This is a genomic window from Nonomuraea spiralis (assembly GCF_014648435.1).
In the GTDB taxonomy this organism is placed as follows: Bacteria; Actinomycetota; Actinomycetes; order Streptosporangiales; family Streptosporangiaceae; genus Nonomuraea; species Nonomuraea spiralis.
Genome location: NZ_BMRC01000007.1, coordinates 338,194 through 394,637, shown reverse-complemented (window position 1 = coordinate 394,637; position 56,444 = coordinate 338,194). Strand labels below are relative to the sequence as shown.

The window sequence follows — 56,444 nt, the reverse complement described above, 5'->3', positions numbered from 1 at the left end:
GGGTCTCGTACGCGACGACGCTGCCGAGCGAGTGGGCGATCACCACCCGGGGGCGGTTCCTGCGGATCGTGTCGGCCACGGCCCGCCGGCACCTCTCGCGCCGTTCCTGGTCGGTGAGGTAGAGCGCGACCTCCGGCGCGAACAGCTTGGCGAACGCCGCGGACCTGCCGTCGAGCTTGCCGAGCAGCCATCCGGTGAACGACTTGAGCGCGCCGGTGACGTGCTCGCCGAGGCCGAGGTTCCTGGCCCATTCGACGAGCACCTGCTGCGTGGCGGCCTCCACCCGCGCCGCCGCCTGGGGCGCGCTCTCCCCCGGCCGGGCGTCGCGCAGGTGGTGGGAGAAGTAGGCGATCTCGCTGAAGTAGGCCGCCGCCTCGCCGCCGAGCGCGGCGCCCAGGTAGCGGTCCCATTTGAGGCGCATGGCGTCGGCGGCCCCGGTGGCCGATCCCCCGGCCTCCAGGTAGTAGTTGTACTTGCCGATCCCGTGCACGCCGACGATGGCCGTCACTGCGCCTCCCCCACCCCTGACCGCTTGATCTTCCGCGGATATTGGAATACGCCGCTCGTCCCCGGCCGTCAAGAGCAGGCTCAGGTTTAGTCTTGCCTAAAGGTTTAGGTAGAGCTAAAGTAGGAGCACAGGGAACGACAGCGTCGAGAGCGAGACCGAGATGGCCTTTCGCCGAAACCCCCGTGAAGAGGTGGGCGGTCTCGCCCAAGAGGTCGTCGACGAGATCACGTGGTACATGCGGGAGCACAAGATCACCCGGGCCGACCTGGCCACGTCGCTGGGCGTGTCGCCCGGCCGGGTGAGCCAGATACTCTCCGGCGACGAGAACCTCACGTTGCGCACGCTCGGCGCGGTGGTCGACGCGCTGGGGGCCCGCCTGGCGTTCACGCTCGGCGACGCCGAGGGATCTCCCTCCGCCCTCACCTGACGCCGGAGGATCGTCCGCCGTCGCCCGAGGCGGGTCAGCGCGCCCGGATGGCACGTTCGCCGGCACGGGCCCGCGAGGGCGGCACGTACCCGGGCAGCGAGCGGTAACCGGCCCGGTAGGCCGCGGCCAGCAGGCGCAGGACGTCGTTCTCGGCGTCGTGCCGCAGTACTCCGTGCAGGCGGTTGAGGTTGCCGAGGTAGCGCTCGTACCTCGGGGTCCTGGTGTGGCGTGAGAGGGTGAGGGCCGTGGCCACCTTCGAGCGGGCGGCGCCGTCCTCGATCAGCGCCGCCACGTCCAGCCTGCGTTCGACGGCGTCCAGCCGGGCGTGCACCCGCTCGCGCCGCCGGTCGTCGGCGGACAGGCGGTCGCGGATGCGCTCGTGGTAGCGGGCCGCGGCCAGGCTCAGCTCGTAGACGTTCCAGGACGGGTCCACCCGTTTCTCGCACCAGACGCGCTCGTCCTCGGCCATCGCCTGGTCGAGCCGGGTCAGCAGGGACACCAGCCAGAACGTGGCCACCTCCCGGCCCAGCGAGCGGCGTTCGTCCTGCTTGGCCCGCATCTGGCTGAGCCACAGGCCGCTCGGCGCGACCGCGCCCAGGACGGTGGCCAGGGCGTCGTCCAGCAGGGCGTGGCCGGCCAGCGCGACGCCGGCGGACAGGCCCCCGGTGAGCAGGCTGACGGTGAGCGCGAGCCGCCATCCCGCTGGTCCGAAGGGCCGCCCCCTGCCCTGACACCTCAGCAGCAGGAAGACGACGGCGGAGATCACGGCGAGTCCTACGGTGAGCGCCGCCTGCGCGACCCACTTCGGGTCCATGGAATGTGCCCCTCCCGCGGAATGTTCTTCTCCATATTCGCAGCGAGGGCAGACATTGAAAATGCCGTTGCGAACGGCATATGTCGCTCATATACGGTGACATTCATATAAACAAGCCGCAATCAGGAAACAGGAGCCTCACCCATGACTGGCCCGCTGGTCGTCAACGACTCGATCGTCATCCCCGACGCCGAGCTGGGCTGGCGGTTCTCCCGCTCCTCAGGTCCGGGCGGCCAGGGTGTCAACACCACCGACAGTCGTGTGGAGCTGATCTTCGACGTCGCCGCGAGCACCGCGATCCCGCCCGCGCTCAAGGCCCGCGCGCTCGACCGTCTGGGCACCACCACGATCACCGTCGTGGCCTCGGAGTACCGCTCCCAGCTGCGCAACAGGGAGGCCGCCGGTCACCGGCTGGCCCAGCGCATCAGGGAAGCCGTCGCGCCGCCGCCCAAGCACCGCCGTCCGACCAAGCCGAGCCGCGGCTCCGTCGAACGCCGCATCGCGGGCAAGAAGCTCCGCTCCGACGTCAAGCGCCTGCGCCGCGACCCCCACTGAACCCGCCCAGGGCCCGGGCCGCGTCGTTCACAGGGAGAACGCCGGCTCCCTGGCCCCGGCCGGGCAGAGCTGCCCGATCACGGCCCGTACCTGGTCGCGCAGCTCGGCATCGATGAGCCGGCCGTGGTCGTCGAAGTGCGGGCAGGCCGGCGAGATGACCAGCTCGGCGCCCATCGCGACCGCGTCGGCGCCCTGGAGCTGCTTGTAGAGCTCCGCCTGCGCCCACATCGCGCCGCACGCCCGCGCGCTCGCGCTCATCACCGCAACATGCTTCCCGGCCAGTACGTCACCGGCCGACAACCACTGCAGCGCGTACGTCAGCTCCATCGGCAGCAGGCTGTGCTCGGGAGCCGTCAGCAACACCGCGTCGGCCTCGGAGACCAGTCCGAGCAGTTCCCTGGCCGTCACCGGCACCTTGCCCGCCTGGTACGGCGGCACATCCCCCAGCCCCGCCCAGATCTCGAACCGTACGCCCTCCGGCAGTTCGCCGCCCGCTGCGTCCAGCAATCGGTTGATGAATGACCCCACGTGGAGACTGGCGGCGATCCCGATGATTTTCACCCACTGCTCCCCAGGCGTTCCGGTGTCACCTGGAAACGTGCCCGATGCCTCGGATGTCCAAGACCAGCTCCGAGTCAAGAGCAGTCCCGACTTCGTCTCAGTCCCGGTGGCGGTCCTGGTCACGGGGGCGGCGGAAGATCAGTGCGAGCACCCGCAGCACCATGATCGAGGCGATCACCAGCAGGTTGTAGCCGAGGAGCTGGTACAGGCTCGTGGTGCCGACCACGATCGGCCCGCCCTCGATGCCGAGCAGCAACACGGCCATGAGCCCGGCCGTGGCGCCGAGCACCGTGAGCAGCACCTGGTGGACCAGCCCGGTGACGTAGCGGCGGTCGCGGTCGTCGGCCAGCAGCCGTACGTTCAGGCTGAACCTGCCGTGCTCGGCGGCGCTGGCGATGCGCTCGACCCGGCGGGGCAGGCGGCGCAACATCGGCAGCAACGCGGCCAGCTCCTGGCCGACGGCCTCCTTGACGGACTCGGGTCCGGCCCGCTCGGCCAGATAGCGGCCGGCGAACGCGCGGGCCTCGCCGATCAGGTTGAAGCCCGGCGACAGGCGTACCAGCGTGCCCTCCAGGGTGGCCAGGGCCCGGAAGACGGCGGCCACCTCGGGCGGGATGGAGAGCCCGTACTCGGAGACGATCTTGAACAGGTCGGTGAACATCTGCACGCTGTCCATGCCGGGCCCGAGGTGCCTGGCCATGAACTGGCCGAGCGCCCGCTCCAGCGCGGCCTCGTCGATCTCCTCCGGCCGCGGCACCACCTCCAGCAGCGCGTCGGTGACGCCGAGCGGGTCCTGCCGGTTCATCGCGAGCAGGAAGCGTTGCAGGGCCGAGCGTACGGAGCCGTCCAGGCGTCCGACGGAGCCGAAGTCGAGCAGGCCGAGCGTGCCGTCGTCGAGCAGCATGAGGTTGCCCGGATGGGGGTCGGCGTGGAAGACGCCCTCGACGAGGATCTGCCGCAGCAGGCAGTCGAGCAGGTCGCGGGCCAGGGCCGGGCCCTGCTCGGAGGTGGCCGCGGTGACCGGCCCGCCCGACAGGCGCCGCATGACCAGCACCTGCTCGGAACAGAGCGCGGGGAACGGCTCGGGGTAGGTGACCCCGCCGCTGCCCGAGGCGGCCACGGCGGCCATGTTGGCGGCCTCGACCCGGAAGTCCAGCTCCTCGCGGATGGCGGTGGCGAACCCCTCGGCCAGGTCGCGCAGCCCCAGCGCACGCCCCCACCGGGTCCTGGACTCCAGCGTGGCGGCCAGGCGGCGGACGATGTCGAGGTCCTGGGCCACGACGCGCTCGATGTCCGGCCTGCGTACCTTGACCACGACGTTCTCGCCGGTGTGCAGGCGGGCCGTGTGGGCCTGGCCGATGGAGGCGGCGGCCAGCGGCGTACGGTCGAAGGCGGCGAAGACCTCCTCGACCGGCCCGCCCAGCCCGGCGGCGAGCACCGGCTCGACGCGCTCCCACGGCGCGGGGGCGACATGGTCCTGCAACCGGCCCAGCTCGTCGATGAACTCGGCCGGCAGCAGGTCACGCCGGGTGGACAGAACCTGGCCGAGCTTGACGAAGGTGACGCCGCCGTCGTCGAGCGCCTCGCGCAGCGACCGGGCCAGGCGTACCTTGCCCGACCTGTCCTCCAGGCTTTCGCCGCGGCCCCGCAGGTAGGGGCCGAGCCCGTGCCTGAACGCGATCCTGGTGATCTGCGAGTAGCGCCTGGCCCGGCGGAGCCGGCCGCGCAGCGAGCGCAGGACCTCCAGCGGCCCGGGCACCGAGCCCGGCGGCACCAGCGCCTCGGCCAGCACCAGGATCACCATGGGGATGAGCACCATGCACATGGCGATCAGGAGCAGCAGCCCGAGCGCGCCCGCGTCGGGTGTGGTGTCCGGATCGACCGGCCCGAACGAGGCGATGACCGGCGTCAGCATCGGCTGGGCCAGGCCCCAGGCCACCATCGCGGCCAGGAAGGTGCGTAACGCGCCGAACCTGACCCCGAGCAGGCGTTGGGCCGCCGTCGCCAGCAGCAGGATCATCACCAGGATGGCGAGCGAGACGAACAGCGTGCCCAGGAACTCCATGAGGAGGGATCATGCCACGGCCGCGCGGACGGCGGCGGCCCCCGCGTCAGCCCCTGGCGGCGGCGCGGGCGCGGCGCTCCTCGCGGCGCTCGACGAACCGGGCGGCCGTGACCTCGGTCTTGGCCAGGAACGCCGACAGCTCCTCGCGGGCGGCCTCGCCCTCGGCGTCGAGCCCGGTCTTGTCGAAGACCGCCCACTGCCGCAGGACGGGCATGAGCACGTCGTCGAGGTGGAGACGCAGGTCGTAGATGCCCTCATTGGCGATGATCATGGCCTTGCGGGCGAAGCCGTCCATGCCCGTGCCGGGCATCTGGAAGGTGGTGACGACGTCGGTCACCGCGCGCATGGTCTGGTTGGGGTCGAGCTCGAAGGCCGCCTTGAGCAGGTTGCGGTAGAAGAGCATGTGCAGGTTCTCGTCGGCGGCGATGCGGGCGAGCAGGCGCTCGCAGCCCTCGTCGCCGGAGGCCCGGCCGGTGTTGCGGTGGGAGATGCGGGTGGCCAGTTCCTGGAAGGAGACGTAGGCGAGCTGCTGGAGCATGGTGCCGTACTCGGTGGTGAAGCCCTGCTCCATGTGGTACATGCGGGCCCGCTCCAGCGCGACCGGGTCGACCGCGCGGGTGACGGTGAGGTAGTCGCGCAGGGCGGTGCCGTGGCGGTCCTCCTCGGCGGTCCAGCGGTGGACCCAGGTGCCCCACGCGCCGTCGCGGCCGAACGTGGTCGCGATCTCGTGGTGGTAGCTGGGCAGGTTGTCCTCGGTCAGCAGGTTGACGATGAGCGAGACGCGGGCGGCCTCGGGGATCTTCGAGTCGCCCTCCTGCCACGCCTGGCCGCCGTAGATGCCGTCGAAGTCACGCCCTTCGCTCCACGGGATGTACTCGTGCGGGAACCACTCTTTGGCCATCGAGTTGTGGCGATCGAGCTCGACGCCCACCACGGGCTCGAGCTCGTGCAGCAGTTCCGTCTGAGACATCGCCATAAAGATCTTCTCCTTCAGGTTACGGGACCGTAGGTTAGGCTACCCGAAGGACATGTGGTGCGGAGTCTGCCTTGATGTCCTAAATGCCAACACGTTGCAGCAAGCGGTCCAGTTGATGTTGAGATCGAGGATCTCCGACCGTACGGAGTTGAACTCCTCGGCCAGCGCCGCCCGGACGAACTTGAGCTCCTCGGTCACCTCGCTGCGCAACGTCGCCAGCTCCTCGGCCGTCTCCGCCCCAGCGTCCGCCCCCATGTGCACGCCCTCCTCACCATCGGTAAGTCACCGTCCGCCACCAAGGATCTCAGGCAGGCGGGGGCCCGCGACCGGGCGGCGGACGGCGGGAGTGGTTTTCTCATCCCGTACGCACGATCCTTCGCGACCTGGGAGGAGAGTTGTCACCCCGGGCGGCCTCAGATGAGGTCGACGAGGTCGGCGACCGAGTCGACGACCAGGGACGGGCGGTAGGGGAAACGGTCGATCTGGTCGCGCTGGGTGACGCCGGTCAGCACCAGGATCGTGAAGAGGCCGGCCTCCATGCCGGAGATGATGTCGGTGTCCATCCGGTCGCCGATCATGGCGGTGGTCTCGCTGTGGCCCTCGATGGCGTTGAGCGCGCTGCGCATCATGCGGGGGTTGGGCTTGCCCACGAAGTACGGCTCGACGCCGGTGGCCTTGGTGATCATCGCGGCGACGGCCCCGCAGGCCGGCAGCGAGCCCTCGGTGGAGGGGCCGATCGGGTCGGGGTTGGTGGCGATGAAGCGGGCGCCGGACTCGATGAGCCGGATCGCGCGGGTGATCTGGGTGAAGCTGTAGGTGCGGGTCTCGCCGAGCACGACGTAGTCGGGGTCGAGGTCGGTGAGGATGTAGCCGACCTCGTGCAGGGCCGTGGTCAGGCCGGCCTCGCCGATCACGTACGCCGAGCCGCCGGGCCGCTGGTCGTCGAGGAACTGGGCGGTGGCCAGGGCGGAGGTCCAGATGGACGCGGCGGGCACGTCGAGCCCGGCGCCGGCCAGGCGCACCGACAGGTCGCGCTGGGTGTAGATGGAGTTGTTGGTCAGGACCCGGAACCTCTTGTCGGACTCCTTGAGCCGCTTGATGAATTCGTCCGCACCGGGGATCGGCCGCCCCTCGTGGACGAGCACGCCGTCCATGTCGGACAACCAGGAGTCGATCCGCTTACGCTGAGTCACCCGTTCATGGTATCGAGCGTGCCTTGTCGACTTCTCGCCGCACACGTGAACAATATTCATCATGTCGTTCACTGAATCCGCCCTGGACATGCGGGACGAACTCATCCAGCTCCGCCACTCCCTGCACACCACCCCCGAGCTCGGCCTGCATCTGCCCCGGACGCAGGAGAAGGTGCTGGCGGCGCTGGACGGGCTTCCCCTGGAGATCACGACCGGCAAGACGCTCAGCTCGGTCACGGCGGTGTTGCGCGGCGGCCGGCCGGGTCCCGCGGTGCTGCTGCGCGGCGACATGGACGCCCTGCCCGTGGCCGAGCGCAACGACCTGCCCTACATCTCCCAGACCCCCGGCCAGATGCACGCCTGCGGCCACGACCTGCACACCGCCATGCTGGCCGGCGCGGCCCGGCTGCTCAGCGCGCGGCGGGCGGAGCTCGCCGGTGACGTGATCTTCATGTTCCAGCCGGGCGAGGAGGGCCACGAGGGCGCCAAGCACATGATCGGCGAGGGCGTGCTCGACGCGGCCGGGACGCGGCCGGTGGCGGCGTACGGGATGCACGTGGTCTCGGCGATGCTGCCGACGGGGCTGTTCGCCTCGCGGCCCGGCCCGATCATGGCGGCGGCCGACGTGTTCTGCGTGACGGTGAAGGGCAGCGGCGGCCACGGGTCGAGCCCCCACCGCGCCAAGGACCCGATCGCGGCCGGGTGCGAGATGGTGACGGCGCTGCAGACGATGGTGACCAGGACGTTCGACGTGTTCGACCCCGTGGTGATCACCGTGGGCACCTTCCACGGCGGCTCGGCCGACAACGTCATCCCCGACGAGGCGCGCTTCGAGGCGACCGTGCGCACGTTCAGCAAGGAGCACCGGGTGCTGGTCAAGCGGCGCCTGGTGGAGGTGGTCGAGGGCATCGCGGCCGCGCACGGGCTGACGGTGGAGACGTCGTTCGGGACGGGGTACCCGGTGACGGTCAACGACCAGGACGAGGCCGGGTTCGTCTCCCGGACCGCCGACGAACTGTTCGGCCCCGGCCGCTACTTCGTGGCGCCGCAGCCGGTGATGGGGTCGGAGGACTTCTCGTACGTGCTGGAGGAGGTGCCGGGCGCGTTCGTCTTCCTGGGGGCGTGCCCGCCGGACCGGGACCCGGCCACGGCGCCGTACAACCATTCTCCGGACGCGGTCTTCGACGACTCCGTGCTCCCCGACGGCGCGGCCCTGTACGCCTCCCTCGCCCACGGGCGCCTGTCGGGGTCGTGATGCGCGCCTGGGTGGTGGACACGCCGGGACCGATGGCGACCGGTCCGCTCGTACCGGTCGAACGGGACGTCCCGGAGCCCGGCCCCGGCGAGGTGCTGGTACGGGTGGAGGCGTGCGGCGTGTGCCGGACCGACCTGCACCTGGCCGAGGGCGACCTCGCGCCGCGGCGGCCGCGGACCACCCCCGGGCACCAGGTGGTGGGCCGGGTCGAGGGCTCCGGCGAGCGGGTGGGGGTGGCCTGGCTGCGCTCGACGTGCGGCCGGTGCCGTTACTGCCTGCGCGGCATGGAGAACCTGTGCCCGGACTCCACGTACACGGGCTGGGACGCCGACGGGGGCTACGCGGAGTACGTCATGGCCCCCGCCGACTACGTCTATCCGCTGCCCGGCGACGTACCCGCCGAGCGGCTGGCGCCGCTGCTGTGCGCGGGGATCATCGGCTACCGGGCGCTGGCCCGCTGCGACCTGCCGCCCGGCGGACGGCTCGGCATCTACGGCTTCGGCTCCTCGGCCCACCTGACCGCGCAGGCGGCCATCGCGCGGGGCGCCACCGTGCACGCCGTGACCAGGTCGGCCGCCTCCAGGGAGCTGGCGCTGGAGCTGGGCGCGGCCTCGGCGGGCGACCGGCCGCCCGAGCCGCTCGACGCGGCCATCCTGTTCGCGCCGGTCGGCGACCTGGTGCCGCCCGCGCTCGAAGCGCTCGACCGCGGCGGGACGCTGGCGATCGCCGGCATCCACCTGACCGACGTGCCCCCGCTGAACTACGAGCGGCACCTGTTCCAGGAGCGCACGCTGCGCAGCGTGACCGCCAACACCAGGGCCGACGGGCGGGCCTACCTGGAGCTGGCGCTGGCCCATCCGCCGCGGGTGGAGACAAAGATCTACCCGCTGGATGCGGCCGGTCGGGCGCTGGCCGATCTGGCCGCGGACCGCGTCAGGGGCGCGGCTGTGCTGGTCATGGGCTGAGCCCGGCATCGGGCGCACGATGGAGATTGGCGCCACGCCGGACCTCTATGAAGGAAAGTTACATTACACTCACAACATCTGGAGATTATTGACGCTGCCTGCTGGCGACCGTAGGGTCCGGTCAATTCCCTACAGATCCTCAACAGGTCCGACATCCCCCGGAGCGGCAGATGAAGCGACTGGCAGCGGTAGTGGCGTTGCTGGGCCTCGCCACCGCCACAGCGGCGTGCAGTGGTGGTACCAACAACAAGTCCGGCGCCTCGAGCGGTGGTGGTGGCGGGCTCTTCACCACGATCGACGTCAACAGGCCGGGCCTGGAGGCCACGGCCCCGGCCAACCCGTACAACCCGAAGGGCAACTCCTTCCCCGGCTACACGGCGATGAAGCTGGGCTGGGTGAAGAACCACCTGACGGACCCCAACCAGGCACTCCCCGGCATCGCGGAGAGCTGGGAGATCGCGCCGGACAACTCGGCCATCACCCTGAAGCTCCAGCCGAACGCCAAGTGGTCCGACGGCAAGCCCGTCACCGCCGAGGACGTCAAGATGTCCATCGGCATCGCCTACACCCAGGGCAGCACGGCCTTCTCGATCACGCCGGGCGCGGCTGGTGCGGCGGCCGACGTGACCGTGGTCGACGAGCACACCCTGAAGATCACCCAGGACATGGCGAACCCGAGCCCGAAGTTCGCCCGCGGCGTGCTCGACACGTTCGTCCTGCCCGCCCACGTGTGGGGCAGCGTGCTCCCCGCGGACTTCTGGGACCAGCTCAAGGCCTCCAGGGCCGAGGGCGCCGACGCCGACAAGGCGCGTGAGACGATCACCGGCCTCGGCGAGAAGGTGCTCACCTTCGCCCCGCCGAAGGACACCTCGGCCGGCCCGTTCGTGCTGGAGCGGGTCAACCCGTCCGAGGCGTTGCTGGTCAAGAACAAGTACTTCTACAACGCCGCGAACGTGGCTCCGGCGCAGGTGAAGTTCCTCAACTACACCGGCAACGAGCAGATCTGGAACTACCTCACCGCGGGCAAGCTCGACCACGCCGGTTTCACCGCCGCCCCGACGGACGTGATGAACCGGATCAAGGCGGCCGCCGGCAACGAGGTCATCAAGGGCTACTCGCCGGTCGCGGTCAGCCTGGCCTTCAACCAGGCCAAGAAGCCGTACGACAACGTGCACGTGCGTCGCGGCCTGGCCTACCTGATCAACCGTGAGGAGGTCACCAAGGTCGCCTCGCCCGAGGGCGGCACGGCCGCGGTCACCACCACCGGCATCCACCAGAAGGCCGCGCAGGCCTGGATCCCCGACACGCTGCCGAAGCTGGACCCGTACGCGACGGACGCGGCCAAGGCCGAGGCGGAGTTCAAGGAGGCCGGCCTCACCAAGAAGGACGGCAAGTGGACGCTGGCCGACGGCTCTGCGTGGAAGGTCTCCATGCACGCGCCCGCCGGCTTCTCCGACTGGCTGTCGGCCCAGGAGAACATCAAGAGCCAGCTGATCAAGGCCGGCGTGGACGCCGAGGTCGTCACGACCGCCGACTACCCCCTCTACCTGGAGGAACTGGCGGCCGGCAAGTACGACGCGGGCTTCTGGCTGATGGCGCTCGGCCCCGCGCCGTACGACATCTACCAGCGCCTCTACGGCGCCTCCAACGGCTGGACCAACGTCGCGGGCAAGGTCAAGCACTCCGAGCCCGGCAAGGCCGGCAACTGGATGGGCGGCCCCGAGAAGATCGAGGTCGACGGCGCCAAGATCAACCCCGGTGAGCTGACCGGCAAGCTGAACTCGGCCACCGAGGAGGAGGCCAAGCCGATCATGGCCCAGCTCGCCAAGGCGGCGAACCAGGACCTCCCGGTCATCCAGCTCTGGGACTACGTCAACACCCAGTTCGTCAACAACAGCCGCTTCACCGGCTGGCCGCACGACGACGAGATCCTGCGTATGGGCACCGGCGTCCTCCCCTCGGGCGTGTGGATCCAGCTCGGCATGATCAAGGCGAAGTCGTAGTTCATGACGCTCATCACACGGCGACTCGCGGGCCACCTGGCCCGCGGGTTCGTCATGATCCTCGTTGTCGCGACGATCAGCTTCTTCATCATCAACAACATCCCCGGCGACCCGATGGCCGCCCGCTACGAGAAGCTGGTCGAGCAGGGCATGTCGCCCGAGGCCGCCGCGCAGTCCGTGAAGGTCCTGTACGGCTTCCTGCCCGACGGCACACTGTGGCAGCAGTACACCGACTACATGACCGGGCTGCTCCACCTCGACCTCGGCATGTCGGTCAGCCGGCCCGGCACCCCGGTGCTCGACGTGCTCACCGACGCGGCCAAGTGGACCGTTCTACCGGTGCTGGCCGGCACGCTGCTGAGCTTCCTCGTCGGGATCATCCTCGGCGTGTACGCGGCCATCAAGCGCACCGGCAAGCTGGGCGACGCCCTGGCCATCTCCGGTTCGCTGCTGCACGGCATCCCGCAGTACGTGCTGGCGATGCTGCTCGTGGTGATCTTCGCGACGCTCATCCCGATCCTGCCGGCCGACGGCACGGTGGACATCCTGTTCGAGCCGGGCTTCAACGCCGGCTACATCGGCTCGCTGGCCGAGCACGCGGTGCTGCCGGTCGTCACGTACGCGCTGTCGGCCTACGGCGGCTGGATCCTGGCGATGAAGTCGAGCGTGGTCACCGTGCTCGGCGACGACTTCATCCTGGCCGCCGAGCTGCGCGGCATGAAGCGCTCGATCGTGTTCCGCTACATCGCGCGCAACGCGATCCTGCCGCTGTTCACCATGCTCGCGCTCTCGCTCGGCCTGCTGCTGGGCGGCGCGGTCTTCATCGAGAAGATCTTCAACTACCCGGGGCTCGGCTGGCTGCTGATCAGCGGCGTGCAGGACCGCGACTACGGCCTGATGGGCGGGGCGTTCCTGCTGATCACCGTCGGCACGATCATCGCCAACATCGTGGCGGACCTGTTCTACACGGTCATCGACCCGCGGGTGCGCAGCGGAGAGGAGGGCTCGTGAGCGCCACGCTCATCCCGGAGGCGGCGCCGGCCGCGTCGGCCATGCGCCGCAACTTCTGGAACGGCGTGTGGCGGGTGATGAAGCGCAAGCCCAGCCGCATGGCCGGGGTCGTCATCATCGCCGGCTTCATCGTCATGGCCGTGGTCGGCCCGCTGCTGCTGCCCGAGCACCTGCCGGGCAACGCGAGCGCGATCACCCAGCCGCCGAGCTGGGACCACTGGTTCGGCACCGACCCGCAGGGCCGGGACGTGACCGCGCTGGTGATCAAGGGCTCGCGTTACGTCCTGCTCACCGCCCTGGTCACCGCGATCATCACGGTCGTCGCCGGCACCGCCATCGGCCTGTTCTCGGGCTTCAAGCGGGGCCGCTGGGACACCGTGCTCATGCGGCTGACCGACATGAAGCTCACCATCCCCGGCCTGCCGCTGCTGCTGGTACTGGCCACGGTCTGGAAGTTCGGCAACCCCATCCAGATGGGCCTGGTGCTCGGCCTGCTCGGCTGGGGCGGCGTGGCGCGGGCGGTGCGCTCGCAGACGCTGTCGCTGCGCGAGCGCGGCTTCATCGAGGCGGCGCGCGGGCTCGGGCTTTCCACCACGCACATCATCGGCAGGGAACTGCTGCCGAGCATGGCGCCCTACATCGCGATGAACATGCTCATCGCGGTCACCGGCGCGGTCTACTCGCAGGTGGGCCTGTTCTTCCTGGGCGTGCTGCCGTACGAGTCGGACAACTGGGGCGTGATGCTCAACCTCGCCGTGTTCCAGGCGGGCGCCATGATCACGCCGAACGCGCTCGGCTACCTGCTGGCCCCCCTGCTGGCGATCCTGCTGCTGACGCTCGGCATCGTGCTCGTGGTGGACGCCATGGACGAGATCTTCAACCCCCGGCTGCGCGAGGAGTAACAAGTGGCCGAACAAGCGCCGGGAGTGCGCATCGACGGCCTGACGGTCGTCTACAAGACCCCCGCGGGCGAGCTGCCCGCCGTCCGGGACGTCACGCTGACGCTGGAGCCCGGCACGATCACCGGCATCGTCGGCGAGTCCGGCTCGGGCAAGTCCACGCTGGCGTTGTCGCTGCTCAACGCGGTCCAGCCCCCGGGCCGGATCGCAGCGGGCAGCGTCGAGATCGACGGCCTGGGCGACGTGACCGGTTTCGCCGGCGAGGAGCTGCGCAAGGCCCGCGGCCGGCACATCGGGTACGTCTTCCAGGCGGCCCAGAACTCGCTCAACCCGCTCAAGACGGTCGGCAAGCAGCTCCTCGACCTGGGCCGTTCGCACGGCGTCGAGGACCTGCGCGGCCTGGTCCGCGAGGCCAAGGAACTGCTCGGCCGCATGGGCCTGGACGGCGCGCGCGTGCTCGACTCGCACCAGCACGAGCTGTCGGGCGGCATGCGGCAGCGGGTCGGCATCATGCTGGCCCTGGTGCTCAACGCCCACCTGGTCGTGCTCGACGAGCCGACGACCGCGCTGGACATGATCACCCAGGCGAACATCCTGAAGATCGTCCGCGAGGTGCACGCCGAGCGCGGCCTGACCACGCTGGTCATCACGCACGACATCGGCGTCGTGGCCGAGGTCGCCGACCGCCTGGTCGTCATGTACGGCGGCCGCCTGGTCGAGCAGGGCCCCACCCGCGAGGTGCTCGGCTCCCCCACCCACCCCTACACCAAGGGCCTGATCAGGGCCATCCCGCGCCTCGTGGGCGACATCGCCGAGGCCCAGGCGCTGCCCGGCCGGCCGCCGACGCTGGCCACGGTGCCGAAGGAGGGCTGCGTGTTCAGGGAGCGCTGCGCGCTGCGCATGGACGTGTGCGACACCGTCGACCCGCAGGCCGTGGCGCATGGATCGAGGGTCGTGGCCTGCCACGCCGTGACCGTGAAGGAGCACGCGTGATCACCGGGACCGGCATCGTCAAGACGTACAAGCAGCGCGGCAACGTCCTCGCCGGGCGGGAGGTGCGCGCGCTGCGCGGGGTGGACTTCGCCATCCCCAAGGGCGGCGCGGCCTCCTTCATCGGCGAGTCCGGCTGCGGCAAGACCACGCTGGGCCGGATCATCGCCGGGCTGGAGACCTACGACGAGGGCGAGATCGTCATCGGCGACGTGCCCATGTCGGGGATCAAGCTGAAGAAGCGCCAGCCGTACTTCCGCAAGATCCAGATGATCCACCAGGACCCGTACTCGGCGCTGAACCCGACCCGCACCATCCACCAGACGCTGTACGCGCCGCTCAGCCTGCGGGCCGGGCAGACCGGACGGTCGAAGGAGTGGATCGAGGAGCGGGCCGCCGAGGTGCTGTCGATGGTGGGCCTGGACCCGGGCTCGGTGCTGGGGCGCTACCCCCACCAGCTGTCGGGCGGCATGCGGCAGCGCGTGGTCATCGCCCGCGCGCTGACCGTCGACCCGGAGATGCTGGTCGCCGACGAGGCCGTCTCGATGATCGACGTCTCGCTCCGGCTGGGCATCCTGGCGCTGCTGAAGGACCTGCGCGAGCGGCTGGGCGTGAGCGTGCTGTTCATCACGCACGACGTGGCCACCGCCCGCTACATCGGCGACGACGGCGAGCTGTACGTCATCTACCGCGGCCAGGTCGTCGAGCGCGGCCCGGTGGACACGGTCATCGCCGACCCGGTGCACCCGTACACGCAGTCGCTGTTGTCGGCCATCCCCGTCCTGCACGGCCTGGAGGAGCCCGGCGAGCAGCCGGTGACGCCGCTGGAGTCGCTGGACGAGAGCAAGTCCGACGAGGGCTGCCTGTTCGCCCGCCGCTGCCCCTTCCGCGGCGAGCGGTGCACGGGCGAGCGGCCGCTGCTGCAGCTCACGGAAGGCGTGCCGCAGGAGCACGCGTGCTTCTACCCCGAGCGGCGCAACGTCATCGCGCGCCCGATGAGCGAGGTGTGATGTCGCCCACCGTGCGCGGCGCGGACCTGGCCGAGGCGGCCCGGGTGGCCGCCGCCGCGCTGACGCTGGACGCCCCGGAGGCCCCCGACCTGGTCCGGCGCCTGGCCGAGCCGCCCGCCGACCGCCGCTGGACGGCGCTGGCCACCGATGGCGGGGTCGTGCTGACGTCCCTGTCGTCGAAGGACCCCGAGGTCGGGCACATCGACCTGCTGGCCGTGCATCCCTCGGCCCAGGGTCGCGGGCACGGGCGCGCGCTGGTGCGGGCCGCCGAGGACTGGCTGCGCGGGCACGGCGCCCGGCAGGCCCGCTTCGCCGGGAACCCGCCCTGTTACGCCTGGCCCGGCATCGACGTGCGCTACACCGCCGCCGCCTGCCTGGCCGAGAGCCTCGGCTACGAGCGTTACCAGGTCGCCTGGAACATGACCGCCGACCTGTCGTCGGCCGACCTGTCGGTCGAGGACGACCTGCTTCGGCTGGAGCGGGCGGGGGTCGCGGTCAGGTCGGCGGGCGCCGACCGCTCGGCCGTGGCCGCGTTCGTCGAGGAGCACTGGAACGAGCGGTGGGCCTGGGAGGCGCTCAACGCCACCGGGCTGCACTACGCCGAGCGCGACGGGCGCGTGCTGGCCTTCGCCGCCTGGGGGGCGCGGCCGTCGTGGTTCGGCCCCATGGGCACCGCGCCCGACGCCCGCGGCCTCGGCCTGGGCGGGGTGCTGCTGCGCCGCTGCCTGGCCGACCAGCGGGCCGCCGGCCAGGCGAGCGCCCAGATCGGATGGGTGGGGCCGTTGCGGTTCTACTCGCGCGCCGTGGGCGCGCGAGCCGAACGCGTCTTCTGGCTCTACCGGCGCGATCTGGCCTGATGTCAGCTGTAGAGCAGATGTCCTTCGGGACGGCCGGGCGGCGGGCACAGCTCACGCGGGTCGTCCCCGGCCTCCAGGCAGCGCGTGAGCGTGTCGGAGCCCCACAGCAGGTCGAGGAACAGGTCGTCGCCCGTCCAGACCAGGTCGTCCGGATAGAGGACCCGGGCCGCGTGCAACATCGACAACCCGGTCAGCACCGGCCGGAAGGCCACCGGGTCGTGCACGTGCACCTGCACCCCGCGTACGGGGACGCCCGCGTGCTTGTGGAAGGTCGGGGTGAACCAGGTGTCCCTGAACCGCACCCCCGGCAGGTTCATCCCGTTCAGGGTGACCGCGTAGCGTTCGTCCGCGTACGGCGCCCCCACCAGCTCGAACGGCCGGGTGGTGCCGCGCCCCTCGGAGAAGTTGGTGCCCTCGAACAGCCCGGTGCCCGGGTAGACCAGCGCGGTGTCCGGGGTGGGCATGTTGACCGAGGGCATCACCCAGGGCAGGCCGGTCGCGGACCACGTCATGTCCCGCCGCCAGCCCTCCATCGTGACCACCCGCAGGTCGGCGTCGAAGCCGAACAGCTCCGCCAGTTCCCCCGCGGTCCTGCCGTGGCGTACGGGCAGCGGGAAGCGGCCCACGAAGCTGGCGAACGCCGGGTCCAGCGGCGGCCCCTCCTCCACGGTCCCGCCCAGGGGGTTGGGCCGGTCCAGCACCACGAACCGCAGGCCCAGCCGGGAGGCCGAGGCCAGCAGGTCGTACATGGTCCACACGAAGGTGTAGAAGCGGGTCCCCACGTCGGCGATGTCGAAGACCAGCGTGTCCACGCCGGAGGCGGCCACCACGCGGTCGAGGTCCTCGCCCGACAGCTCGTGGGTGTCGTGGACCGGCAGTCCCGTCCTGGGGTCCACGGCGTCGTGTTCGCTCGATCCCGCCTGGGCGGTGCCGCGCAGGCCGTGCTCGGGGCCGAACAGCGCGGTCAGCGGCACGCCGGCGGCCAGCAGGGCGTCGGGCGTGGGGGTCAGGTCGGGCAGGACTCCGGTGGGGTTGGTGATCAGGCCGAGACGGGCGCCTCCGGCCAGCGCGGGATCCGCGGCCAGCCGTTCAGCTCCGGTGCGTACGTATGACATGGATCCATTCTCTGAAAGATATTTACAACTGAGAAGTAAAGGGTGGAAATTAGCGTCATGATTGATCCGCTACCCGAGCTGTCCACCGAGCAGAGCGATCCCCGCTTCAGCCAGATCGACCGGCTGCCGACGGAGCAGGTCGCCCGATTGATGAACCAGGCCGACGCCGAGGTGCCCGTGGCCGTCGCCGCGGCCGTCCCGGCCATCTCGGCGGCCATCGACGCGATCGCCGCCCGGATGGCCGAGGGAGGCAGGCTGCTGTACGTCGGCGCCGGCACCTCGGGACGGCTGGCCGTGCTCGACGCCAGCGAGTGCCCGCCCACGTTCGGCACCGACCCCTCGCTGGTCCAGGGCGTCATCGCGGGCGGGTCCGAGGCGCTGACCCGGTCCATCGAGGGCGCGGAGGACGACGCCGAGGCGGGCGCGGCGGCCATCAAGGACCTGGAGGTGGGCGCGCTCGACTCGGTGGTGGGCGTGTCGGCCAGCGGGCGGGCCCCGTTCGTGCTGGGCGCGCTGGGCGAGGCCGCGGCGCGGGGGGCGCTGACGGCGGCGCTGTCGTGCAACCGGGGCGCGCCGCTGTCGGCCGCCGCCGAGCACGGCATCGAGGTGGTGGTGGGGCCCGAGGTGGTGGCGGGCTCGACCAGGTTGAAGGCGGGCACGGCGCAGAAGCTGGTGCTCAACATGATCTCGACGATCTCCATGGTCCGCCTGGGCCGGACCTACGGGAACCGGATGATCGAGATGTCGCCGATGAACAGCAAGCTCGCCTCCCGCGCGCTGCGTATGGTGAGCGAGATCACCGGGGCCGACGCCACGACGGCCGAGGCGGCGCTCGATGCGGCCGGCGGGCAGGCGAAGACGGCCGTGGTGATGATCCAGCACGGGCTGGACGCGGACGCGGCGCGCGCGCTGCTGGAGTCGCATGGAGAGCGGCTCAGCGACGCCCTCAGCGGCTGACGGCCGGCTCCGCACAAGGCTCGACCGAGGGCTCGACGAGGGGGGAACGGGGATGTCGGACCGGCTGGAGCGGCTGCTGGCCGCGGCGGTGCCCGAGGTGTGCCCGGCGGCGGTCGCGCTGATCGCCGCGCACGGCACGGTGGTCGCCGCCGCCACGGCCGGGGAACTGGTGCGCTACGCCGACGCAGGTCCCGTCCCCCGTGACGCCGACGGGCACGGCGGCGGGGGCGCACCGGGGGCGCTCGCCGCCGTGCGTCCGCCCGTACGGCGGGACTCGGTGTTCGACCTGGCCTCGGTCAGCAAGCTGTTCACCACCGCGGTGGTGCTCTCGCTCACCGAGGAGGGCCTGCTGAACCTGGACGAGCCGATCGCGGCCCGGGTCCCCGGCGGCGACCCGAGGCTCACGCTGCGCCGTCTGCTCACGCACACGGCGGGCCTGACGCCGACCCGCCGCGTCGACCTGGAACTCCCGCACACCGGGCCGGCCGAGCGCATGGCGGCGATGCTCGCCACGCCCGTCACCGGCCCGGTCGGCGGCCCCTACCTCTACAGCGACGTCGGCATGATCATGGCCGGCCGGATCGCCGAGCTGGCCGGCGGCGCGTCCCTCGACGTCCTGGTCCGCACCCGGATCACGGACGTCCTCGCCCTCCCCGGCACCGGCTACCGTCCCGTCCCCGACCGCGGGCCGGTGGACCGGGTCGCCGCGACCGAGTTCAAGCCCGAACGCCCCGGCCCCGGCTGCGTACGCGGCGAGGTGCACGACGAGACCGCCCACGCCCTGGGCGGGGTGGCCGGCCACGCGGGCCTGTTCGCGCCCGCCGACGACCTGCTGGCCTTCGGGGAGGCCCTGCGCCTTGGCGGGGGCCCGATGCTGGGCCGGGAGAGCGTGGCCGAGATGACCCGCGACCAGGGGGCGGAGGGGGCGGCGTTCCGGCACGGACTCGGCGTACGGATCGGCGACCCCGGCATCGTCGGCCCGCTGGAGGGCGCGTTCGGCCACTCCGGGTTCACCGGGACGTCGCTGGTGGTCGATCCCACGCGCGGGCTGACCGTGGTGCTGCTGACCAACGCCGTCCATCCCGTACGCGGGCGGCCGGGGATGCGCGAGCTGCGGTGCGCGGTCGCCGCCGAGGCGTTGCGGCACGTAGCGTGAGAACATGCCCGTCCAGCTGAACCACACCATCGTCAGCGCCACCGACAGGGACGCCACGGCCGCCTTCCTGGTCGACGTCCTCGGCCTGGAGCCCGCGCCGGTCTACGGCCCGTTCCGGGTCGTGACGCTGGCCAACGGCGTCTCCCTCGACGTGATGCGCACGACCGGGGAGGTGACTCCCCAGCATTACGCGTTCCTCGTGGGCGAGGAGGAGTTCGACCAGATCTGGGGCCGGATCAAGAGCCGCGGCCTGCCGTTCTGGGCCGATCCCGGGCACACCAGGCCCGGCGTGATCAACACCAACGACGGCGGCCGCGGGCTCTACTGGTCGGCCCCCGACGGGCACAACCTGGAGATCATCACGGTCCCCTACGGCGGCTAGGCCCTGGGGGCCAGCGCCTCCAGTGCCTCCTCGGCGCGGCGCATCGCCTCCCCGGCTCCGGCGGTGACGAAGTCCTTGTCGAAGTTGAGGTCGTGGAAGACCTCCGTGACGCCCGCGGCGGCCAGGGCGTCCACGTCCCGCCGGATCTGCTCGTACGTGCCGGTCAGCGGCCGGCGCCCGTCCTCGCCACCGGCGGGCCGCACCTGCGTGACGCCGCGGCAGACGAAGCGGAACGAGGCCACGTCCCGCCCGGCGGCGGCGATCGACTCCTTGATCAGCACGATCCGGCCCGCGACCGCCGACAGGTCCTCCCTGCTGGAGCTGATCCATCCGTCGGCCAGCCGTCCGGCCCGGCGCAGCGCGACCTCGGCGGTGCCGCCGAGCAGGATCGGCGGCGGTCCCGGCGCCGGCTTGGGGTCGATGTGGGACGGCGGCACCCGGTAGAACTCGCCGTCGTGCTCGACGACCTCGTCCGTCCACGCCTCGCGCAGCACCTCGACGAACTCCTCGCCCCTGCGCCCGCGCCGGTCCATGCCGATCCCCGCGGCCTCGTACTCCTCCGGCAGCCAGCCGAGCCCGATCCCGGCGCTCAGCCTGCCTCCTGAGACGGTCTGCAGCGTGGCGAGCTGCTTGGCCAGCAGGACCGGCTGCACGTAGACGTTGACCACGGCCACGCCCAGCCGGATCGTGCCGGTCACGCCGGACAGGTGCGCCAGCGTGATCAGCGGGTCGTGGACGCTTCGGTAGGTCGGTCCCATGGGATGCCCGACCGGGTACAACACGCGCTGGAACGTCCAGAGCTCGTGGTAGCCCAGTTCCTCGGCCCGTACGGCGATCCGCCGCATGTTCTCCGGCGTGGCCCACGGCCCTGACTGGGGTACGGCGAAACCGATTCTCATGCCCCCAGTGTGTCCGACACGGTGTCACCCTCGCCGGACCCGGGCCGCGGTCATCGTGCTGTGACGGTCACTTCTTGCAGGTCGCCGAGTAGGGCAGCGCCAGGCTCGGCCTGTGCTGGCTGAGCACCTCGAACGTGAGGGTTCCGCTGGGTTTGTCGCCCCAGCTCCAGTCCGCCCCGATGGCGGTGACGCCGCCCTTCCTCAGGGTGATCGTGCCCGACTGGGGCGAGCCGCCGTCCCTGAGCGAGCGGTGGTCGACCCGCGTCCCCTCGGTGCCGGTGACCCAGGCGTGGACGGCGACGCTCGGCCTGAGCACGCAGTCGCCGACGTAGGACCAGGTCTGGACACCCGTGATCCGCACCACGTCGGAGGTGTCCCGGGGGACGCACGTCCAGGTGTACGGCGCCTCCAGGACCGGCCGGTTGTGGCTGAGCACCTCGAACCGCACCTTTCCGGAACCGCTGCTCGCCGGCGTGTCGTACCGGAGGATTTCGAGTTGTTCCGGGGCGCCGGGCCTGAGCCGGATCTTCTGCGGCAGTTCGGCGACGCCGTCCACGATGAACCGGTACTCCATCTCGACCTCGGCGTCCGCGCTGACCGCCGCGAACGACCGGCTGTTGTGGCCGGCGGCGCACTCGCCCTTGTACTGGGGAGTCGTCAGGTACCGGATGGACACGGTCGGCTCGTCCGGCTGCTTCTGGCAGGTGAACGCGAACGAGCGCGTCGCCGGTGCGGCGGCGCCCTGGGCCGTGAGCGTGAGCTGCTGGGAGCCGGCGTCCTTGGGGCCGAACGTCCAGGTCGCGCTGACGTCCTGCGAGCGGGGCTGCGTGCTGGCGGGGAAGGTGAGCTGTCCCTTCCACTCGGCCGACTTCTGCGTCCACCAGTAGGTGACCTGCTGCTCCGGGCCGGCGGGCAGGCGTACCCGGCCGAGGGCGTGGTACTCGACGGGCTCGGCGCAGTCGCCCGCGTAGTCGCCCGGGTCCAGGCTCACGATCTCCAGCTCCGGCTTCTGCGCCGGCGGCGGGGTCGTGGTGGGTGTGGGTGTGGGCGTCGGCGTGGGTCGCGGGGCGTCGCCGCAGGTCACCCGGTACGTCGCCCGTCCGGAGTCGTGGCCGCCGGGGGTGAGCAGGTCGACGGCCTTCCATCCGGAGGCGGAGGAGCCGACGCTGAGCGGCAGCGTCACCTGGCGCAGCCGGGGTCCGCCGGCCGCGAAGTACAGCGACTCGCGCGGGCCCTCGCCGGTGGCGCTGTCGATCCACCGGTAGTCGACCCTGGCGGGCATACGCGACACCTGGACGGTGGCCGTGAACCTCACCGTGGTGGGGCAGGCCCCGGAGTAGACCGGCGGCGCGGCCTCGACGGCGGCTGCCGTGACCAGCGGCTCGTCCTGCGCGGCGGGCAGCGGGCGGGCGGCGTCCCACACCTGGGGCGCGCCCGCGCAGTCCACGCGGAAGCGGGCTTTGGCCGACAACCCCTTCTTCCCGAGGATCTGCACAGCCTGCCAGCCGGAGGTGGTCCGGTCGAAGGTCTGGCGGTCCTTCACCGTGATCTTGCGCACGCCGCGGGTGCGCACGCTCTTGTACGCGCTCTTGCTTCCGTCGCCGCGTACCCACCGGTAGCGGACAGTGCCAGCGCCCCTGGCCACCAGGACGGCGGAGAAGCCGACGGTGACGGGGCATTCGCCGGAGTGCCTGGCCGGATTCGCCTTCACCCGCGTGGCGGCCGTCGTGACCGCGGCGGCGCCGGTCTCGGTGGAGGCGGCGGCGAACGCGGGAGGAGCGGTCAGCAGGCCGCCGAGCAGCAGCGTGCTCAGCAGCAACGCTGTCCTGTTCATAGAGGATGTCCCTTTCTCAGCAAGAGGAAGGGAGCCCATGGTGCCGAACGCCCCTTGTGGTGCCCTTGTGGCGACTTGCGGGCCGCCGCTGTGGGGCGCGACCCCCATAACCGCCCAATAGTCTGTACGAGTGGGTCTAGAGCAGGAGCTTGCGGGCATCGCCGCGGCATACGGCGGCACGGGCGAGCCCGTACGGCACCAGACGCGTACCGACGTGGTCGTGTTACGGATGGGCGAGGTCGTGGTCAAGGCCCACTCCGCCCGCGACGAGGTGGACCCGCTGCGCTTCCGGCTCAGGGCCGCCGCCTCGGCCGCGGTCAGCGGCGTGCTGCTGGCCCCGCTGGACCCCGAGGTGCTGACGGCGGCGGGCCGCGCGGTCACCGTCTGGCCGGCCGGGCTCCCGGTCGCCCACGACGACCCCGCCTCGGCCCCCTGGGAGGAGGGCGCGCGGCTGCTGGCCCGGCTGCACGCCGTCCCCCTGACGCTGGTGCCGCCGATGCCGGCCGCGGGCGGTCCGGCGCGGGCCGCCCGCGCGGTGTCCAGGATGAACGGCGACGGCCCGGTCGAGCAGCTCGTCAGGCACGCGTTCAAGGAGCTGCCCGAGCCCGAGCCGGCGCCCGGCCTGCTCACCCACGGCGACTGGCACCTGGGCCAGCTCGTCTGCCGCGACCGGTGGCTGCTCATCGACGTCGACGACCTGGGCGTCGGCGACCCGGCCTGGGACCTGGCGCGACCGGCCGCCTGGTACGCCGCCGGCCTGCTCGAACCGGCCGTCTGGGAACGTTTCCTGGGCGCCTACCTGGCCTCGGGCGGCCCCGCGCTCGGCCAGGGCGACGATCCCTGGCAGCGGCTCGACCTGCCCGCCCGGGCGCTGACCGTACAGCTCGCCGCCGTGGCGGTGCTCAACGCCGAGCGCGAGAACCGGGAACTGGACGAGGTGGAGCATTCGTTAATCGAATCGTGCAGCAGAATCGTCCGAGCGTGACGGGGGCCGCACGCGGTAGGTTTCAGCCTGAGACCCTGGATCCAAGGAGAGCGACTTAGATGCAGTGCCCGAAGTGCCGCGGCAACATGCGGACATATGAGCGCAACGGCGTCCACATCGAGCAGTGTGACAACTGCCGTGGGATCTTCCTCGACTATGGCGAGCTCGAGACCCTGACCCGTATGGAGTCGCAGTACAACGCCGCTCCCCCGCCTCCCGCCCCCGGCCCGGCCTGGGGTGCTCCCCACCACGGCGGCCACCACTACGGTCACCACCGCCAGCGCAGCTGGGTGGGCATGCTGTTCTCCACCTGATCGTCCTGACACGCGAAAGGGCCGCGCTCCCGCGCGGCCCTTTCGCGTTGCCGGGGGTCGGCGTGCCGGGTCAGCCGGGGAAGTCGTCCGGGTTGACGGGCGCCGTACGGGCGTTGCCGCCGGTGATGGCGTGCAGGGTGATCCGCCAGTCGTGCCAGAGGATCTGGGTGGCGGTGACCGTGGTCTTGAACTTCACCGACTTCTGGAAACGCTCGAAGCTGCACTGCCGGGTGAAGGACTTGTTCTTGCCGTCCCAGTCCACGCCGTGCGTGAAGTAGATCTTGTACGCGCCGTCGCGCACGCCCCTGACCTTGAACTTGGTCCTCTTGCGCACGTACACGCTGAAGGTCTTGCTGCCGCCCTTGACCACGGTGACGACGGCGTCGCGGGTGCCGCCGTTGTCGATCTCCAGGGAGCTGCGGCCGCCCATCGCGGACCTGCGGATGAACGCGCCGTTCTTCAGCCGCCTGTTCTGCTTGCCGCCGGCCTTGACCGTGACGACGTCGGCCGGGTAGTCGCCGGCGCTCTGCAGGGCCTCGCCCGCCTTGTTCAGGGCGGTGAGCTGGGTGCCTACGTCGCTCAGCACGGCCGAGGAGGTGCACAGCTCGCGGCTGCCGACCTTGCCGGCCGTGGAGCCGAGCTCGGTGGCGAAGTCGCGCAGGCTGGTGACGTACGCGTCGTGCTGGGCGCGTACGGCGTCGGGCGGGGTGAGCGCGGCCAGGGCGTCGGCGGCGCCGCTCAGCGCCTGCTCGGCCTTGTCCACGCGCTGGTTGAGCGCCTGGACCCCGCGCGCGCCGGCCATGGCGTTGATCGCGGCGAGCATCGACTTGTGCCTGCTGTCCAGCTCGCCCTTGTACGCCTCCGGCGTCAGGCCGCTCGCGCTCGGGCTGGGACCCGCCGTGGGGTCGCCTCCGGGGTCGCCGCCGGGACCTCCGCCCTTGCCGTCCGCCACGCCGCTGACCTTCGGCTCACCACCGGTCAGCGGTGGAGGGGAGGAGCAGGCGGCGAGCGTCACCGTCGCCAGGGCGAGAACGCAGGAGATCAACCGGGGTGAAGCCACCTGCCACACTATCGCCCGGTTGATCCCCAGACGTCAATTACGATTCGGCCAGTCCCGCGTCCCGATCCTGTCGCAGCCACCGGGTGATCCCCAGTGTCTCCAGGAACGGCAGGTCATGGCTGGCCACGACGAGCGCGCCCCGGTAGGCCGCCAGCGCCTGGGAGAGCTGGCGCACGCTGGACATGTCCAGGTTGTTCGTCGGCTCGTCCAGCAGGAGAAGCTGCGGCGGCGGGTCGGCCGACAGCAGGGCGGCCAGGGTGGCGCGGAAACGTTCGCCGCCCGACAGCGTGCCCACGGGCTGGTCGGCCCGCTCGCCCCGGAACAGGAAGCGGGCCAGCCGCGCCCGTACGTCGTTGACCGAGGCCGACGGCGCCACCGCCCGGACGTTGTCCACCACGCTCAGCGCGTCGTCGAGCACGTCGAGCCGCTGCGGCAGGTACCGCACCGGGACGTGCGCGCCGTGCTCGACGATCCTCCTGAGCAGGGTGGTCTTGCCCGAGCCGTTGGGACCGAGCAGCGCGATACGCTCGGGGCCCCGGACGACCAGCCGGTCGAGGACCTTGACCCGCTCCCCGTCGGCCACCTCGGCCACCTCGTCCGGCCGGCCGGGCGGCGGGTCGAGGGGCAGGGTCAGCAGAGTCCGGCCGGCCGGGACGGCGGTGCCGGGCAGCTCGACGCGGATCTCGGCGTCGTCCCGTACGGCCAGCTCGGCCTCGGTCAGCCTCTCCCTGGCCTCCTCCAGGCGTTCCTGGTGCAGCGCGCGGTGCTTGCCCGCCGACACCTGGGCCTTCATCTTCAGCCCGTTGGCGACGATCTTGGGCACCTTCTTGTTCTCGAACGCCTTCCGCGCGTTGCGCCTGCGCCGGTCGAGCTTGGTCCTGGCCTCGATCAGCTCGCGCTGCTGCCGCCGTACCTCGCCCTCGGCGGTCCGGACCGTGCGCTCGGCCGCCTCCTGCTCGGCGGCGAGCCGTTCCTCGTAGTCGGCGAGGTTGCCGCCGTACAGGTGCACGGCGCCGTCGCGCAGGTCGGCGATCTGGTCGACGAGGTCGAGCAGCGCCCGGTCGTGGCTGACCACCACCAGCACGCCCGGCCAGGCGGCGACCGCGGCGTACAACCGCCGTCGCGCGTCCAGGTCGAGGTTGTTGGTGGGCTCGTCGAGCAGCAGCACGCCGGGACGCTTCAGGAGTTGCGCGGCCAGCGCGACCATGACGGCCTCGCCGCCGGACAGCGTCGCCACCGTACGGTCGAGCCCGACGTGATCGAGCCCGAGCCGGTCGAGCTCGGCCCTGGCGCGCTCCTCGACGTCCCAGTCGTCCCCGAGGGCGGTGAAGTGCTCCTCGGCGACGTCGCCGCCCTCGATGGCGTGCAGCGCGGCCCGCTTCCCGCTGATCTCCAGCAGGTCGGACACGGTACGGCCGCCCTCCAGCGGCACGTTCTGCGGCAGGTATCCCACCTCGCCGGTGACCGAGACCGAGCCGGAGCCCGGCGCCAGCTCCCCGGCGATGACCTTGAGCAGGGTGGACTTGCCCGACCCGTTCACCCCGATGAGCCCGGTACGCCCGGCGGGGAAGGCGGCGTCGAGCCGGTCGAGCACCTTGGTCCCGTCGGGCCAGCCGAAGGACACGTGATCGACGACAATAGAAAAAGACATAAGGCGGCTCCCATCACAAAACCCGAAATTTCGTGACTTGGCGGGAAACACCGCTGCGCACACAGCGAACCGGACAGCCGGGGCTGGAAGGAGGGCGAGGAGGTCGCCGAGGCTCAGGTGTGCGCGCGACGCCCAGGACAGGGCGGAAAGGCGCGGTGCCCGCTGCCTCAGATCCTCACGTCAACTGCCCCCATGGGTCGGCGATACGACCCGGACATATTACCCATTTCGCGGCCGCCGGACAAGGCCGCGCGCCCGATGGGCGGCCACGTTGACCCGGTTCGCGCAGGTCAGCGAGCAGAACCGGCGGCGCCCGTTGCGCGAGGTGTCCACGTAGACGATCTCGCAACCCTGCCGGTCGCAGCGCCCCAGCCGCCGCCCGTCGGAGAAGCACACCGCCATGGCCAGCCCGCCCGCGGTGGTGTCCTTGGCCCTGGAGACGATGTCGGCCTCGGTCGAGAAGAAGTGCAGGTGAGGCTCCAGGCCGTCGTGCGTGCTGATGTGCGGTTTCGAGGCGGTGATCTCCAGCAGCTCGTTGATCAGCCGTACCTGCGCGCCGGTGTCGGGCTCGCCGAACACGGGCGCGAGGCGGCGCGCCCAGGCCGCCAGCTCCGCGGCCTGCGCCGGGGTGACGTCCGTGCGCCACATGGCGTTGGCCGTGAGCGTCTCCCGTACGGCGGCCGGGCTGAAGTCGTCCGCGTTGACCAGTGCCGCCGCGAGTTCGGCCCCGTTGCCGCCGTAAGTGTTGAAATGCATAAGGTCATTACATCAGGTTGGAATCATGCATCCCGGAGAGCCGCACGACCCCTTCGCCCTGACCCTCGTCTCCTCCCACCGCACGTCCGAGGGCCTGGTCAGTTACCTGCGCTGCGCCTGCGGCGCGTGGGAGGTGCGTACGACCGCGACGGTCGCGTACGCCGCCCCGCGCCAGGGCGGCGGCCGGCCGATCAAGGGCATCGACTGACCCGGCGCACTCGTCCTAGAGTCGGCAGCACACCCCTCAGGAGGTCAGGCATGTCCAGCATTCCCTCCCTGCTGCGCGACCGGATCGCGGCCACCCCCGACGCCGAGGCCTACCGGGTGCCGTCGGACGACACATGGGTCTCGATGTCGTGGCGGGAGGTCGGCGAGCGGGTCCGGGGGCTGGCGCTGGGGCTGTCCGGGCTCGGCGCGGGGCCCGGCCGGCGCGTGTCGATCCTCTGCTCGACCCGGCTCGAATGGATCCTCGCCGACCTGGCCGTGTTGTCCACGGGCGCGGCCACGACCACGATCTACCCGTCCAACACGGCCGCCGAGTGCGCCTTCGTCGTCACCGACTCCGGCAGCACGATCGTCATCGCCGAGAACGACGAGCAGGTGGCCAAGCTCAGGTCCGTACAGAAGGAGCTGCCCGACGTCACCCACGTGGTCGTCGTCGACGGCTCCTCCAGCGACGACGGCTGGGTGGTCACCCTCGACTCGGTCAGCGGCGGCGAGGGCGACTACGACGCCCTGGTGGACGCCATCTCCCAGGACGACCTGGCCACGCTCATCTACACCTCCGGCACCACCGGCCGCCCCAAGGGCGTCGAGCTGACCCACGACAACTGGCTGTTCGCGGCCGGCTCGGTCCGTGAGATCGACCTCATCACCCCGGATGACCTGCACTTCCTGTGGCTGCCGCTGTCCCACTCGTTCGGCAAGCTGCTGGAGGTCGTGATGATCGACATCGGCGTGCCGACGGCGATCGACGGCCGCCTCGACCGCATCGCCGACAACCTCGGCGCGCTGCGCCCGACGGTGATGGCCGCCGCGCCGCGGATCTTCGAGAAGATCCACAACACCGTCGTCGCCACCGTGCGCCGCGAGGGCGGCATCAAGTTGCGCATCTTCGAGTGGGCGCGGGAGACCGGCATCAGGGTCAGCAGGGCACGTCAGCGCGAGGCGGCCGTCCCGCTCACCACCCGGGTCGAGCACGCGCTGGCCGACCGCCTGGTCTTCGCCAAGCTGCGGGCCCGGTTCGGCGGCCGGATCCGCTTCTTCATCTCCGGGGCCGCGCCGCTGTCGCGGGACGTCGCCGAGTTCTTCGACGGCGCCGGGCTGACGATCCTGGAGGGCTACGGCCTGACCGAGTCCTCGGCGGGCAGCTTCCTCAACCGGCCCGAGTCGGTACGGTTCGGCACGGTCGGCCCGCCCCTGCCCGGCACCCAGGTCCGCATCGCCGACGACGGCGAGATCCTCATCGGCGGGCGCGGCGTGATGCGCGGCTACCACGGCCTGCCGCGGGAGACGTCCGAGACGCTGGAGGACGGCTGGCTGCGCACCGGCGACATCGGCGAGCTCGACCAGGCCGGCCGGCTGCTCATCACCGACCGCAAGAAGGAGCTGATCAAGACCTCGGGCGGCAAGTACGTCGCGCCCACCCACCTGGAGGGCCGCATCAAGGCCGCCTGCCCGTTCGCCTCGCACGTGTTCGTCCACGGCGACCGCCGCAACTACGTGACCGCGCTGGTCACCCTCGACATGGACGTGGTACGCCCGTGGGCCGAGGCCGAGTCGCTGCCGGCCGACCCCGAGGCGCTGCGCGGGCACCCGCGTATGCGCGAGGAGGTCGACCGGGCGATCCGGCAGGTCAACGCCGACCAGGCGAGCTACGCCACGGTCAAGAAGTTCGCGATCCTCGCCGAGGACTTCACCGTGGAGACGGGCGAGCTCACCGCCAGCCTCAAGATCAGGCGCAAGGCCGTCGAGGAACGCCACGCCGAGACCCTGAACGCCTTCTACGCCGACTGACCGCGGGCCCGTCGACCGGCCCCGGTGACGGCCGGGGCCCGCCGGTCCGCGGCCTCTGGCTCAGGCGTGGTCCGAGGGCTTGCGGAACCGGTCGATCAGCGCCGTGTAGCCCTCGCCGCCGCGCCCGGCGGCGACCGCCTCGGCGGCCAGGGCCCGGATGAAGCGCGGCAGCCCGGCGTCCACGCCGTGCGACTCGCTCTCCTGGACGAGGTGTTCCATGGCGGCCAGGTGGGTGTCGAGGGTGGAGTCGGCGGCCGGGTGCACACCGTCGTCGATCTGCCGCGCGTACCCGGCCAGCCAGCCGGCCACGGTCTCGATCCCGTTCCTGGCGACCGGGGCGAACGCCGTGGCCTCCACCCCGGCCGCGCCGAGCAGCGCGGCCCCCTGGAGGAAGCCGTTCAGGATGTTCCACATCAGGCTCAGCACGCCGACGTCGTACAGCGCCGACAGGCCGTGATCGGCCCCGAGGTACGTCGCCGTGCCGCCCAGGCTGCCCAGCGCCCGCTCGTGCAGGTCGAAGGCCGCCCGGGGGCCGCTGTAGAGGACGGCGGCGTCCGGGGTGCCGATGGCGTCGGGGATGGCCATGATCGCGCCGTCGAGGTAGGTCCCGCCCTGCCGCTCCACCCAGGCGGCGGTGTCGCGGGCCTCGGCGGAGGTGCCCGAGGTGAGGTTGACCACCACCCGGCCGTCCAGGACGTCGCCCAGCGGGCCGAGGACCTCGTGCACGGCGTCGTACCCGGTCAGGCAGACGAGCACGAGCGGCGCGGCGGCCACCGCGTCCCGGGCCGAGCCGGCCCGGGTGGCGCCGCGCCCGGCCAGCCGGTCGGCCTTGGCCGCCGTACGGTTCCAGACGGTCGCCGGGTGGCCCTCGCGCAGGAACGCCCCGGCCAGCGCCTCCCCCATCAGGCCCAGGCCCAGGACGGTCACGGGGGTGCGCGGATTCTTCGTCATCACAGTGCTCTCCAAGGTGGTTCGGCAGCTATGGAAGAATCGTCAACGTTGAGACCGGTATGAAGGTCAAGGGGGACGATCGTGCTGATCGGGGATCTGAGCCGCCGGACCGGCGTCCGCCCGCACCAGCTTCGCTACTACGAGGCCCAGGGCCTGCTGGAGCCCGACCGCCGGGCCAGCGGCTACCGCGAGTACTCCGACGAGGCCGTCCTGACCGTGGGCCAGATCAGGAAGCTGCTCGACGCCGGGCTGTCGACCGAGGACATCGCGTACCTGCTGCCGTGCGTCACCGGCCCCGCGCCCGACCTCGTCCCCTGCCCGGAGCTCCTCGACACCCTGCGCGCCCGGCTGAGCGGCCTCGACGAGCAGATCGACACCCTCACCCGGTCCCGCCGGGCCCTGCGCGCCTACCTGGAGACCACCGAACGGCGCGCGCCCGGCGAGCAGCCGGCCTGAGCGCGCGCCGGAAGGCGGTCAGCAGGACAGGTTGCCGCCAGGGGCGACCCCGAGGATCTGGGTGAACCGCTGGTAGGCGTTGATCCGGCTCTGGACCTGGCCCGGGTTGCCGCCGTTGCACTCCAGGCTGCCGTTGATGCTGCGGATCGTCTCGCCGAACCCGCGGCTGTTGACCATGGCGGCGTGCGGCGTCATGGTGCCGGGGCCGTTCTGGGTCATCCAGTACCACAGGGCGGTCTTCCAGGCCACGGACGCGTTCCGTTCCACCTGCCAGGGGTCGTTCAGCAGGTTGATGCCGAGGGCGTCGCCGGCCGCCTTGTAGTTGAAGTTCCAGCTCAGCTGGATGGGCCCGCGGCCGTAGTAGGCGGCCTGCCCGGCGGGGCACCCGTACGGCTGGCTCGCGTCGCAGTAGTGCGGGTAGTTGGCGGTGTTCTGCTCGACGATGTACACCAGCCCGCCGGTCTCGTGGTTGACGTTGGCCAGGAACGCGGCGGCCTCCTGCTTCCTGACGGTGTCGGAGCCGGTCCCGGCGAAGGCGGGGAAGGCGGCGATCGCCGTGGTCAGGCCGCTGTAGCTGTAGAAGGAGTTGCGGCCGGGGAACATCTGGTCGAACTGCGCCTGGCTCACCACGAAGCCTCCCGGGTCCGGCGGGTCGGTCGGCCCGCCGCCGCCACCGCAGGCGTACGGGTCCCAGTACCAGGTGCTGATCACCGGGTCGTAGCCGGGATTGTCGTGGACGGCGATGTAGTAGTTGCCGTCGGTGTACCGCACGATGCTGCCGGTGGCGTACCACTGGCCGGCCACCCAGTTGGGGTGGTCGCAGCCCGGGGTGGGCGTGCCGCCGCCGCAGGCGCCCTGGTCGGCCCAGACGGCCGCGCTGCCCGGGGTCTCGTTCTGCGTCCACCACTTGGCCGACCAGTTGTGCCCGCCGCGGGACACCACGGCGCCGCCGTTGTAGACGGTCGAGGCGCTCCATGGTGTCGCGCAGGCGGCCGCCCCGGCCGGCGGGGCCGGGACGACGACCGAGAACAGGCCCGCCACCAGCAGCGCGGCGGCGAACAGCGTCAGGCTCCGTCGCACCAGATCACATCCCTTCGCGGAATCTCTTAAGAAAGTTTCCTAAGAGTTAGCGCGATGGTGACATGCCCGCCAGAGCCCGGCAAGGCCCAAAGTCAAGCCCGGAGTCAAGCCGGCCGTCAGAGCACCCGCCGTGCCCCCGGCAACGAACGGACCGCGTACGCCAGCGCCCAGCACAGCGGCAACGACAACGCCAGCACGAGGACGAACTTGACGATCGCCGCCGCGTGCAGCCCTTTCACCGCCCACGCCACGGCGACCAGCACCAGCGGGTGGATGACGTAGACCGCGTAGGCGTGCTCGGACAGGAACCTGCCGCGCGGCCCCTGCCGGTCGAACCGCTCCCTGAACAACACCGCCAGCCCGACGATCATCCCGACGGCGACCACGGACTCCCACAGCGCCATGACCGCCGACGACACCAGGCCCGTGGTCATGCCCGACAGCGGCAGCAGCACCAGGCTCGCCACACCCGTGGCGACGAACCCGGCGGTGCCCGCCCGCCTGGGCAGCGCCTCGAACCAGCCGCGCCGGAAGGCGGCCAAGCCGGCCACGAACATGGCCGCGTACTGCGGCAGGAAGTAGGGCGTGGGCAGCCCGAGCACCGGCACGTACGTGCCCTGCGGCACCGGGATGCGCCACAGGACGGTGACCGCCGCCAGCCCGGCGGTGAACAGCACGACCCCCTTGAGGGTGAGCGCGCCGCCCGCCCCCTGCCCGTCGGACCGGCCGAGCCGCCGCCACCAGGCGTACAGCAGGGCGAAGACGATCAGCACCTCGACGAACCACATGGGCCCCGGGTCCCAGGACGCCAGATAGAACTTCCAGTACGGGATGCCGTGGTCGCCGAGCGTGACCAGCGGCCGCAGCACCAGCAGGAAGACCAGCAGCGGCACCCCGAGCCTGACCAGCCGGTCGCGGACGAACGCGCGCCCGCCCTTGCGGTCGTGGGAGCCGGGGGTGAAGAAGCCGGAGATGAGGAAGAAGAACCCCATGAAGAACGCCTGGTTGAAGACCACCAGGATGTCCAGCACCGCGCCCGAGGGGTCCTGGGCCGGTTCGGTGTAGTACCACATCGGGATGTTGCCGTAGGTGACGGCGACGTGGTGGGCGACGACCAGCGCGGTCAGCGCCACGCGCAGGTTGTCGATCGCGAGGAGCCTCGTCCGGGTGACGGTCGTCATCGTCTGCATGCCCTCTCGAACAGGTCGGCCAGCTCCGCGGCGTGCGCGTCGAGGTCGTGGTCGGGGTTCGCCACCCAGTAGGCGAACATGTTGTCGATGGCGGAGGAGTGGGTGACGGCCATGACGCGCCGGTCGAAGTCGCGGAACTCGCCGGTGCGCTGGCCGTAGGCGTAGATCTGCTCCATCGCCTGATAGAGCTCCTCGTTGGCCTTGACGCCGTAGCGCGGCTGCCCGTCGGCGGTGCGCAGGTTGTAGAAGATCTCGCCGAGGGCCTTGAGCCGTGTGCGGTGGTCGCGCATGTGCTCGGTGACCGCGAGGATGTGCGTCCGCAGCAGCGCGGTGGGGCCTTCGACGCCCTCGACCCGCGCCATGACATGCGCGGCGATCTCGCCGTAGACGCTGTTGACCACCTCCTCCATCAGCTCTTCCTTGCCGGCGAAGTGGTAGGAGATGACGCCCTTGCTGATGCCCGCGTGCTGGGCGATGCGCGCCAGCGACGCCTGGGCGAACCCGACCTCGGCGATCACTTCCACGGCCGAGGCGATGATCTGCGCCCGCCTGGCCTCTTCGATGAACGACCGTGATTTCTGGCCGCTCGATTGATTTTCTGACCGCATGGCCAAAATCTAGCACACTCGGCCAGACGGCTCGGTGGCGAGGCCTCAGGACAGGCGGCTCCGGTAGACCTCTCTGGCCTGGTCGAGCAGGGTGACGTGGTCGGCGAGCTGGCCGGGGGTGGTCAGGCGGGCGTGCGACCTGATCAGCTCCTCCAGCAGGTCCAGCCATTCCAGGCACCAGAGCACGTCCTCCCGCCTGGCGACCCGGCGGCCGGCCACGTCCACGTGGACGGGGCTGGTCAGGGCGTAGCCGGTGCCGGTCATCGTGCGCGGGTGCGGGTCGCACACGACCTCGGCCATCACGTACGTCGGCTCGTCCACGCGCAGCTCGGCCGTCACGGTCAGCCGTTCCTCGCCGTCCGGGCGCCGCTCGTCGGCGAGCAGCCGTTCGGCGCCCGCGCGCACGCCCTCGGCCGTACGGATGCGCACGGCGGCCACCTCGGGGCCGATCGCGGTGGCGGTGACGCGGACGTGGTCGCCGGGGCGGGCGTCGACGACGTCGCCGGGGCCGTACCCGTCCACCGACAACTCCAGCCAGGGGCCGGTGGTGGCGAACGTGCGGCCGGCCCGTACGGCGTCGGCGAACGTCCGGGCGCTCAGCCCGCCCTCGACGCGGGCGTACGCACGGGCCCAGCCGGGCGGGTTGGACTGGTTGTCCGAACGGGTGAAGGAGATCATCGAGTCGGTCCCGGCGGTGACGGCCAGCCGGTTGCCCGCGCCGATCAGCCGCCGGTAGACGGCCGCGGTGGACGCGATCGAGGCGTGGGTGAGCACGTCGAGGCTGTCCACCAGGCCGAGCGCGGCGTCGGCGACCAGCTCGCGGGCGGCGCAGTTGCGCGGCACCGGGGAGACGACGGCCTTGGGCGGGTCGCCGTCGCCGACCGGGACGGAGAAGGGATGGCTGTAGCCGAGGACCGCGCCGAGGCCGCGCAGCTCCCGCAGCCCGTCGGCGTTCGGCGGCCAGTCGGCGTCGCCGTCGAAGCCGGTGTGGAAGCGGCCCGGCGCGCGGTCCGGGGCGAAGGCGTAGACGTGGCCGAGCAGGTCGTTGCGGTACTCGACGCCCATGCGCGCCACGTGCGTGGCGTCGGACCAGGGCAGGTCCTTCCCGGCCCAGTGGTCGAGCGCTTCCCGGTCGTAGACGCGGGCGCCGGAGACGTTGCCGGCCAGCAGGTTCAGCACGTGCAGGTCCTCGCCGTGCTGGGCGGCGGCGGCGTCGGCGGGCCGGCCGACCACGTCGCCCGCCCAGTTGAGGTGGACGTGCAGGTCGCCGCCGTACCAGCCGCGGGCGGCGGCGTCGTAGAGGCGTTGCGGGGCGATCCGGACCACGCGCTCCTCGCCCGGGTCGAGGGTGAGCTCCAGGGCGGACTCGGCGTACTCCATGCCTCTCGTGACGGTGATCGTCAGAGGCTCGGCCGGGACGTCGAGCGTGAGGCCGTCGCCGTGGAAGTACGGCCTGCCGTGGTAGTCGTGGCGGCTGGGGAAGCCGGGCGGGTACCAGCCGCGGCCGTCCCGGGAGGCGACGCTCCACCGGCACGGCTCCCCCGCCACCAGGGTGAGCCGGGCGGCGGGCACCAGGCGCAGCAGGAGGTCGAGCCGCACACGCCGCCCGTCGGCCACGATCACGCTGTCGTCGTCGGCCTCGACCAGCCAGGCGCCGTGGGGGGCCAGCTCCCGGCGGGCGTCGTCCACGGTGACCGGGCAGGGCGTGTCGCGGGCGGAGTCGACGAGCAGGAAGATCTTCTCCTCGCCGCGTCCGGGCGGCGGCGGGACGGCGGGCGCGGGGGCCGCCGGGGTCAGGACCGTTCTCGACGCGCCCCGCAGCTCGATCCCCTCCGGCCCGATCCGCAGCGCGACCAGGTGCGGCGGCAGCTCGCCGTCGAGGGTGTCGCGCAGCACCCGGTCGAAGTCGGCCTCGGCCAGGTGGGCGCCGAGGCGGTCGATCGGCTCGCCCGGGTGCAGCCGGGCGGCCTCCTCGAAGGCCAGGCGCCAGAACGTACCGACCCGCGCGGGCGGCAGCACCCGGCGCCTGGCGAAGAACCTCACGTAGTGGATCTCGGGTTCACCCCAGGTGATGCCGTGCCCGGCCAGCAGTCCGGCGTACTCCTCCAGGGCCCCGGCGACTGTCTCGGGCAACATCGGTTCCGCACACATCGCGCTTCTCCCCACGTCGGTTGCGGGACATCGTGACATGTCCCACACAATGTGTAGATCGGCGATGACTCTGCGGATATGGATATTTCTGCCCGGGGCACAAGTCTGTTCATCCCGGGGTGGAGACAACCCCGGGTTCGCCGCCGGGTCAGGGGCGCTTGAACACCGACAGCAGGCGGTCGGCGGCGAGCGACGGGGTCAGCTCCCCCGCCAGCACCTCCCGTTCGACCTCGGCCGTGATCGCCGCCACCTCGGGGTCGTGGCGCAGCTCGGCGAGCAGGCGGTCGCGTACCAGGGTCCAGGTCCACTGGACCTGCTGGCTTCGGCGCTTGGCGGCCAGGTCGAGCGAGTCCTGATGGGCCAGGACCCGCCGCCACAACTCCTCCAGGCCGTCCCCGGTCAGGCCGCTGCAGGTCAGTACGGGTGGCGGCCCGAAGCCGGGACGCGGGTCCGAACGCAACATGCGCAGCGCCCCGGCCAGTTCCCTGGCCGCCTTCCTGGCCGCGAGCCCGTGCTCGCCGTCGGCCTTGTTGACCGCGATCACGTCGGCCAGCTCCAGCACGCCCTTCTTGATCCCCTGGAGCTGGTCACCGGTACGGGCCAGCGTCAGCAGCAGGAACGTGTCCACCATGTCGGCCACGGCGGTCTCCGACTGCCCGACCCCGACGGTCTCGACCAGCACCACGTCGAACCCGGCGGCCTCCACGACCACCATCGCCTCTCTGGTCGCCTTCGTGACGCCGCCCAGCGTGCCGGAGGTCGGCGACGGGCGGATGAACGCGGCCGGGTCGGCGGACAGCCGGGCCATGCGGGTCTTGTCACCGAGGATGCTGCCGCCCGTCCTGGTCGAGGAGGGATCGACGGCCAGCACGGCCACCTTGTGCCCCTGGCCGGTGAGGTACGTGCCGAGCGCGTCGATGAACGTGGACTTCCCCACCCCCGGCACGCCCGAGACGCCGACCCGGCGGGCCCGTCCGGACAGCGGGGTGAGCTCGACGAGCAGCCGTTGGGCCAGTGCCATGTGGTCGGGCCTGGTCGACTCGACCAGCGTGATCGCGCGGGCGATCCACGTACGGGAGCCTGCCCGTACGCCTTGGGCGTAGTCCTCCAGCGAACGCACCCGGTTCACCTCTTTCATCTGCATGATCAGCCTAACTTCTGACAAGTCTTGATATTTGCCAGTAAGGTGCTGGAGTTCTGATCACAGCCGTCACAGGAGTCACTCCCCTCATGCCCAACGTCGAACCCCTCCGCGAGGGCGACCCGGCAGCGGTGGGACCCTACCGGCTGGCCGGGCGGCTCGGCGCGGGCGGCCACGGTGTGGTCTACCTCGCGCGCGGCCGCGACGGCGGTCCGGTGGCCGTCAAGGTGCTGGCCGAGGGCGTGACCGCCGGCGAGGCGTTCGCCAGGGAGATCGCCGCCGCGCGCGGTGTGGAGCCGTCCTGCGTGGCGCAGGTGCTCGACGCCTCGGCCAGGGGGCGGCCGTACATCGTGACCGAGTACGTGGACGGGCGCTCGTTGCAGGAGGCCGGGGGGCCGCGCGGCGGGGCGGAGCTGCAGCGGCTGGCGGTGGCGACCGCGACGGCGCTGGCCGCCGTGCATCAGGCGGGCGTCGTGCACCGGGACTTCAAGCCGGCCAACGTGCTGCTCGGGCCGGGCGGGCCGCGGGTGACCGACTTCGGCATGTCCGCGGCGTTCGGGGCGGGGGTGACGGCGACCGGCACCATCACGGGGACGCCGGCGTACATGGCGCCCGAGCAGCTCTCGGGGCGGCGGGCGGGCACACCGGCGGACGTGTTCGCGTGGGCCTCGGTGATCGTGTTCGCCGCGACGGGGGTGCCGCCGTTCGGCGACGACTCGCTGCCCGCGGTGATCAACCGCATCCTGCACGACGAACCCCGTACCGGTGACCTGCCGCAACCGCTGCTCGGCGCGGTCCTCGACTGCCTGGCCAAGGACCCGGAGCGGCGACCGGCCATGCGGGACGTGCTTCTCCGCCTGCTCGGCGGCCCGCCGGCCGCCGCTCCCCGCGCGGCTTCGTACGAGACGCCCGCGGTGGTCCGCCCTCCGGCGATCCCCGGCATGCGCCTGGTCGCGGGCGGCCCCCCGGCGATGCCCGCTCCCCTGCCGGAGCATCCCGATCCGCAACCGGCGGCCCCGCACGGCTTCGGGCCACCGCCTCCACGCCTTCACCCCGACGGCCCGCACCTCCCCGAACCGCACTTCACCGAACCGGGTATCCCTGAGCCGCACCTCACCGACCCCCGGTCGTTCGAGGCCGACGCCCTCGGGGAGGCCGAGCCGCAGGAGCATGTCCCGGAACCGGCCGGTCCGGAGGCGCGGCGTCCCGGCCGGGTGCGCAGGCGGGTGAAGACGGCGGTGGTGGCCGGGATTTCCGGGGTGTCCGTGCTGGTGCTGGCGGGCGCGATCGTGTGGCTCACACCCTCGACGCCCACGCCGAAGGCCGCCGACGCGGCGGACGCGACCGGCGCCCCCGCCACGACCGGGGCCGCCTCGCCCACGTCACGCCCGAGGCGCACCCGTACGAGCGGGCCGGAGCCGCAGTCGGAGAGCACCCCGAGCCCGCTGCCCGACCGCCTCACCCTGGGCTCCCTGCGCCCCTCCGGCGGCACCAGGAACGGCGACTGCTGGGACGGCGCGGTACGCCTCCAGGCCGCGGTGGCCAGGACCGGCGACCCGGTCACCCTCCAGTACGCCTGGATCATCGACGGCGCGGTCACCACCCGCTCCTCGGCCACGGTGACCGAGAACGGCCGGCGCTACCTGACCTCCCCGAGCACCCTGACGAGCTCCGGCCCCCACACCGTCACGCTGCGGATCACCGCCCCGGTCACCCGGCAGCGCACGATCGCGGTCACCCTCTGCGACGACACTCCGCTCTGACCCCCGCCGGGCGGGGGTCTAGTGGCGCTCGCGGAGGGTCTGGATCAGGTCGAGGGCGGCGTCGGCGATCACCGTGCCCGGCGGGAAGATGGCCGCGGCTCCGGCGGCGCGCAGCTCGTCGTGGTCGCCCGGCGGGATGACGCCGCCCACCACGATCATGATGTCCTCGGCGTCCAGGTCGGCCAGCGCGCGCCGCAGCGCGGGCACCAGCGTGAGGTGCCCGGCGGCCAGGGACGAGACGCCGACGATGTGCACGTCGGCCTCGACCGCCTGCCTGGCCACCTCCTCCGGCGTCTGGAACAGCGGGCCGACGTCGACGTCGAAGCCGAGGTCGGCGAAGGCGGTGGCGATCACCTTCTGGCCCCGGTCGTGGCCGTCCTGGCCCATCTTGGCGACCAGGATGCGCGGCCGGCGGCCCTCGTGCCGCTCGAAGTCGGCGCAGGCGCTGCGGACGCGTTCGATGCTCTCGGCCGGGCCGGACTCGTCGCGGTACACCCCAGAGATCGTACGCACCTGCTCGGCGTGGCGGCCGAACACCCGTTCCAGGGCGTCGGAGATCTCGCCGACGGTGGCCTTGGCGCGGGCGGCGTCCACGGCCAGCTTGAGCAGGTTGGCGTCGAGGCCGGGCGCGGGGTTCTCGGCGGCCTTGGTGAGCGCGTCGAGCGCTCGCTGCACGGCCTCGCCGTCGCGTTCGGCCCTGAGCCGGGCCAGCTTGTCGAGCTGCTGGGCGCGTACGGCGCTGTTGTCGACCTTGAGCACCTCGATCGGCTCGTCGTCGGCGGCCCGGTACTTGTTGACCCCGATGACCGGCTGGCGGCCGGAGTCGATGCGCGCCTGGGTACGGGCGGCGGCCTCCTCGATGCGCAGCTTGGGCAGGCCCGCCTCGATGGCCCTGGCCATGCCGCCGGCGGCCTCGACCTCCTCGATGTGGGCCCAGGCACGCTCGGCGAGGTCATGGGTGAGGCGCTCGACGTAGAAGGAGCCGCCCCACGGGTCGATCACCTGGGTGGTGCCCGACTCCTGCTGGAGGAGGAGCTGGGTGTTGCGGGCGATGCGGGCGGAGAAGTCGGTGGGCAGCGCGAGCGCCTCGTCGAGGGCGTTGGTGTGCAGCGACTGCGTGTGGCCCTGGGTGGCGGCCATGGCCTCGACGCAGGTGCGGGCGACGTTGTTGAAGACGTCCTGGGCGGTGAGCGACCAGCCCGAGGTCTGGCTGTGCGTACGCAGGCTCAGCGACCTGGGGTTGGCCGCCCCGAACCGCGCGACGAGCTTGGCCCAGAGCAGCCGGGCGGCGCGCAGCTTGGCGACCTCCATGAAGAAGTTCATGCCGATGCACCAGAAGAACGACAGCCGGGGGGCGAACCGGTCGACGTCCATGCCGGCGGCGATGCCGGCGCGCAGGTATTCGACGCCGTCGGCGAGGGTGTAGGCGAGTTCGAGGTCGCAGGTCGCCCCGGCTTCCTGGATGTGATACCCAGAAATGCTGATCGAGTTGAATTTCGGCATCTTTTCGCTCGTATAAGCGAAAATATCCGAAATTATGCGCATCGACGGCGCCGGCGGATAGATGTACGTGTTGCGGACCATGAACTCCTTGAGGATGTCGTTCTGGATGGTCCCGGCCAGCTCCTCCGGCGCGACACCCTGCTCCTCGGCCGCCACGATGTACATCGCGAGGACGGGCAGGACCGCGCCGTTCATGGTCATCGACACCGACATGCGGTCGAGCGGGATGCCGTCGAACAACTGCCGCATGTCGTAGATGGAGTCGATCGCCACCCCGGCCATGCCCACGTCGCCGGCCACACGCGGATGGTCGGAGTCGTAGCCCCGGTGGGTGGCCAGGTCGAAGGCGACCGACAGGCCCTTCTGCCCGGCCGCCAGGTTGCGCCGGTAGAAGGCGTTGGAGTCCTCGGCCGTGGAGAAGCCGGCGTACTGGCGGATCGTCCAGGGCTGGTTGACGTACATGGTGGGGTACGGCCCCCGCAGGTACGGCGGCGCGCCGGGGTAGGTCCGCAGGAAGTCGAGCCCGTCGAGGTCGGCGGCGGTGTAGACCGGCTTGACCCCGATGCCCTCGGGCGTCTCCCACACCTCGCCCTCAGGGACGGCGCCCGCGCCGGGGCCCGAGCCCCCGTCGAGCGGGACGCCGGTGAAGTCGGGGATCATCGGAGCACCTCCAGGTCCTCGAACGTCTGACGGAGCACGGCGAGCGCGTCGCACCCCGCGTACAGGCAGGCGTCCACGCCCTCGTAGTCTCCCTTCCCCGCCAGCCAGACCCGTCTCGCCCCCGCGTGACGCAGGGCGGCGGCCACGGCGCGGGCGTGCTGGGCGTACAGCTTGTCGGTGGAGCACAGGCAGGCGACGGCGGCGCCGCTCACGGCGAAGGCGGTGGCGATCTGCTCGGGGTCGGCGCCCGGCCCGGCGGTCTCGGTGGCCAGGCCGCCGGCGTGGAAGAGGTTGGCCGCGAACGAGGCCCGCGCGGTGTGCGCGGCGACCGGCCCGATGGTGGCCAGGAACACCTTGGGACGCTCGGGCAGGGCGTCTGCGACGTCGCGCAGCGCCTCGAACTCCTGGGCGTGACGCGCCACGGGCCGCCCGGCCGGAGCCGGCGGCCGGCGCAGGGGCCGCTCGCCGGGATCGGGGAACTCGCTGACGCCGGTGATCGGAGCCCGGCGGTGGGCGATGTCGTCGTCGCGGCGGGACCTGGTGGCCGCGACGCGGGCGTCGATCAGCTCGCCGGCGGCCTCCACTCCCCCGGCGGCCTCGATCTCCTGGAACCACGCCCACGCCCGCTCGGCCAGGTCGGCCGTACGGCGCTCGACGTACCAGGAGCCGCCCGCGGGGTCGGCCACCCGCCCGATGCCCGACTCCTCCAGCAGCAGCGACTGCGTGTTGCGGGCGATGCGCCGGGAGAAGGCGTCGGGCAGGCCGAGCGCGGCGTCGAACGGCTGGACGGTGACCGCCTCGGCCCCGCCGACGCCCGCCGCGAAGCAGGCCACGGTGGTGCGCAACATGTTCACCCAGGGGTCGCGCGCGGTCATCATGGCCGAGCTGGTGACGGCGTGCTGGCGCTGCCCGCCGTGCTCGGCCGCGCCGCACACCTCGGCGACCCTGGCCCACAGGCGGCGCGCCGCCCGCAGCTTGGCGATGGTGGCGAACTGGTCGGCGGTGGCGGCGTAACGGAAGTCGATCTGACCTAGCGCTTGCTCAACCGTGAGCCCCGCGCCGGTGAGCGTCCGCAACTCGGCCACGCCCCGCGCGATCGAGCACCCCAGCTCCTCGACGTCACCGCCACCCGCGTCGTGGTACGGCGTGCCGTCGACCAGCACCGCCCGCAACCCCGGAAACGCCGCGCAGCGTGCGGCCAGCTCGGCCCCCACGTCGCCGCTCGCGCCCAGGTTGCCGCTGAGCGCGACCCCCTGCCCGGCCGCCAGGCCGAACAGCACCTCGGCGGCCTCCCGCGTGTGCTCCCCCGCCTCCAGCACGATCGGCGCCAGGTCGAGGTAGACGTCCTTCAGCACGGCCGCCAGGTCGCCCACCTGGATCGCGCCGTCGCCGACGACCAGCCAGAGCGAGGTCACCCCGTTCTCCAGGTCGGCCAGCACCGCCTCGGGGTCGGCCACGGCGTGCCGCTGCCGTACGTCCCAGCCGGGCACCGCCCGCGCCCCCCGCACGAACGGCGGCGCGCCCGGCGACCCCGGATCGCCCGGGACGTCGCCCGCGTCGTAGAGCGGCGCGACCGTCACACCGTCGCAGGTCAGGCTGGACAGCGCCGCCTCGGGCGAGGGCGCCTCGACCCCCGACCTGCGCAGGACCTCGACCGCCAGCCTCCGCCAGTCGTCGCGAGTGGTGGGAGGAAACCCCGCTGCCAGTTCCATGCAACGGATAGTAGGCGCTGCCGGACGGCGGCAGTAACCCGGGGGTTACCCGTCGGCGAGCGGCGCCTCCCAGGCCAGTCTCCACGTGACCGGGCCCACGACACCGTCGTCGTCGACGCCCTGTTCACGCTGGAACCTGCGGCACACGTCGCGGGACCGGCTCCCGTACGCGCCGTCGACCGTCACGTCCCAGCCGCGCTTGCGCATCTGCCGCTGCCAGGTGCGCACGTCCTCTCCCTCCATGACCGGCGGGTACTTCAGCAGCCGGCCGGGGAAGGGCGGGGTCGTCGGCGGATTGGTGGGCGGGGTCGTGCTGCCGGGGCGCGGGGCGCCGCGCTTGATCCAGGCGTACAGCGGGTCGCCGGGGCAGTCGGTGGAGTAGCCGTCGCGGTGGCCCTTGATCTCCTTGCCGGCGTTGCCCCGGTCGCGTACGTACTGGACGGCGTCGAGGATCGCGTGCAGGACGCCGTCGGGCGGCTGCACGAGACCGGCGTTGCCCACCAGCCCGAGCACGGCGTAATGACCGGAGTTGAGCCCCGGCCCGTTGGCGGCGGGCAGATGGTGCAGCCCCCGCCCCTCGAACACCTTCCGGTGCGGACAAGCCACGAAGGAGTTCCCCGTGAAGTAGACGGTGCCGGCGCGCCTGGCCAGCCAGGTCTGGTTCTCGGTCCTGGGACACCAGATCTCACCATGGTAGACCTCCCGGCTGATCTTGAAGCCGGCGCCCTTCCGGGCTGCGCGCGGCGCGAAATACTGTTGCCGCCGGATGGTGACCGACCACATGTCGCTCGCACACGTCGCCGTCGGCGGCCTGCGACGCAAGGACGCGGAACTGCCCGTCAAAAGCACGGCGAACATGAACGCCTCCGCCGCCGCCCGATTCTGCTGCGCCAGCTTGTCCTTTCCGTTGTTGTCGGCGGCGAGCGAGGTCTCGATGAACAGGGACAGCTGTGCCCGGGTGAGGGAAAGCAGGAACTCGAAGGTCGGCACTCTGCCCGGCGCCATCTCCAGCAGCCGCCGCCCGGCGTCGGAGGACAGGTGGAACTCGGTGAGGTGCCGGTTGACGGTCTCCCGCCACCGAGGCACCCCGTCGGTGCCCCGGCCGGTGCGCGGGAAGCCTGGGACAGGAGGGCCGAAGACCGACATGAGCGCCTCGCGGATCCTGGCCACGTACACCGGGTTCTTCTGCGACTGGTAAATGGCCACACTCGTGGTCGGGCTGCCCCGAAGCGGCTTGACATGCCCTTCTGTCCAGAACCAGGCAACGAGCTCCACGAGGGCGTCCGACCATTTCGCTTCGGCGGGAAGATCGGCACAGGGCGCCGCCAACGGCACTCTGTCCCAGTACCCCATCGTCTCCGTGGTCACCCACAGCCGCTCGTGCTCGGTGACCGCCCGGGGCGTTCGGCCGGCGGGCGGCCCACCGTCACGGCCCTTGCGCCGGTCGGTTCCGGTACGCCGTCTACGGCGCTCGACGGGCCAGCGGTGCTGCGGCGTGGTCAGGGAGGAGTGGGACGCGCCTTCCATGCGCACCATCTCCCTGGTGCCTGCCGGAAAGACGTACACGTCGAGCAGCCCCTGCCATTCGGACGCGCCCGTCTCGTGGTTGAGGGTGAGCACGCTCTCCCCCGGTTCCAGCTCGCGATACCGCTTCCAGCCCTGCCGCGTCAGGATTTCCGTCTCCTCGTCGACGCAGTAGCCGATGTCGATCCAGCCGTTGCCGTCCATGTGATAGCCCTGGATGGATCTCACCAGCTCGACGCAGCCGGCGTGGTCGGAGACGATGGCGGGATCGACCCTGCCGCCGGTGTAGTGGACCTTGACGCCCTTGGTCGAGTCAAGCTGGGTGTAGGCGCCGCGCGGCGCGCGGGCCTGCCAGTCGCGGCGTAACACCAGATCGATGGCCACGGATGCTCTCCGAGAGTAGATATCGGGACGACCGAGCGTAACGCGAGCGGTGCGAGCAGGTCCGGGGATCGCGCCTTTTCAGGGCTCGATCATCCGCTCACGGCCTGATCACCCGCCGGTCGGTCACGATCGCGGTGATCAGGTCGTGCGGCGTCACGTCGAACGCGGGATTCAGCGCCTGAGTGCCCTCAGGGGCGAGGCGTACACCCCGGACGGTCAGGATCTCCTCCGGGTCCCGGTCCTCGATCACGATGTGGTCGCCCGTGGGCGTGGCGGGGTCGATGGTGGATTCGGGGGCGACCACGATGAACGGCACCCCGGCGCGTTCGGCCCCGAGCGCGAGCGCGTACGAGCCGATCTTGTTGGCGGTGTCGCCGTTGGCGGCGATGCGGTCGGCGCCGATGAGCACGGCGTCCACCTCGCCCTTGGCCAGCAGGTACGGCCCCGCCGAGTCGGCGACCAGCCGGTGGGGGGCGCCCATCCTGGCCAGTTCCCAGGTGGTCAGGCGGGCGCCCTGGAGCAGCGGGCGGGTCTCCAGGGCGAGCACCTCGGTCAGTCGCCCGCGTTCGTGCAGGGTCTGGACGACGCCGAGGGCGGTGCCGCGTTCGACGGCGGCCAGGGCTCCGCTGTTGCACACGGTCATGATCCGGAGCCGGTCGCCCTCCAGCAGATCGGCGCCGCGTTCGCCCATGGCCCGGCAGGCGGCGATGTCGTCGTCACGGACCCGGAGCGCGGCGCGCAACACCGCTTCCCTGCCCTCCCGCAGGTGGGCGGCGGCCCGGTCGACGCCCCACGCGAGGTTGGCGGCCGTGGGACGGGCCGCGCGCAGTTCGGCGATCTGGGCGGGGTCGCCGTCGGCGAGCACGACGCCGAGCGCCCCGGCGACGCCGAGGGCGGGGGCGCCGCGCACGGCCAGCCGCCGGATCGCCGCGACGAGCTCGGCCACGGTCTCGACGCGGAGCGTCACGCACCGGTCGGGCAGCAGCGTCTGGTCCACGAGCTCGACGGCGTCGCCGGCCCAGTCAATGGTCCTCACGCCGCACACCGTAACCCACCGCGCCGGTCCGGGGATCGGCGCCGGGTCCGGGGTCAGCGTTCGGCCAGGACGATCACCGAGTCCTTGCCGCCGAGCACGACCGGGTCGCTCTTGTCCGGGTTCAGCACGATGCCGTAGTGCGGCGGGACGTTCCTGGACAGGTTGTCGCGATAGCCGATGGCGGTCTCGCCCCTGCGCCGGGCCGCCTCCACGACGGTGGCGAAGGTGACCTGCGTGCCGGTCCTGACGTAGGAGGCGGCGGGCCTGGGGTAGATCTCCGAGCCGTGGGAGTCGAACAGGTAGCCGAACACGTCGGCGAGGTGCCGGTTCTCGGCGAGCTGGGCCAGCAGGAGGCCGATGACGGTGTCGCTGATGACGATGTCGTCGGCCTCGGTGACCTCGGCGAGCGCCCGGTTGCCCTCGTCGTGCATCTCGCTGACGATCGAGTAGTGCTCGCCGAGCGTGCTCTGCATGTCGCGGAGCTGGAGCAGGGTCATGAGCGTACGGGTGTCGGCGTGGTGGGGCTTGAAACGGTCGTCGGAGAGCACGATGACGTGCTGGTAGAGGCCGATGCCGAGGGATTCGAGCGCGTACCTGTCGGTGGTGTCGCAGTCCTTGACGTTCACGGTGAGGGTGCGCAGCCCGGTCAGGCCGGCGCCGGCGTCGGGATGGTCGGCGGCGATGTCGAGGACCGAGCCCGGGGAGACGTAGCCGTCGAGGTAGCGCACGATCTGCTCGGCGCGGCCGTTCCAGTTGAGCAGGAGGGTGCGTTCTGGCTCGGGTCGCGTGGCGCCGGTCGCGGTGACGGCCTGCTCGTCCACGGGGGGCTCGCCGGTGGCGAGCCTGATGTGGGAGTCGTCGTGGGCGATGACGATGACCTGGTCCTCGGCGGTGACGACGGTGTCCATGGGCGGGTTGAGCACGACGCCCGCCGGCCTGCGCAGGCCGATGACGGCGGCGGTCTGGTAGGCGTGCAGCGCCTTGCCGTAGGTGGCGCCCACGAGTTCCTCGTCGGCGCGCAGGTAGATCTCGCCGCCGTCGAAGTTGAGCAGGTCCATGCAGACGACGGACATGCCGGACTGGCGGGAGGACTGCACGATCAGCCGGGAGGCGGTGTCGTCGGAGTCGACGAGGTGCACGTCCTTGCCGCCGGCCAGCCGGGCGGCGGCGAGGTTGCGGCCGGAGGCGAGGGCGGCGACGACGGGCGGGTGCGAGCCGGCCCGCTTGGCCAGGGCCAGCAGGATCTTGATGACGTGCGCGTCGGGGTCCTCGCCCTCGGGGGAGAGCACGACGACGGAGCGGGCGTCATCCAGGTTCATCAGGCCGAGGTCGCGCGGCTCGGTGGGACGGCCGGTACGGCACACCAGCCGCGTCCTGCCCAGGTCGCCGACGTGCTCGCGGATGTCCTCCTCCATGGCCAGCTTGTCGTGGTCGGCCAGGACGGCGATGACCGAGCCCTTCTGGCTGGCGTGTGCCTTGACGAGTTCGGCGATGATCGTGAACACCTGGTCCGACCAGCCGAGCACCACCGTGTGGCCGGACTCGACGATGCGCGAGCGGCCCCTGCGCAGGCGGTCCACCTTCTGCTTGAGGCCGTTGGACAGCAGGCCGACGAGCATGCTGACGATGAAGATGCCGCCGAGCGACCCGGCGAACATCACGGTCATGTAGCCGAGTGAGCCCTTGTCGCTGGCGACCTTGCTGGGAGTGAGGGCGTGCATGAGGGCGATCCAGAGCACCTGCCCGGCGCCGCTGACGCCGTCGGGCTCGTCGGGCGCGAGCCAGAGCGTGAACGCGGCCACCACGAGGATGAGGGCGACCGACACCAGCGCGAGCCAGCCGATGAGCGACGCCGTCCCCCTCGACATGGTGTTGTCGAACCAGTACCGCGCCCGTTCGCGGAACGTGACCCTCGACACTTCCCCGATACCTCCACGTAAGGAGTGATTTGACACGAGGACACAAGGTACCGGGCGATCTTGGTTCGCGCATGGCGGATCATGGCGGTCTTCTCCGGGTGCGGCCGGAGTGACCGACTTTCTCCCTTGGGGGCGACCACTGGCGGCCGCATCCCGGGTACTGTCTGGCTGGAGCTGAAAGGCGGCGCCCTCGCCCGCACCCGGCATGACGTGCCCGGCCCCGGCAGAAGTGAACGACCGCTCACATAACCCTTCGACATCCGAGCCCACGAAGGAGATCCTTTACCTATGTCTGTGATCAGGGAGGTGCCGTTCCCCAGCCCGGACTCCTCGTCCGAGCTGCCGATGAACATCTGGATCGACGACGCCGACTCAGCGATCGACGTCATCGACGCCCTGGCGCTGTCGCCGTTCGCGACGGGCGTCCAGCCCTGGTCCCGGCTGGCCAACCTGGAGCGCGTGCGGCCGGACGCGCGGCTGCGGCCGGCCGAGGGGCGGGTGTTGCGCACCGCGCAGGTGGAGGACGGTTCGGAGTCGCGGCTCATCAGCGGCGAGGGCTGGACCCTGCGGGTCGTACGCCACCGCAACCGCACCGCCACGGTGAGCGTGACGGCGGTGAGCGAGGAACTGGCCACCTCGGTGATGAAGGAGAGCATCGACGGCGCCGAGGAGCCGATGCCCGACGCCGACCACGTCGAGATGGGCTTCTGGTGGCGGGGCTCCCACGGCGGCAACCGGTCGGAGAAGCCGATCACCGCCCAGCCCTGGGACGAGATCGGTACGAACTACTCGGCGCAGGTGCGCCCGGCGCTCGGCCGCCTGATGGCCACCACGCCCGCCGACGTGAACGGCCGGCTCATCCTGCTGCACGGCCAGCCCGGCACCGGCAAGACCACGCTGCTGCGCACGCTGGCCAAGCAGTGGCACGACTGGTGCCAGGTCGACTGCGTGCTCGACCCCGAGCGGCTGTTCAACGACCCGGGCTACCTGATGGAGGTGGCGGTCGGCTACGACACCGACGAGGACACCCAGCGGTGGCGGCTGCTGGTCCTGGAGGACTGCGACGAGCTGATCAGCTCGGGCGCCAAGGCGCAGGCCGGCCAGGGGCTCTCGCGGCTGCTCAACCTCACCGACGGCCTGCTCGGCCAGGGCCGCGACGTGCTGGTCGCCATCACCACGAACGAGGACCTGACCCGCCTGCACCCGGCCGTGATCCGTCCGGGCCGCTGTCTGGCCCAGATCGAGGTCGGCCCGCTGACCAGGGACGAGGCCGTCTCCTGGCTCGGCTCGCCGAACGGCGTCGGCGCCTCGGGCGCGACCCTCGCCGAACTGTTCGCCCTGCGCGCGGGCCGTCAGATCAGCCCGGCCGGCGCCGACGAGTCCACCGGCCTGTACCTGTGAGGTGAGCCCGCCGGGCGCGGGCCCGGCCCGGGGGCGCACCCTCAGGCCGGTACGTAAACCAACCGATGTGCGACACCGGGTATGAAACCACAATGGGGCTGGTGCTCACCGTCGATCTGGCGCGCGTCGCCTTCACCCGTCTGACCGTGCCCGGAGGCACGTGGACCAGCGAGGAACACCGGGTCGGCTTCGCGGCCACCCAGCTCGTGCCCTCCTGGACCGCGCGTACGCCGCCGGGCGCCGAGGTCGAGGTGGAGCTGCGGGCCAGGACCGAGGCGGGCACGCTGACCAGGTGGTACGTCATGGGCCGCTGGTCCGAGCACGGACCGCGTACCTCGGTGCCCGGTCAGGGTGACGAGGACGGCGACGTGGCCGTGGACACGTTCGTGGCCAGGCGGCCGGTGGTGGCGTTCCAGGCGCGGGTCACCGCGCGCGGCGAGGGCGCGCGGATGACCTCGCTCGGCGTGCTCGCCTCGGCCCTGCCGAGGCGTCCGGTCGTGCCGAGCACGCCGGGGGTGACCGGGCCCGTCGAGCTGGACGTGCCCGGTTACTCCCAGCACGCGCACGCCGGGCACCACCCGCGCTGGGACGGCGGCGGCGCCAACTGGTGCGGCCCCGCCTCGGTGGCGATGACGCTGGCCTTCTGGGGCCGCGGCCCGGAGCCCGGCGAGCTGACCTGGGTGGGCGCCGGCGACCCCGCCCCGGCGGTGGACCACGCGGCCATGGGAACCTACGACGACAGCTACCAGGGCACCGGCAACTGGCCGTTCAACGTCGCCTACGCGGGCCGTTACGGGCTGACCGGCTTCGTGACGAGACTGCTGTCGGCGGCCGAGCTGGAGGCGTTCGTGCTGGCCGGGATCCCGGTGATCGCCTCGCTATCGTTCAGGGCGCACGAGCTGCCCGGCTCCGGCTACTCCACGAACGGTCACATCCTGGTCGTCACCGGCTTCACCGCCGGGGGCGACGTCGTCGTGAACGACCCCGCCGCGCCCGCGGACGGCGGGGTTCGCCGGGTCTATCCGCGGGCAGCGTTCGAGAACGTGTGGCTGAGGAGTTCGGGCAGCGGCGGCATCGTGTACGTCCTCCACCCGCCCGGGCACCCCCTGCCCCCCTGTACCAACGGCAATTGGTGATTCTTCATGAGTATTCGACCGATCGATGTGGCGCGTACCGACGGCGGCCCCCAGTGGGTGGAGGCCGTGGCCACGCCCGAGGGCGTGGAGGTGTGGTGGGACGAGCCGCGCCCGCACGAGGGCGGCCGGCGCTGCGTGGTGCGCCGCCTGCCCGACGGCTCCCGCGCCGACGCGCTGCCTCCCGGCTGGAACGCCCGTAACCGCCTGGTCGAGTACGGCGGCCGCTCCTGGCGCCCGCTGCCGGGCGGCGGCCTGGTCTTCACCAATTGGTCCGACCAACGGCTCTACCGCCTGGACGCCTCCTCCGGGAAGGCCGCAGAACCGGTCGCCCTCACGCCCGAGGGCCCGGCCCGGTACGGCGACCTCTACCTGCCGCCCGGCCGCGCGGAGGTGTGGGCGGTCCGCGAGATCGACGACGCGCGTGACCTGGTAGCGGTCCCCCTGGACGGCGGCCCGCTCAGGGTCGTCGCCCGCGCCCACCACTTCCTGATGAACCCCCGCCTGTCCCCCGGCGGCACGCAGATCGCCTGGATCGGCTGGAACCACCCGAACATGCCCTGGGACGGCACCGAGCTGTGCGTGGCCCCCCTGTCCCCGGACGGCGTGGCGGGCCCCCACCGGGTCGTGGCGGGCGGCCCCGAGGAGTCGGTGGCCCAGGCCGAGTGGCGCGACGACGGCTCCCTGTACGCCGTCACCGACCCGACCGGCTGGTGGAACGTGCACCTCGTCCACCTCGACGGCTCCCCCTCGCGCAACCTCACGCCGCTCGACCTGGAGTTCGGCGCGGCGGCGTGGAAGCCGGGCCTGGCCTGCCTGGCCCCGGCGGGCGAGAGCCTGGTCGTCGTGTACGGCACCGCCGACCACCGCCGCCTGGGCGTGCTCGACCCGGAGACGGGCGGGCTGCGGGAGATCGGCGGGGACGGGCACACGTACTGGGCCTCGACGGTGTCGGCGGCCGGGGGCAGGGCGGCGGCGGTGGGGGCGACGCCGTACACGCCGCTGGAGGTCGCGCTGGTCGATCTCGGCACCGGCGGGCACGAGGTCGTCTCGGCCCCCAAGTCGCTGCCCGACCGGGCGCTGCTGCCCACGCCGGAGGCGGTGACGGTCGAGGGCGTGCACGCCCATCTCTACCCGCCGGCCGGGGTGGCGGGCCCGGCGCCGTACGTGATCTTCGTGCACGGCGGCCCGACCGGGAACCAGCCGGTCGTCCTGGATCTGGAGATCGCCTACTTCACCAGCAGGGGCATCGGCGTGGCCGTGGTGAACTACGGCGGCTCGACCGGCTACGGCCGGGCCTACCGCGAGCGGCTGCGGCACCAGTGGGGTGTGGTGGACGTGCACGACTGCGCCAAGGTGGCGCGCGGCCTGGTGCAGCTCGGCCGGGCGGACGCCGCCAGGATCGCGATCCGGGGCGGCAGCGCCGGCGGCTGGACCACGGTGGCCGCGCTGGTGCACAGCGACGTGTTCGCGGGCGGGGTCGCGCACTACGCGATCACCGACCCGGAGAGCTGGGCGGCCGAGACGCACGACTTCGAGTCGCGCTACCTCGACGGCCTGGTGGGCCCGCTGCCCGAGACGCGGCAGCGGTACACCGACCGCTCGCCGCTCCTGAACGCGGCCCGGGCATCGGGCCCATGCCTCATGTTGCACGGTCTGGAGGACGCGATCGTGGACGTGGGCCAGGCCGAGCGATTCACCGCCGAACTGGACAAGCACGGCAAACAGTGGGCTCTGCTCACCTTCGCCGGCGAGCAGCACGGCTGGCGCAGGGAAGAGACCATCGTGGCGGTGCTGGAGGCCGAACTGGCCTTCTACGGGCTGATCTTCGACCTGGAGACGCCCGGCGTGCCGCCGCTGACGCTGAAGGGGAGAGCGTGAAGAGCGTCGCCGAGATCTGCTCGGACCTGATCAGGTTCGACACCACCAACCCGGGCTCGGGCGAGCGCCCGGCGGCCGAGTACGTCGCCACGCTGCTGGCCGACGCCGGCCTGGACCCGGTGGTGTTCGAGTCGGCGCCGAAGCGCACCACCGTCGTGGCCAGGATCGACGGCGACTCGCCCGACGCGCTGCTCATCCACGGCCACCTGGACGTGGTGCCCGCCGATCCGGCCGAGTGGCAGATGCACCCGTTCTCGGGCGAGATCACCGACGGCTGCGTGTACGGCCGGGGCGCGGTGGACATGAAGGGCTCGTGCGCGATGACGCTGGCGGCCGTGCTCGGCCTGGCGGCGCGCGGCGTACGGCCGAAGCGGGACCTGGTGCTGGCGTTCCTGGCCGACGAGGAGGCGACCGGCGACTACGGCTCCCGCCACGCGGTGACCGAGCACCGGCACCTGTTCGACGGCGTCACCGAGGCCATCAGCGAGTCGGGCGGCTTCAGCGTGGACTCCGGCGGGCGGCGCGTCTACCCGATCGCCGTCGGCGAGCGCGGCACCGCCTGGATGAAGGTGACCGCCCACGGCGTGGCGGGCCACGGTTCGCGTCCCGCCGTGGACAACCCGGTCGCCACGCTCGCCCACGCCCTGTCGCGGGTGGCCGCCCACCAGTGGCCGGTACGCCTGACGCCGTCGGTCGCCGCGCTGCTGGAGAGCCTGTCGGAGATCACCGGCCGGCCGATCGACCTGGACCGGCTGGACGCCGAGGCCGACCGGCTCGGCGTGCTCGGCGAGCTGTTCCACGGCCAGATCCGCAACTCGGCGAACCCGACGATGCTGGCGGCCGGGTACAAGGTGAACGTGGTGCCCTCGACGGCCTCGGCGCACGTGGACGGCCGTTACCTGCCGGGGTTGCAGGAGGAGTTCCTGGCGACGATCGACGAGCTGCTCGGGCCGAAGATCACCCGCGAGTTCGTGAACCTGGAGGAGGCGCCGGCGGCGCCGTACCCGTCGGTGTTCTTCGACGAGCTGGCCGGGGCGCTGGTGGCCGAGGACCCGCAGGCGCGGCCGGTCCCGTACGTGATGAGCGGCGGCACCGACGCCAAGTCCTTCGCCACGATCGGCATCCAGGGGTACGGCTTCGCGCCGCTCATGCTCCGGCCGGACCTGGACTACTTCGGCATGTTCCACGGCAAGGACGAGCGGGTGCCGGTGGAGGGGCTGGAGTTCGGCACCCGGGTGCTGACCCGGCTGCTCGCCTAACCGTGCTCAGGCGGCGGGGCCGAACCAGGTGGTGAGGGCCTCGCCCAGGCCGTCGGCTGCCGTACCGGCCCAGGCGACGTAACCGTCGGGCCGGACCAGCAGAGCACCCCCGTCGCCCGCGGACGCCTGCGCGGCGGCCGGGCGCACGCGGTCGCGGTGCCCCGCCAGCGCCGCGTGGGCCGCGTCCGTTCCGCCGGGCGGGACGATCAGCAGGCCGCGCCCGTCCCGCAACAGCTCACCTACCGGCCGGCCCGCCGCCGCAGGCTCGCTCCCGTGGCGGTCGTCGGCGGGGGTGCGGGCGAACGGGAGCGGGACGGCGGTCAGGGCGGGGACGAAGCGGCCGACGCGGGGGTCGGGCGCGGCGGGCGCGTAGTCCACGTCGGTGCCCTCGACCATGCGGGTGAAGTGCCCCTTGGCGTCCGGCAGCGCCATCACCTCCGACAACACCTCGCGCAGCGCGTCCACCTGCGCCCCCGGGCGCATCATGGCCACCTGGGCCCGGGTGTTGCGCAGCACCCGGACCGCCACCGGGTGGCGCTCGGCGGTGTAGGTGTCCAGCAGGCTCTCCGGGGCCGCGCCGCGCGCCACCAGGGCGAGCTTCCAGCCCAGGTTGACGGCGTCCTGCAACCCCAGGTTGAGCCCCTGGCCGCCGATCGGCGAGTGCACGTGGGCCGCGTCGCCCGCCAGCAGGACCCGTCCCTTCCGGTAGGAGTCGGCCTGCCGGGTGTTGTCGCTGTAGCGGATGCCGGCCTCCAGCCGGGCGACCCCGACGTCCTCCCCCGTCACCCGGCGCAGGCTGCCCGCCAGCTCCTCGGCGGTCATGGGCGCGTCCCGGTCGCCGGGGCCGTCGCCGAACTCGATGGTCGCGATCTCGCCGGGCACCAGCGACAGGTTCACCAGCCCGCCGGGGCCGCGCAGCGATGAGGTGACCGTGCCGGGGCCGGTCAGCGTGGCCACGGCGGTCCTACCGGTCAGGGTGGCGGGCGTGCCGGAGAAGGGGATGCCGCTGCGTTTGCGTACCAGGCTCCGCCCGCCGTCGCAGCCCACCAGGTAGGCGGCCTCGACCCGCTCGCCGTCCGCCAGGGTGGCCACCGTACGGGTGGCGTCCTGGGTGACGTCCACGACCGCGCGTCCCTGCCTGATCCGTACGCCGAGCGCGGCGGCGCGCGCGGCCAGCACGGCCTCGATCTGGTGCTGCTTGAGCATGGCGTACTCGGCCCTGCCGTTCTCCTCCAGCAGCGGCAGGGCGGCGAAGTGGCCGCGCATCATGCCCTTCTTCAGCAGCTCGGTCATCATGCCGACCATGTCGGAACGGTCCGGCCCGGGGCCGCCGGCCAGCTCGTCGAACAGCTTCCACTGCGCCTCGGTCAGCGGCTCCACCAGCCCGCGCAGCTCCAGCGAGTGCAGGCTGCGGGCGTTGAGCGAGCGCAGGCCGAGGCTGCGCGTCACGCGCTCCTCGCCGGTGGCCGCCTCCAGGACCAGCGGCTCGGCGCCGCCCAGCTTGAGTTCGCAGGCCAGCAGCAGCCCGACCGGCCCGCCGCCCACGATGATCACGTCGGTCATCCCGACTCCCTTACTTACGCCGTATGCTTACGCCGTAAGTAGAGCACATACGCCGTAAGCTCTGTCAAGCACGAAGGGAGAGCCGATGGCACGGCGCGAGCCGCTGAACCGCGAGAAAGTCCTGGACGCGGCCCTGGAACTGGCCGGCAAGGAGGGGCTGGAGGGCCTGTCCATGCGGCGGCTGGCGAAGACGCTCGGCGTGGAGGCGATGTCGCTCTACAACCACGTCTCCAGCAAGGCCGACCTCCTGGACGGCATCGTGGAGCTGGTGTTCGCCCAGGTCGAGCCGCCCGATCCGGAGCTGCCGTGGCAGGAGCAGCTCCGCGTCACGGCACGCAACATGCACGCGGCGTTCAGCCGTCACCCCGTGGTGCCGCTGGCGCTGGCGACCGACCGGGCCAACCCGACCTCGCCCAAGGCCATGACGGTCCTCGACGGCCTGGTCGGCACGCTGTACGCGGCGGGCTTCGACGACCTGGGCGCCTGGCGGGCGCTGACCGCCGTCAACGGCCTGGTGTTCGGCACCCTGCTGCTGTCCACCGGCGGCTTCACCGGCGACCCGGGCACGCACGCCGGCGAGGAACAGGTGGGCCTCTACATCCACGCGCTCGATCCGGTGCGCCTGCCGCACTTCACCAGGCTGCTGCGCTGGACGCGCGGCGGCGGTGTCGACCCGGCCGCCGACTTCGAGCAGGCCCTGGACCTGCTGATCGACGGACTCGTCGCGGCCGCCGCCAACTAGTGGAACAAACTATTCCGTTCTGCTATAGTGGAGGCATCACGAAAGGGGCTCCCATGAGCAACGACTTCACCAGCGGCTGGGACGTTCTGGACGCTTCGCACGAGGCGCTGCGCAAGGCCGTCAGCGGCATCCCGGCCGACGGGTGGCACCTGCCGACCCCCTGCTCCCAGTGGAGCGTCACCAAGGTCTTCAAGCACGCGGTCGGCGACCAGCTCGGCTTCGCCGCCACGCTCACGGGCGGGGACGGGCCGGCGTTCAACCCGTTCGACCCGCCCGCCGAGCCGGGCGCGGATCCGTCGGCCGAGCTGGAGGACGCCCTGACCCGGGCCGCCAGGGCGTGGGCCGCGGTCGACCGGGACGCCGCCGAGGTGCCGACGCCGGTGCCGCCGAACACGATGACGCCGTGGATGGGCTCGACGGCGTGCGCGCTCGACGCCGCCGTGCACGCCTGGGACCTCGCGATGGCCACCGGGCAGCCCTCGCCGCTGACGCCCGAGCTGGCCGGGCCGCTGCTGGAGGTCGCCAAGCAGATCGTCGACCCGCTGCGCCCGTGGGGCGCGTACGCCGAGGCCCTGCCGGACGACGCCGCCCGCGACGAGGTCGCCTCCCTGCTGCGCTACCTCGGCCGCGACCCGCGCTGGACCCCGGCCGCGTGATCCCCCGTACGCGCCCCGCCGCCCGGCGGGGCGCCGGCCGGGCTCAGGAGAACTTGGTCTTCGGACGCTCCTCGCGCTCGCCGTCGACGAAGATGTCCAGCTTCTCGTTGTAGAACGCGATCAGCCCGGCCACCCGCTCGCTCTCGGGCAGCGGAGTGCGGTAGGACCAGGCGAGGTCCTTCTTCCCGTTGACCGTCCAGTACTCCGCCGTCCCCTTGTACGGGCAGTGCGTGGCGGTGTCGGTGTGCTCCAGCAGGTCGAGCCGTACGTCGGTCTTCGGCAGGTAGTAGCGGGCGGGCAGGCCCGTCTCGAACAGGATGCGGGCGTTGCGCGAGTCGGCCACGGTCACGCCGTCGACCTCCACCCGGATGTGCCGCGAGCTCGGCAGGATGTCCACCCTCGTGTACGGGTCGCGCGCGTGCACGTAGACCTCCTCGTCCTCCTCGAACCAGGCGTCCATCGCGTCCCAGTCGAGGCGGACGTGCCCGCGGATCTCCTCCAGCGGCGAGTCGTGGTA

At 72.0% G+C, this 56,444-nt stretch carries 51 protein-coding genes (2 of these 51 only partly in view); 25 read left to right on the top strand and 26 right to left on the bottom strand.

Translation table 11 applies throughout. The features are described from left to right. Positions 1-508: the 5' portion of a hypothetical protein gene (locus IEZ27_RS20055; RefSeq protein ID WP_125638901.1), read on the bottom strand. 314 nt of this gene lie to the left of the window's left edge; only the first 508 of its 822 coding nucleotides appear in the window; its start codon is at positions 506-508; the stop codon falls past the left edge of the window. A 160-nt stretch (positions 509-668) separates the two neighbouring features. Here IEZ27_RS20055 and IEZ27_RS20050 point away from each other — a divergent pair, with 160 nt between their 5' ends. Continuing rightward, complete coding sequence (locus IEZ27_RS20050; protein WP_189648631.1) at positions 669-935, top strand: helix-turn-helix domain-containing protein; 267 nt, start codon at positions 669-671, stop codon at positions 933-935. A gap of 34 nt (positions 936-969) precedes the next feature. On the opposite strand, the gene IEZ27_RS20045 is transcribed toward IEZ27_RS20050, so the two are convergent. Then, a complete protein-coding gene (locus tag IEZ27_RS20045) occupies positions 970-1,749 on the bottom strand; it encodes a hypothetical protein (RefSeq protein ID WP_189648630.1) in 780 nt (259 codons plus the stop codon). A gap of 144 nt (positions 1,750-1,893) precedes the next feature. Between IEZ27_RS20045 and arfB the strand changes: the two genes are divergently transcribed. Continuing rightward, on the top strand, positions 1,894-2,304 hold the full coding sequence (arfB, locus tag IEZ27_RS20040) for an alternative ribosome rescue aminoacyl-tRNA hydrolase ArfB (protein ID WP_189648629.1): 411 nt from the start codon (positions 1,894-1,896) through the stop codon (positions 2,302-2,304). A gap of 27 nt (positions 2,305-2,331) precedes the next feature. Here arfB and IEZ27_RS20035 read toward each other — a convergent pair whose 3' ends face one another. From IEZ27_RS20035 to IEZ27_RS20015, 5 genes are all read right to left on the bottom strand, one after another. Then, a complete protein-coding gene (locus IEZ27_RS20035; RefSeq protein WP_189648628.1) occupies positions 2,332-2,865 on the bottom strand; it encodes an NADPH-dependent FMN reductase in 534 nt (177 codons plus the stop codon). A gap of 97 nt (positions 2,866-2,962) precedes the next feature. Next, on the bottom strand, positions 2,963-4,930 hold the full coding sequence (locus IEZ27_RS20030) for an ABC1 kinase family protein (RefSeq protein WP_189648627.1): 1,968 nt from the start codon (positions 4,928-4,930) through the stop codon (positions 2,963-2,965). A gap of 46 nt (positions 4,931-4,976) precedes the next feature. Next, positions 4,977-5,906, bottom strand: coding sequence for an acyl-ACP desaturase (locus tag IEZ27_RS20025; RefSeq protein ID WP_189648626.1), 930 nt, complete (start codon positions 5,904-5,906; stop codon positions 4,977-4,979). 39 nt (positions 5,907-5,945) lie between these two features. Then, positions 5,946-6,161, bottom strand: a complete 216-nt coding sequence (locus IEZ27_RS20020) for a hypothetical protein (RefSeq protein WP_189648625.1) — start codon at positions 6,159-6,161, stop codon at positions 5,946-5,948. 158 nt (positions 6,162-6,319) lie between these two features. After that, the gene (locus tag IEZ27_RS20015) at positions 6,320-7,099 is read right to left on the bottom strand and encodes an HAD-IIA family hydrolase (protein ID WP_189648624.1); all 780 of its coding nucleotides are present in this window, start codon (positions 7,097-7,099) and stop codon (positions 6,320-6,322) included. Positions 7,100-7,160: 61 nt separating this feature from the next. Here IEZ27_RS20015 and IEZ27_RS20010 point away from each other — a divergent pair, with 61 nt between their 5' ends. The 8 genes from IEZ27_RS20010 (at position 7,161) to IEZ27_RS19975 (ending at position 16,089) form a co-directional block, all read left to right on the top strand. Then, positions 7,161-8,354, top strand: coding sequence for a M20 metallopeptidase family protein (locus IEZ27_RS20010; protein WP_189648623.1), 1,194 nt, complete (start codon positions 7,161-7,163; stop codon positions 8,352-8,354). After that, positions 8,354-9,319 (top strand): zinc-dependent alcohol dehydrogenase family protein, encoded by a 966-nt coding sequence (locus IEZ27_RS20005; protein ID WP_189648622.1) that lies wholly within the window; start codon positions 8,354-8,356, stop codon positions 9,317-9,319. Before IEZ27_RS20010 ends, IEZ27_RS20005 begins: the two co-directional genes overlap by 1 nt. A 170-nt stretch (positions 9,320-9,489) precedes the next feature. Then, positions 9,490-11,322: an ABC transporter substrate-binding protein gene (locus IEZ27_RS20000; protein WP_189648621.1), complete on the top strand. Its 1,833-nt coding sequence runs from the start codon at positions 9,490-9,492 to the stop codon at positions 11,320-11,322. Positions 11,323-11,325: 3 nt separating this feature from the next. Further along, entirely contained in the window at positions 11,326-12,333 is a 1,008-nt protein-coding gene (locus tag IEZ27_RS19995) for an ABC transporter permease (RefSeq protein WP_189648620.1), read from the top strand. Beyond that, positions 12,330-13,235, top strand: a complete 906-nt coding sequence (locus IEZ27_RS19990) for an ABC transporter permease (RefSeq protein WP_229824143.1) — start codon at positions 12,330-12,332, stop codon at positions 13,233-13,235. The genes IEZ27_RS19995 and IEZ27_RS19990 overlap by 4 nt, the downstream gene beginning before the upstream one ends. Positions 13,236-13,238: 3 nt before the next feature. Further along, positions 13,239-14,225 (top strand): ABC transporter ATP-binding protein, encoded by a 987-nt coding sequence (locus IEZ27_RS19985; RefSeq protein ID WP_229824142.1) that lies wholly within the window; start codon positions 13,239-13,241, stop codon positions 14,223-14,225. Then, positions 14,222-15,232 (top strand): ABC transporter ATP-binding protein, encoded by a 1,011-nt coding sequence (locus IEZ27_RS19980; RefSeq protein WP_189648619.1) that lies wholly within the window; start codon positions 14,222-14,224, stop codon positions 15,230-15,232. Before IEZ27_RS19985 ends, IEZ27_RS19980 begins: the two co-directional genes overlap by 4 nt. Beyond that, on the top strand, positions 15,232-16,089 hold the full coding sequence (locus tag IEZ27_RS19975) for a GNAT family N-acetyltransferase (RefSeq protein ID WP_189648618.1): 858 nt from the start codon (positions 15,232-15,234) through the stop codon (positions 16,087-16,089). The genes IEZ27_RS19980 and IEZ27_RS19975 overlap by 1 nt, the downstream gene beginning before the upstream one ends. Positions 16,090-16,091: 2 nt before the next feature. Here the strand turns inward: IEZ27_RS19975 and IEZ27_RS19970 are convergent, their stop codons facing one another. Further along, positions 16,092-17,204, bottom strand: a complete 1,113-nt coding sequence (locus IEZ27_RS19970; protein WP_189648617.1) for an exo-beta-N-acetylmuramidase NamZ family protein — start codon at positions 17,202-17,204, stop codon at positions 16,092-16,094. Between the two features lie 57 nt (positions 17,205-17,261). Between IEZ27_RS19970 and murQ the strand changes: the two genes are divergently transcribed. Genes murQ through IEZ27_RS19955 form a run of 3 tightly spaced genes read left to right on the top strand, consistent with a single transcriptional unit; the run spans position 17,262 to position 19,699 of the window. Next, complete coding sequence (murQ, locus tag IEZ27_RS19965) at positions 17,262-18,161, top strand: N-acetylmuramic acid 6-phosphate etherase (RefSeq protein WP_189648616.1); 900 nt, start codon at positions 17,262-17,264, stop codon at positions 18,159-18,161. A 52-nt stretch (positions 18,162-18,213) separates the two neighbouring features. Continuing rightward, the gene (locus IEZ27_RS19960) at positions 18,214-19,317 is read left to right on the top strand and encodes a serine hydrolase domain-containing protein (protein WP_189648615.1); all 1,104 of its coding nucleotides are present in this window, start codon (positions 18,214-18,216) and stop codon (positions 19,315-19,317) included. A 4-nt stretch (positions 19,318-19,321) separates the two neighbouring features. Then, entirely contained in the window at positions 19,322-19,699 is a 378-nt protein-coding gene (locus IEZ27_RS19955) for a VOC family protein (RefSeq protein WP_125638854.1), read from the top strand. Here IEZ27_RS19955 and IEZ27_RS19950 read toward each other — a convergent pair. Both IEZ27_RS19950 and IEZ27_RS19945 read right to left on the bottom strand, forming a co-directional pair. Next, positions 19,696-20,598: a TIGR03619 family F420-dependent LLM class oxidoreductase gene (locus IEZ27_RS19950; RefSeq protein ID WP_189648614.1), complete on the bottom strand. Its 903-nt coding sequence runs from the start codon at positions 20,596-20,598 to the stop codon at positions 19,696-19,698. The genes IEZ27_RS19955 and IEZ27_RS19950 overlap by 4 nt on opposite strands. A gap of 67 nt (positions 20,599-20,665) precedes the next feature. Beyond that, the gene (locus IEZ27_RS19945; RefSeq protein ID WP_189648613.1) at positions 20,666-22,432 is read right to left on the bottom strand and encodes a hypothetical protein; all 1,767 of its coding nucleotides are present in this window, start codon (positions 22,430-22,432) and stop codon (positions 20,666-20,668) included. Between the two features lie 130 nt (positions 22,433-22,562). Between IEZ27_RS19945 and IEZ27_RS19940 the strand changes: the two genes are divergently transcribed. Together IEZ27_RS19940 and IEZ27_RS19935 are read left to right on the top strand one after the other, a co-directional pair. After that, positions 22,563-23,417 (top strand): phosphotransferase family protein, encoded by an 855-nt coding sequence (locus tag IEZ27_RS19940; RefSeq protein WP_189648612.1) that lies wholly within the window; start codon positions 22,563-22,565, stop codon positions 23,415-23,417. A gap of 59 nt (positions 23,418-23,476) precedes the next feature. Next, complete coding sequence (locus tag IEZ27_RS19935) at positions 23,477-23,731, top strand: TFIIB-type zinc ribbon-containing protein (protein ID WP_125638842.1); 255 nt, start codon at positions 23,477-23,479, stop codon at positions 23,729-23,731. Between the two features lie 70 nt (positions 23,732-23,801). Here IEZ27_RS19935 and IEZ27_RS19930 read toward each other — a convergent pair whose 3' ends face one another. The 3 genes from IEZ27_RS19930 to IEZ27_RS19920 form a co-directional block, all read right to left on the bottom strand. After that, on the bottom strand, positions 23,802-24,791 hold the full coding sequence (locus IEZ27_RS19930; RefSeq protein WP_189648611.1) for a hypothetical protein: 990 nt from the start codon (positions 24,789-24,791) through the stop codon (positions 23,802-23,804). Positions 24,792-24,828: 37 nt separating this feature from the next. Further along, entirely contained in the window at positions 24,829-26,442 is a 1,614-nt protein-coding gene (locus IEZ27_RS19925) for an ABC-F family ATP-binding cassette domain-containing protein (RefSeq protein WP_189648610.1), read from the bottom strand. Between the two features lie 219 nt (positions 26,443-26,661). Further along, complete coding sequence (locus tag IEZ27_RS19920; protein ID WP_189648609.1) at positions 26,662-27,198, bottom strand: CGNR zinc finger domain-containing protein; 537 nt, start codon at positions 27,196-27,198, stop codon at positions 26,662-26,664. A gap of 25 nt (positions 27,199-27,223) precedes the next feature. Here IEZ27_RS19920 and IEZ27_RS19915 point away from each other — a divergent pair, with 25 nt between their 5' ends. Together IEZ27_RS19915 and IEZ27_RS19910 are read left to right on the top strand one after the other, a co-directional pair. Beyond that, a complete protein-coding gene (locus IEZ27_RS19915; RefSeq protein WP_125638831.1) occupies positions 27,224-27,406 on the top strand; it encodes a hypothetical protein in 183 nt (60 codons plus the stop codon). Between the two features lie 50 nt (positions 27,407-27,456). Further along, positions 27,457-29,214, top strand: a complete 1,758-nt coding sequence (locus IEZ27_RS19910; RefSeq protein ID WP_189648608.1) for an AMP-dependent synthetase/ligase — start codon at positions 27,457-27,459, stop codon at positions 29,212-29,214. 60 nt (positions 29,215-29,274) lie between these two features. On the opposite strand, the gene IEZ27_RS19905 is transcribed toward IEZ27_RS19910, so the two are convergent. Continuing rightward, positions 29,275-30,165 carry an NAD(P)-dependent oxidoreductase gene (locus IEZ27_RS19905; protein WP_189648607.1) on the bottom strand — a complete coding sequence of 297 codons (891 nt, stop codon included), beginning with the start codon at positions 30,163-30,165 and terminating at the stop codon, positions 29,275-29,277. An 81-nt stretch (positions 30,166-30,246) separates the two neighbouring features. Between IEZ27_RS19905 and IEZ27_RS19900 the strand changes: the two genes are divergently transcribed. After that, entirely contained in the window at positions 30,247-30,621 is a 375-nt protein-coding gene (locus IEZ27_RS19900) for a MerR family transcriptional regulator (protein WP_189648606.1), read from the top strand. Between the two features lie 18 nt (positions 30,622-30,639). Here the strand turns inward: IEZ27_RS19900 and IEZ27_RS19895 are convergent, their stop codons facing one another. The 5 genes from IEZ27_RS19895 to meaB all read right to left on the bottom strand — a co-directional run bounded on the left by IEZ27_RS19895 (position 30,640) and on the right by meaB (position 36,788). Further along, on the bottom strand, positions 30,640-31,701 hold the full coding sequence (locus IEZ27_RS19895) for a glycoside hydrolase family 19 protein (RefSeq protein WP_229824141.1): 1,062 nt from the start codon (positions 31,699-31,701) through the stop codon (positions 30,640-30,642). A gap of 116 nt (positions 31,702-31,817) precedes the next feature. Continuing rightward, positions 31,818-32,891: an acyltransferase family protein gene (locus IEZ27_RS19890; RefSeq protein ID WP_189648605.1), complete on the bottom strand. Its 1,074-nt coding sequence runs from the start codon at positions 32,889-32,891 to the stop codon at positions 31,818-31,820. Continuing rightward, positions 32,879-33,499: a TetR/AcrR family transcriptional regulator gene (locus IEZ27_RS19885; protein WP_189648604.1), complete on the bottom strand. Its 621-nt coding sequence runs from the start codon at positions 33,497-33,499 to the stop codon at positions 32,879-32,881. Before IEZ27_RS19885 ends, IEZ27_RS19890 begins: the two co-directional genes overlap by 13 nt. Positions 33,500-33,544: 45 nt before the next feature. Then, positions 33,545-35,635 (bottom strand): CehA/McbA family metallohydrolase, encoded by a 2,091-nt coding sequence (locus IEZ27_RS19880; RefSeq protein WP_229824140.1) that lies wholly within the window; start codon positions 35,633-35,635, stop codon positions 33,545-33,547. A 163-nt stretch (positions 35,636-35,798) separates the two neighbouring features. Beyond that, on the bottom strand, positions 35,799-36,788 hold the full coding sequence (meaB, locus tag IEZ27_RS19875) for a methylmalonyl Co-A mutase-associated GTPase MeaB (RefSeq protein WP_189648602.1): 990 nt from the start codon (positions 36,786-36,788) through the stop codon (positions 35,799-35,801). Between the two features lie 92 nt (positions 36,789-36,880). Between meaB and IEZ27_RS19870 the strand changes: the two genes are divergently transcribed. After that, positions 36,881-38,554: a serine/threonine protein kinase gene (locus IEZ27_RS19870; protein ID WP_189648601.1), complete on the top strand. Its 1,674-nt coding sequence runs from the start codon at positions 36,881-36,883 to the stop codon at positions 38,552-38,554. An 18-nt stretch (positions 38,555-38,572) separates the two neighbouring features. Here the strand turns inward: IEZ27_RS19870 and scpA are convergent, their stop codons facing one another. The 5 genes from scpA to IEZ27_RS19840 form a co-directional block, all read right to left on the bottom strand. After that, a complete protein-coding gene (gene scpA / locus IEZ27_RS19865) occupies positions 38,573-40,717 on the bottom strand; it encodes a methylmalonyl-CoA mutase (protein ID WP_189648600.1) in 2,145 nt (714 codons plus the stop codon). Then, on the bottom strand, positions 40,714-42,429 hold the full coding sequence (locus IEZ27_RS19860) for a methylmalonyl-CoA mutase family protein (RefSeq protein WP_189648599.1): 1,716 nt from the start codon (positions 42,427-42,429) through the stop codon (positions 40,714-40,716). The genes scpA and IEZ27_RS19860 overlap by 4 nt, the downstream gene beginning before the upstream one ends. A gap of 45 nt (positions 42,430-42,474) precedes the next feature. Beyond that, positions 42,475-44,337, bottom strand: a complete 1,863-nt coding sequence (locus IEZ27_RS54030) for a peptidoglycan-binding protein (protein WP_229824139.1) — start codon at positions 44,335-44,337, stop codon at positions 42,475-42,477. 97 nt (positions 44,338-44,434) lie between these two features. Continuing rightward, on the bottom strand, positions 44,435-45,373 hold the full coding sequence (gene mtnA / locus IEZ27_RS19845) for an S-methyl-5-thioribose-1-phosphate isomerase (protein ID WP_189648598.1): 939 nt from the start codon (positions 45,371-45,373) through the stop codon (positions 44,435-44,437). A gap of 53 nt (positions 45,374-45,426) precedes the next feature. After that, on the bottom strand, positions 45,427-47,292 hold the full coding sequence (locus IEZ27_RS19840; protein ID WP_189648597.1) for a CASTOR/POLLUX-related putative ion channel: 1,866 nt from the start codon (positions 47,290-47,292) through the stop codon (positions 45,427-45,429). A 288-nt stretch (positions 47,293-47,580) separates the two neighbouring features. Between IEZ27_RS19840 and IEZ27_RS19835 the strand changes: the two genes are divergently transcribed. The 4 genes from IEZ27_RS19835 to IEZ27_RS19820 all read left to right on the top strand — a co-directional run bounded on the left by IEZ27_RS19835 (position 47,581) and on the right by IEZ27_RS19820 (position 52,966). Then, a complete protein-coding gene (locus IEZ27_RS19835; RefSeq protein WP_229824138.1) occupies positions 47,581-48,693 on the top strand; it encodes a DUF5925 domain-containing protein in 1,113 nt (370 codons plus the stop codon). Between the two features lie 92 nt (positions 48,694-48,785). Beyond that, the gene (locus IEZ27_RS19830; protein ID WP_189648596.1) at positions 48,786-49,829 is read left to right on the top strand and encodes a C39 family peptidase; all 1,044 of its coding nucleotides are present in this window, start codon (positions 48,786-48,788) and stop codon (positions 49,827-49,829) included. Between the two features lie 6 nt (positions 49,830-49,835). Then, entirely contained in the window at positions 49,836-51,707 is a 1,872-nt protein-coding gene (locus IEZ27_RS19825) for a dipeptidyl-peptidase 5 (RefSeq protein ID WP_189648595.1), read from the top strand. Next, positions 51,704-52,966 carry a M20/M25/M40 family metallo-hydrolase gene (locus IEZ27_RS19820; protein WP_229824137.1) on the top strand — a complete coding sequence of 421 codons (1,263 nt, stop codon included), beginning with the start codon at positions 51,704-51,706 and terminating at the stop codon, positions 52,964-52,966. The genes IEZ27_RS19825 and IEZ27_RS19820 overlap by 4 nt, the downstream gene beginning before the upstream one ends. 6 nt (positions 52,967-52,972) lie before the next feature. On the opposite strand, the gene IEZ27_RS19815 is transcribed toward IEZ27_RS19820, so the two are convergent. After that, positions 52,973-54,529: an FAD-dependent monooxygenase gene (locus IEZ27_RS19815; protein WP_189648594.1), complete on the bottom strand. Its 1,557-nt coding sequence runs from the start codon at positions 54,527-54,529 to the stop codon at positions 52,973-52,975. 85 nt (positions 54,530-54,614) lie between these two features. Between IEZ27_RS19815 and IEZ27_RS19810 the strand changes: the two genes are divergently transcribed. Together IEZ27_RS19810 and IEZ27_RS19805 are read left to right on the top strand one after the other, a co-directional pair. Further along, positions 54,615-55,271, top strand: a complete 657-nt coding sequence (locus tag IEZ27_RS19810; RefSeq protein ID WP_189648593.1) for a TetR/AcrR family transcriptional regulator C-terminal domain-containing protein — start codon at positions 54,615-54,617, stop codon at positions 55,269-55,271. A gap of 53 nt (positions 55,272-55,324) precedes the next feature. Next, positions 55,325-55,927, top strand: coding sequence for a TIGR03086 family metal-binding protein (locus IEZ27_RS19805; protein WP_189648592.1), 603 nt, complete (start codon positions 55,325-55,327; stop codon positions 55,925-55,927). Positions 55,928-55,970: 43 nt separating this feature from the next. Here the strand turns inward: IEZ27_RS19805 and IEZ27_RS19800 are convergent, their stop codons facing one another. After that, positions 55,971-56,444, bottom strand: the 3' portion of a protein-coding gene (locus tag IEZ27_RS19800) for a DUF427 domain-containing protein (RefSeq protein ID WP_125638780.1). Its footprint extends 270 nt past the window's final position; the window shows 474 of its 744 coding nt (coding positions 271-744); its start codon lies off the right edge, out of view; its stop codon occupies positions 55,971-55,973.

Coding starts and splice junctions, on each gene's coding strand:
- IEZ27_RS20050 (WP_189648631.1), top strand. CDS start 669: ATGGCCTTTCGCCGAAACCCCCGTGAAGAGGTGGGCGGTCTCGCCCAA.
- IEZ27_RS20045 (WP_189648630.1), bottom strand. CDS start 1,749: ATGGACCCGAAGTGGGTCGCGCAGGCGGCGCTCACCGTAGGACTCGCC.
- arfB (WP_189648629.1), top strand. CDS start 1,894: ATGACTGGCCCGCTGGTCGTCAACGACTCGATCGTCATCCCCGACGCC.
- IEZ27_RS20030 (WP_189648627.1), bottom strand. CDS start 4,930: ATGGAGTTCCTGGGCACGCTGTTCGTCTCGCTCGCCATCCTGGTGATG.
- IEZ27_RS20025 (WP_189648626.1), bottom strand. CDS start 5,906: ATGGCGATGTCTCAGACGGAACTGCTGCACGAGCTCGAGCCCGTGGTG.
- IEZ27_RS20020 (WP_189648625.1), bottom strand. CDS start 6,161: ATGGGGGCGGACGCTGGGGCGGAGACGGCCGAGGAGCTGGCGACGTTG.
- IEZ27_RS20010 (WP_189648623.1), top strand. CDS start 7,161: ATGTCGTTCACTGAATCCGCCCTGGACATGCGGGACGAACTCATCCAG.
- IEZ27_RS20005 (WP_189648622.1), top strand. CDS start 8,354: ATGCGCGCCTGGGTGGTGGACACGCCGGGACCGATGGCGACCGGTCCG.
- IEZ27_RS20000 (WP_189648621.1), top strand. CDS start 9,490: ATGAAGCGACTGGCAGCGGTAGTGGCGTTGCTGGGCCTCGCCACCGCC.
- IEZ27_RS19995 (WP_189648620.1), top strand. CDS start 11,326: ATGACGCTCATCACACGGCGACTCGCGGGCCACCTGGCCCGCGGGTTC.
- IEZ27_RS19975 (WP_189648618.1), top strand. CDS start 15,232: ATGTCGCCCACCGTGCGCGGCGCGGACCTGGCCGAGGCGGCCCGGGTG.
- IEZ27_RS19970 (WP_189648617.1), bottom strand. CDS start 17,204: ATGTCATACGTACGCACCGGAGCTGAACGGCTGGCCGCGGATCCCGCG.
- murQ (WP_189648616.1), top strand. CDS start 17,262: ATGATTGATCCGCTACCCGAGCTGTCCACCGAGCAGAGCGATCCCCGC.
- IEZ27_RS19960 (WP_189648615.1), top strand. CDS start 18,214: ATGTCGGACCGGCTGGAGCGGCTGCTGGCCGCGGCGGTGCCCGAGGTG.
- IEZ27_RS19955 (WP_125638854.1), top strand. CDS start 19,322: ATGCCCGTCCAGCTGAACCACACCATCGTCAGCGCCACCGACAGGGAC.
- IEZ27_RS19950 (WP_189648614.1), bottom strand. CDS start 20,598: ATGAGAATCGGTTTCGCCGTACCCCAGTCAGGGCCGTGGGCCACGCCG.
- IEZ27_RS19945 (WP_189648613.1), bottom strand. CDS start 22,432: ATGAACAGGACAGCGTTGCTGCTGAGCACGCTGCTGCTCGGCGGCCTG.
- IEZ27_RS19935 (WP_125638842.1), top strand. CDS start 23,477: ATGCAGTGCCCGAAGTGCCGCGGCAACATGCGGACATATGAGCGCAAC.
- IEZ27_RS19925 (WP_189648610.1), bottom strand. CDS start 26,442: ATGTCTTTTTCTATTGTCGTCGATCACGTGTCCTTCGGCTGGCCCGAC.
- IEZ27_RS19920 (WP_189648609.1), bottom strand. CDS start 27,198: ATGCATTTCAACACTTACGGCGGCAACGGGGCCGAACTCGCGGCGGCA.
- IEZ27_RS19915 (WP_125638831.1), top strand. CDS start 27,224: ATGCATCCCGGAGAGCCGCACGACCCCTTCGCCCTGACCCTCGTCTCC.
- IEZ27_RS19910 (WP_189648608.1), top strand. CDS start 27,457: ATGTCCAGCATTCCCTCCCTGCTGCGCGACCGGATCGCGGCCACCCCC.
- IEZ27_RS19905 (WP_189648607.1), bottom strand. CDS start 30,165: ATGACGAAGAATCCGCGCACCCCCGTGACCGTCCTGGGCCTGGGCCTG.
- IEZ27_RS19890 (WP_189648605.1), bottom strand. CDS start 32,891: ATGCAGACGATGACGACCGTCACCCGGACGAGGCTCCTCGCGATCGAC.
- IEZ27_RS19885 (WP_189648604.1), bottom strand. CDS start 33,499: ATGCGGTCAGAAAATCAATCGAGCGGCCAGAAATCACGGTCGTTCATC.
- IEZ27_RS19880 (WP_229824140.1), bottom strand. CDS start 35,635: ATGTTGCCCGAGACAGTCGCCGGGGCCCTGGAGGAGTACGCCGGACTG.
- meaB (WP_189648602.1), bottom strand. CDS start 36,788: ATGAAAGAGGTGAACCGGGTGCGTTCGCTGGAGGACTACGCCCAAGGC.
- IEZ27_RS19870 (WP_189648601.1), top strand. CDS start 36,881: ATGCCCAACGTCGAACCCCTCCGCGAGGGCGACCCGGCAGCGGTGGGA.
- scpA (WP_189648600.1), bottom strand. CDS start 40,717: ATGATCCCCGACTTCACCGGCGTCCCGCTCGACGGGGGCTCGGGCCCC.
- IEZ27_RS19860 (WP_189648599.1), bottom strand. CDS start 42,429: ATGGAACTGGCAGCGGGGTTTCCTCCCACCACTCGCGACGACTGGCGG.
- IEZ27_RS19835 (WP_229824138.1), top strand. CDS start 47,581: ATGTCTGTGATCAGGGAGGTGCCGTTCCCCAGCCCGGACTCCTCGTCC.
- IEZ27_RS19830 (WP_189648596.1), top strand. CDS start 48,786: ATGGGGCTGGTGCTCACCGTCGATCTGGCGCGCGTCGCCTTCACCCGT.
- IEZ27_RS19825 (WP_189648595.1), top strand. CDS start 49,836: ATGAGTATTCGACCGATCGATGTGGCGCGTACCGACGGCGGCCCCCAG.
- IEZ27_RS19815 (WP_189648594.1), bottom strand. CDS start 54,529: ATGACCGACGTGATCATCGTGGGCGGCGGGCCGGTCGGGCTGCTGCTG.
- IEZ27_RS19810 (WP_189648593.1), top strand. CDS start 54,615: ATGGCACGGCGCGAGCCGCTGAACCGCGAGAAAGTCCTGGACGCGGCC.
- IEZ27_RS19805 (WP_189648592.1), top strand. CDS start 55,325: ATGAGCAACGACTTCACCAGCGGCTGGGACGTTCTGGACGCTTCGCAC.